General features: G+C 68.0%; 53 protein-coding genes. 24 read left to right on the top strand and 29 right to left on the bottom strand.

Annotation, left to right across the window (positions count from 1 at the left end; translation table 11 throughout):
- Positions 1-247: 247 nt before the first annotated feature.
- Positions 248-1,195, bottom strand: a complete 948-nt coding sequence (locus tag ASF16_RS08215) for an EamA family transporter (RefSeq protein ID WP_056165173.1) — start codon at positions 1,193-1,195, stop codon at positions 248-250.
- A 97-nt stretch (positions 1,196-1,292) separates the two neighbouring features.
- Between ASF16_RS08215 and ASF16_RS08210 the strand changes: the two genes are divergently transcribed.
- The 3 genes from ASF16_RS08210 (at position 1,293) to arsC (ending at position 3,061) form a co-directional block, all read left to right on the top strand.
- Positions 1,293-1,757 carry an Lrp/AsnC family transcriptional regulator gene (locus tag ASF16_RS08210; protein ID WP_056165171.1) on the top strand — a complete coding sequence of 155 codons (465 nt, stop codon included), beginning with the start codon at positions 1,293-1,295 and terminating at the stop codon, positions 1,755-1,757.
- Positions 1,747-2,535 (top strand): DUF1045 domain-containing protein, encoded by a 789-nt coding sequence (locus ASF16_RS08205; protein ID WP_082516805.1) that lies wholly within the window; start codon positions 1,747-1,749, stop codon positions 2,533-2,535. Before ASF16_RS08210 ends, ASF16_RS08205 begins: the two co-directional genes overlap by 11 nt.
- Positions 2,536-2,638: 103 nt before the next feature.
- Positions 2,639-3,061: an arsenate reductase (glutaredoxin) gene (arsC, locus tag ASF16_RS08200; protein WP_056165186.1), complete on the top strand. Its 423-nt coding sequence runs from the start codon at positions 2,639-2,641 to the stop codon at positions 3,059-3,061.
- 103 nt (positions 3,062-3,164) lie between these two features.
- On the opposite strand, the gene ASF16_RS08195 is transcribed toward arsC, so the two are convergent.
- Both ASF16_RS08195 and ASF16_RS08190 read right to left on the bottom strand, forming a co-directional pair.
- Positions 3,165-3,521, bottom strand: a complete 357-nt coding sequence (locus ASF16_RS08195) for a hypothetical protein (protein WP_156371993.1) — start codon at positions 3,519-3,521, stop codon at positions 3,165-3,167.
- A 70-nt stretch (positions 3,522-3,591) separates the two neighbouring features.
- Positions 3,592-4,239 (bottom strand): DNA-3-methyladenine glycosylase I, encoded by a 648-nt coding sequence (locus ASF16_RS08190; protein WP_056165166.1) that lies wholly within the window; start codon positions 4,237-4,239, stop codon positions 3,592-3,594.
- Between the two features lie 150 nt (positions 4,240-4,389).
- On the opposite strand from ASF16_RS08190, the gene ASF16_RS08185 reads away from it, so the two are divergent.
- From ASF16_RS08185 to ASF16_RS08175, 3 genes are read left to right on the top strand one after another with little or no spacing between them, the layout of a single operon-like run.
- A complete protein-coding gene (locus ASF16_RS08185) occupies positions 4,390-5,547 on the top strand; it encodes an aminopeptidase (protein ID WP_056165164.1) in 1,158 nt (385 codons plus the stop codon).
- Positions 5,540-5,995: a polyhydroxyalkanoic acid system family protein gene (locus tag ASF16_RS08180; protein ID WP_056165162.1), complete on the top strand. Its 456-nt coding sequence runs from the start codon at positions 5,540-5,542 to the stop codon at positions 5,993-5,995. Before ASF16_RS08185 ends, ASF16_RS08180 begins: the two co-directional genes overlap by 8 nt.
- Positions 5,996-6,010: 15 nt before the next feature.
- Positions 6,011-6,739 (top strand): nitroreductase, encoded by a 729-nt coding sequence (locus ASF16_RS08175; protein WP_056165160.1) that lies wholly within the window; start codon positions 6,011-6,013, stop codon positions 6,737-6,739.
- A gap of 13 nt (positions 6,740-6,752) precedes the next feature.
- On the opposite strand, the gene ASF16_RS08170 is transcribed toward ASF16_RS08175, so the two are convergent.
- A complete protein-coding gene (locus ASF16_RS08170; RefSeq protein WP_056165159.1) occupies positions 6,753-7,850 on the bottom strand; it encodes an ornithine cyclodeaminase in 1,098 nt (365 codons plus the stop codon).
- A 146-nt stretch (positions 7,851-7,996) separates the two neighbouring features.
- Complete coding sequence (locus tag ASF16_RS08165; protein ID WP_056165157.1) at positions 7,997-8,737, bottom strand: IclR family transcriptional regulator; 741 nt, start codon at positions 8,735-8,737, stop codon at positions 7,997-7,999.
- Positions 8,738-8,895: 158 nt separating this feature from the next.
- Here ASF16_RS08165 and ASF16_RS08160 point away from each other — a divergent pair, with 158 nt between their 5' ends.
- Together ASF16_RS08160 and ASF16_RS08155 are read left to right on the top strand one after the other, a co-directional pair.
- Positions 8,896-9,828, top strand: a complete 933-nt coding sequence (locus tag ASF16_RS08160) for a hydroxymethylglutaryl-CoA lyase (protein WP_056165155.1) — start codon at positions 8,896-8,898, stop codon at positions 9,826-9,828.
- A complete protein-coding gene (locus ASF16_RS08155; RefSeq protein WP_056165153.1) occupies positions 9,821-11,050 on the top strand; it encodes a CaiB/BaiF CoA-transferase family protein in 1,230 nt (409 codons plus the stop codon). Before ASF16_RS08160 ends, ASF16_RS08155 begins: the two co-directional genes overlap by 8 nt.
- A gap of 290 nt (positions 11,051-11,340) precedes the next feature.
- On the opposite strand, the gene ASF16_RS08150 is transcribed toward ASF16_RS08155, so the two are convergent.
- Complete coding sequence (locus ASF16_RS08150; protein WP_056165150.1) at positions 11,341-11,595, bottom strand: acyl-CoA-binding protein; 255 nt, start codon at positions 11,593-11,595, stop codon at positions 11,341-11,343.
- Between the two features lie 150 nt (positions 11,596-11,745).
- Between ASF16_RS08150 and ASF16_RS08145 the strand changes: the two genes are divergently transcribed.
- Entirely contained in the window at positions 11,746-13,383 is a 1,638-nt protein-coding gene (locus ASF16_RS08145; protein WP_056165149.1) for a wax ester/triacylglycerol synthase family O-acyltransferase, read from the top strand.
- A 14-nt stretch (positions 13,384-13,397) separates the two neighbouring features.
- The gene (locus ASF16_RS08140) at positions 13,398-13,964 is read left to right on the top strand and encodes a DUF922 domain-containing Zn-dependent protease (protein ID WP_056165184.1); all 567 of its coding nucleotides are present in this window, start codon (positions 13,398-13,400) and stop codon (positions 13,962-13,964) included.
- Positions 13,965-14,068: 104 nt separating this feature from the next.
- Here the strand turns inward: ASF16_RS08140 and ASF16_RS08135 are convergent, their stop codons facing one another.
- Positions 14,069-15,019 carry a LysR family transcriptional regulator gene (locus tag ASF16_RS08135; RefSeq protein ID WP_056165147.1) on the bottom strand — a complete coding sequence of 317 codons (951 nt, stop codon included), beginning with the start codon at positions 15,017-15,019 and terminating at the stop codon, positions 14,069-14,071.
- A 116-nt stretch (positions 15,020-15,135) separates the two neighbouring features.
- Between ASF16_RS08135 and ASF16_RS08130 the strand changes: the two genes are divergently transcribed.
- From ASF16_RS08130 to ASF16_RS08115, 4 genes are all read left to right on the top strand, one after another.
- Positions 15,136-16,074: a dihydrodipicolinate synthase family protein gene (locus ASF16_RS08130; protein ID WP_056165145.1), complete on the top strand. Its 939-nt coding sequence runs from the start codon at positions 15,136-15,138 to the stop codon at positions 16,072-16,074.
- An 80-nt stretch (positions 16,075-16,154) separates the two neighbouring features.
- A complete protein-coding gene (locus ASF16_RS08125) occupies positions 16,155-17,129 on the top strand; it encodes a tripartite tricarboxylate transporter substrate binding protein (protein ID WP_056165143.1) in 975 nt (324 codons plus the stop codon).
- Complete coding sequence (locus ASF16_RS08120; protein ID WP_056165141.1) at positions 17,119-17,817, top strand: SDR family NAD(P)-dependent oxidoreductase; 699 nt, start codon at positions 17,119-17,121, stop codon at positions 17,815-17,817. The genes ASF16_RS08125 and ASF16_RS08120 overlap by 11 nt, the downstream gene beginning before the upstream one ends.
- Before the next feature lie 52 nt (positions 17,818-17,869).
- On the top strand, positions 17,870-19,036 hold the full coding sequence (locus tag ASF16_RS08115) for a mandelate racemase/muconate lactonizing enzyme family protein (RefSeq protein ID WP_056165140.1): 1,167 nt from the start codon (positions 17,870-17,872) through the stop codon (positions 19,034-19,036).
- A 140-nt stretch (positions 19,037-19,176) separates the two neighbouring features.
- Here the strand turns inward: ASF16_RS08115 and ASF16_RS08110 are convergent, their stop codons facing one another.
- The 3 genes from ASF16_RS08110 to msuE all read right to left on the bottom strand — a co-directional run bounded on the left by ASF16_RS08110 (position 19,177) and on the right by msuE (position 21,928).
- Positions 19,177-20,202 carry a methionine synthase gene (locus tag ASF16_RS08110; RefSeq protein ID WP_056165138.1) on the bottom strand — a complete coding sequence of 342 codons (1,026 nt, stop codon included), beginning with the start codon at positions 20,200-20,202 and terminating at the stop codon, positions 19,177-19,179.
- A gap of 77 nt (positions 20,203-20,279) precedes the next feature.
- Positions 20,280-21,287: a DUF1852 domain-containing protein gene (locus tag ASF16_RS08105; protein WP_056165136.1), complete on the bottom strand. Its 1,008-nt coding sequence runs from the start codon at positions 21,285-21,287 to the stop codon at positions 20,280-20,282.
- Between the two features lie 47 nt (positions 21,288-21,334).
- A complete protein-coding gene (gene msuE / locus ASF16_RS08100; RefSeq protein WP_056165134.1) occupies positions 21,335-21,928 on the bottom strand; it encodes an FMN reductase in 594 nt (197 codons plus the stop codon).
- Positions 21,929-22,005: 77 nt separating this feature from the next.
- On the opposite strand from msuE, the gene ASF16_RS08095 reads away from it, so the two are divergent.
- A complete protein-coding gene (locus tag ASF16_RS08095; RefSeq protein ID WP_056165132.1) occupies positions 22,006-22,908 on the top strand; it encodes a LysR family transcriptional regulator in 903 nt (300 codons plus the stop codon).
- Here ASF16_RS08095 and ASF16_RS08090 read toward each other — a convergent pair.
- From ASF16_RS08090 to ASF16_RS08075, 4 genes are all read right to left on the bottom strand, one after another.
- Complete coding sequence (locus tag ASF16_RS08090) at positions 22,889-24,526, bottom strand: tannase/feruloyl esterase family alpha/beta hydrolase (RefSeq protein WP_235507299.1); 1,638 nt, start codon at positions 24,524-24,526, stop codon at positions 22,889-22,891. The two genes, ASF16_RS08095 and ASF16_RS08090, sit on opposite strands and share 20 nt — an antisense overlap.
- Before the next feature lie 225 nt (positions 24,527-24,751).
- Positions 24,752-25,759, bottom strand: coding sequence for a helix-turn-helix transcriptional regulator (locus ASF16_RS08085; RefSeq protein WP_056165128.1), 1,008 nt, complete (start codon positions 25,757-25,759; stop codon positions 24,752-24,754).
- A 235-nt stretch (positions 25,760-25,994) separates the two neighbouring features.
- Entirely contained in the window at positions 25,995-27,092 is a 1,098-nt protein-coding gene (locus tag ASF16_RS08080; protein ID WP_056165126.1) for a M14 family metallopeptidase, read from the bottom strand.
- 112 nt (positions 27,093-27,204) lie between these two features.
- Positions 27,205-28,416 (bottom strand): M20 aminoacylase family protein, encoded by a 1,212-nt coding sequence (locus tag ASF16_RS08075; protein WP_056165124.1) that lies wholly within the window; start codon positions 28,414-28,416, stop codon positions 27,205-27,207.
- A gap of 78 nt (positions 28,417-28,494) precedes the next feature.
- Here ASF16_RS08075 and argE point away from each other — a divergent pair, with 78 nt between their 5' ends.
- Complete coding sequence (gene argE / locus ASF16_RS08070; protein WP_056165122.1) at positions 28,495-29,664, top strand: acetylornithine deacetylase; 1,170 nt, start codon at positions 28,495-28,497, stop codon at positions 29,662-29,664.
- A 144-nt stretch (positions 29,665-29,808) separates the two neighbouring features.
- Here argE and ASF16_RS08065 read toward each other — a convergent pair whose 3' ends face one another.
- Entirely contained in the window at positions 29,809-30,957 is a 1,149-nt protein-coding gene (locus ASF16_RS08065; RefSeq protein ID WP_056165115.1) for an ABC transporter substrate-binding protein, read from the bottom strand.
- Positions 30,958-31,123: 166 nt separating this feature from the next.
- Here ASF16_RS08065 and ASF16_RS08060 point away from each other — a divergent pair, with 166 nt between their 5' ends.
- Complete coding sequence (locus ASF16_RS08060; RefSeq protein WP_056165113.1) at positions 31,124-33,226, top strand: molybdopterin-dependent oxidoreductase; 2,103 nt, start codon at positions 31,124-31,126, stop codon at positions 33,224-33,226.
- A gap of 75 nt (positions 33,227-33,301) precedes the next feature.
- Here the strand turns inward: ASF16_RS08060 and ASF16_RS08055 are convergent, their stop codons facing one another.
- The 6 genes from ASF16_RS08055 to ASF16_RS08030 form a co-directional block, all read right to left on the bottom strand.
- Positions 33,302-34,603, bottom strand: coding sequence for a YhcG family protein (locus tag ASF16_RS08055; RefSeq protein ID WP_082516804.1), 1,302 nt, complete (start codon positions 34,601-34,603; stop codon positions 33,302-33,304).
- A 234-nt stretch (positions 34,604-34,837) separates the two neighbouring features.
- On the bottom strand, positions 34,838-36,535 hold the full coding sequence (locus ASF16_RS08050) for an MFS transporter (RefSeq protein WP_235507298.1): 1,698 nt from the start codon (positions 36,533-36,535) through the stop codon (positions 34,838-34,840).
- Positions 36,525-36,941, bottom strand: a complete 417-nt coding sequence (locus ASF16_RS08045; protein WP_369817128.1) for a DoxX family protein — start codon at positions 36,939-36,941, stop codon at positions 36,525-36,527. The genes ASF16_RS08050 and ASF16_RS08045 overlap by 11 nt, the downstream gene beginning before the upstream one ends.
- Positions 36,938-38,848, bottom strand: coding sequence for an amidohydrolase (locus tag ASF16_RS08040; RefSeq protein WP_056165111.1), 1,911 nt, complete (start codon positions 38,846-38,848; stop codon positions 36,938-36,940). The genes ASF16_RS08045 and ASF16_RS08040 overlap by 4 nt, the downstream gene beginning before the upstream one ends.
- 159 nt (positions 38,849-39,007) lie before the next feature.
- Positions 39,008-39,709, bottom strand: coding sequence for a hydrolase (locus ASF16_RS08035; protein ID WP_056165177.1), 702 nt, complete (start codon positions 39,707-39,709; stop codon positions 39,008-39,010).
- Between the two features lie 141 nt (positions 39,710-39,850).
- A complete protein-coding gene (locus ASF16_RS08030; protein ID WP_056165109.1) occupies positions 39,851-40,579 on the bottom strand; it encodes a pirin family protein in 729 nt (242 codons plus the stop codon).
- Positions 40,580-40,764: 185 nt separating this feature from the next.
- Here ASF16_RS08030 and ASF16_RS08025 point away from each other — a divergent pair, with 185 nt between their 5' ends.
- Entirely contained in the window at positions 40,765-41,667 is a 903-nt protein-coding gene (locus tag ASF16_RS08025) for a LysR family transcriptional regulator (RefSeq protein WP_056165107.1), read from the top strand.
- A 92-nt stretch (positions 41,668-41,759) separates the two neighbouring features.
- Here the strand turns inward: ASF16_RS08025 and ASF16_RS08020 are convergent, their stop codons facing one another.
- The 6 genes from ASF16_RS08020 to ASF16_RS07995 form a co-directional block, all read right to left on the bottom strand.
- The gene (locus tag ASF16_RS08020; RefSeq protein ID WP_235507297.1) at positions 41,760-42,833 is read right to left on the bottom strand and encodes an alpha/beta fold hydrolase; all 1,074 of its coding nucleotides are present in this window, start codon (positions 42,831-42,833) and stop codon (positions 41,760-41,762) included.
- Between the two features lie 258 nt (positions 42,834-43,091).
- On the bottom strand, positions 43,092-43,772 hold the full coding sequence (locus ASF16_RS08015; protein ID WP_056165103.1) for a type 1 glutamine amidotransferase domain-containing protein: 681 nt from the start codon (positions 43,770-43,772) through the stop codon (positions 43,092-43,094).
- 99 nt (positions 43,773-43,871) lie between these two features.
- A complete protein-coding gene (locus ASF16_RS08010) occupies positions 43,872-45,035 on the bottom strand; it encodes an iron-containing alcohol dehydrogenase (RefSeq protein ID WP_056165101.1) in 1,164 nt (387 codons plus the stop codon).
- A 198-nt stretch (positions 45,036-45,233) separates the two neighbouring features.
- Positions 45,234-45,587 carry a hypothetical protein gene (locus tag ASF16_RS08005; RefSeq protein ID WP_156371992.1) on the bottom strand — a complete coding sequence of 118 codons (354 nt, stop codon included), beginning with the start codon at positions 45,585-45,587 and terminating at the stop codon, positions 45,234-45,236.
- 3 nt (positions 45,588-45,590) lie between these two features.
- Complete coding sequence (locus tag ASF16_RS08000) at positions 45,591-45,920, bottom strand: hypothetical protein (RefSeq protein ID WP_156371991.1); 330 nt, start codon at positions 45,918-45,920, stop codon at positions 45,591-45,593.
- Between the two features lie 200 nt (positions 45,921-46,120).
- The gene (locus ASF16_RS07995) at positions 46,121-47,053 is read right to left on the bottom strand and encodes a LysR family transcriptional regulator (RefSeq protein ID WP_056165094.1); all 933 of its coding nucleotides are present in this window, start codon (positions 47,051-47,053) and stop codon (positions 46,121-46,123) included.
- Positions 47,054-47,212: 159 nt separating this feature from the next.
- On the opposite strand from ASF16_RS07995, the gene ASF16_RS07990 reads away from it, so the two are divergent.
- The 3 genes from ASF16_RS07990 to ASF16_RS07980 all read left to right on the top strand — a co-directional run bounded on the left by ASF16_RS07990 (position 47,213) and on the right by ASF16_RS07980 (position 49,412).
- The gene (locus ASF16_RS07990; RefSeq protein ID WP_056165092.1) at positions 47,213-48,235 is read left to right on the top strand and encodes a zinc-binding alcohol dehydrogenase family protein; all 1,023 of its coding nucleotides are present in this window, start codon (positions 47,213-47,215) and stop codon (positions 48,233-48,235) included.
- A 147-nt stretch (positions 48,236-48,382) separates the two neighbouring features.
- The gene (locus tag ASF16_RS07985; RefSeq protein WP_056165175.1) at positions 48,383-48,796 is read left to right on the top strand and encodes a VOC family protein; all 414 of its coding nucleotides are present in this window, start codon (positions 48,383-48,385) and stop codon (positions 48,794-48,796) included.
- 121 nt (positions 48,797-48,917) lie between these two features.
- Positions 48,918-49,412, top strand: a complete 495-nt coding sequence (locus ASF16_RS07980) for a hypothetical protein (RefSeq protein WP_200926879.1) — start codon at positions 48,918-48,920, stop codon at positions 49,410-49,412.
- A 99-nt stretch (positions 49,413-49,511) separates the two neighbouring features.
- Here ASF16_RS07980 and ASF16_RS07975 read toward each other — a convergent pair whose 3' ends face one another.
- The gene (locus ASF16_RS07975) at positions 49,512-50,492 is read right to left on the bottom strand and encodes a tripartite tricarboxylate transporter substrate binding protein (RefSeq protein WP_056165091.1); all 981 of its coding nucleotides are present in this window, start codon (positions 50,490-50,492) and stop codon (positions 49,512-49,514) included.
- 340 nt (positions 50,493-50,832) lie between these two features.
- Positions 50,833-51,846 (bottom strand): fumarylacetoacetate hydrolase family protein, encoded by a 1,014-nt coding sequence (locus ASF16_RS07970; RefSeq protein ID WP_056165088.1) that lies wholly within the window; start codon positions 51,844-51,846, stop codon positions 50,833-50,835.
- A 102-nt stretch (positions 51,847-51,948) separates the two neighbouring features.
- Here ASF16_RS07970 and ASF16_RS07965 point away from each other — a divergent pair, with 102 nt between their 5' ends.
- The 3 genes from ASF16_RS07965 to ASF16_RS07955 all read left to right on the top strand — a co-directional run bounded on the left by ASF16_RS07965 (position 51,949) and on the right by ASF16_RS07955 (position 54,629).
- Positions 51,949-52,731 (top strand): IclR family transcriptional regulator, encoded by a 783-nt coding sequence (locus ASF16_RS07965; protein WP_056165086.1) that lies wholly within the window; start codon positions 51,949-51,951, stop codon positions 52,729-52,731.
- 27 nt (positions 52,732-52,758) lie between these two features.
- Complete coding sequence (locus ASF16_RS07960; RefSeq protein WP_056165084.1) at positions 52,759-53,964, top strand: DUF3108 domain-containing protein; 1,206 nt, start codon at positions 52,759-52,761, stop codon at positions 53,962-53,964.
- A 365-nt stretch (positions 53,965-54,329) separates the two neighbouring features.
- Positions 54,330-54,629, top strand: a complete 300-nt coding sequence (locus ASF16_RS07955; RefSeq protein WP_056165082.1) for a DUF3567 domain-containing protein — start codon at positions 54,330-54,332, stop codon at positions 54,627-54,629.
- Positions 54,630-54,774 lie beyond the last annotated feature (145 nt).

Raw genomic sequence — 54,774 nt, 5'->3', positions numbered from 1 at the left:
CGCAGACTTGGGGTCGCCTTCTCTTTGGTGACTTTCTCTTGGCGAACCAAGAGAAAGTTACCGCGCCGCCGGGCGCGCACCCCGGCCCCCGCCCTCAACAAAGGCATGCTGCCGAATCAGCGAGCTAGCGAGCTAGCGCCCAGGTTTCGACAAGCTCAATCAGAACGGATAGTGAAGACGCGCAAAGACTTCGACAGGCTCAACCTGAACGGGTGGAAGACAAGACAAAACAAGACACCCCAGCCCACTACCCCACCCGCAGGCCCCACCAAGACGCCCTTCGCCCCACCCACCACCCCTTCAACGCCTTGCCATACAAAATCAACACCAGCGCCGCCCCAATCAGCGGCAACGCCGCAAACACCCACCCCGTCAGCAACTCACCCCCCAGCGCCACCCCCACCAACAACGCCACGGCCGGGTTCACAAACGAATAGCTCCCCGCCAACGCCGCCGACGTGTTCTGCAGCAGCCACAGATACGCATTGAGCGCCACCAGCGTCCCAAACACCAGCAGGTACACCCACGCAGCCCACGACTTCGCACTCACCTGCCCCAGCGCGCTCAGCGGCTCGAAGCACAGTGCCGCCACCAGCCCCATCGCCCCACCCACCAGCCACTGCGCAGCCGCCGCCATGGCAGGCGCAGGCAGAGACAACTTGCGCGATGCGTACGAACCCACGCTCCAGCACAGCGGCGCGCCAAAGGCCAGCAGCGCTCCGAGCCAGGTCGCAGAAAAGTCGCCCTCCAATGCGAGTAGCAGCGCACCCACCACGCCCAGTGCCACGCCGATCCAGCTCATCAACGGTACCCGTTCGCCGCCCCAGTGCGACCACAGCGCCAGCCACATCGGCATGGTGGTTACCACCGTGGCCATCAGGCCCGAGCCGATGCCCAGCTTCTGCGCAAAAACCACCAGATTCATCGCCAGAAACACCATCAACGCGCCCACGATGGCCGAGTTACGCCACTGCAAGACCGTGGGCAGCGCGTGCCCTTGCCACAGCGCCACCAGCAGCATCACGCCGCCTGCACACAGGAAACGGATCGCGCTCATCAACAGGGGCGGCATGGTCTGCAAGGCGATGCCGATGGCAAAGTACGTGGTGCCCCACACCACGTACACCAACAGCAGGGCGAGGCCCAAGGCCCACGGCGCGGGGTGGCGGGCTTGCACATTGATATTTGCCGGCATATTCTTCACCTGACCGAATAATTTATGGAATTCGCAAGAATTTCGGAATTTTTACCAAATTCATGCCGCTATGCAAGCAAATATTCAGACAGATGACATGGACGCCAGAATTATTTCGGCGCTGAGCGTGGATGGCCGACGTTCGTACGCCGAAGTGGGCAGCGAAGTGGGGCTGTCCACGGCGGCCGTGCACGAGCGCGTGAAGAAGCTGCTGGACAAGGGGGTGATCCGCCGGTTCTCCATCAGCGTGGAGCCAGAGCGCGTGGGGCTGTCGTTCACGGCCTTCGTGGCCATCCGCAACGACGGCGGTGCCCACTGCCGCGACATCGCACCGCGCCTGCAGGCCATGCCCGAGATCGAAGAGCTGCACAGCGTGGCGGGTGAATACGACTTCCTGGCCAAGGTGCGCACCACCCACGCGCGGGCGCTGGAAGACGTGCTTTACCAGATCAAGGCCATCGAGGGCGTGGCGCGCACCACCAGCACCGTGGTGCTCAACACCGAGTTCGAAGACCGCCCGCTCAACCTGGGGTGGATGAGCGAAGACCGCAATGCCGCCTGAGACCAAGACCACACCGTGCCCGCACCAGGCGGCAACCGCAACCCCTCTGCCGGCAGCCTCCGAGACCGCGGCAGCCCATCGCTATGCGGTCTACTTCGCGCCCAGCCCCGGCAGCCTGGGATGGCTGGCGGGCAGCCATTGGCTGGGCCGATGCGCAGCCTTGCTGCAGCCGCTGCCACAGCTCGACATCCATGGCGTGCCTGCCGATGTGCTGGAACGCCTCACCGCAGCACCGCGCCGATACGGCTGGCACGCCACACTCAAGGCCCCGTTCGCACTGGCGCCTGGTGTGGACTGGATGACGTTGCACCACGCAGTGCAGACCGTGGCGCAGAGCCTGAGCGCATTCCAGCTGCCGCCGTTGCACGTGGAGCGCCTGGGCGACTTCCTGGCGCTGGTACCGCCGCCTTCGCATGCGGCCAACGCAGCCCTGCGCGACGCGGCGGCGGCCTGCGTCACGCAATTTCAGCCTCTGGCAGCGCCCCTGTCCAAGGCCGATCTGGCGCGTCGCCGCGCCGTCGGTCTCAGCGCGCGGCAGGACGAGCTGATGCAACTTTGGGGCTACCCCTTCGTGCTGGAGGAGTTCCGCTTCCACATGACGATCACGGGGCGACTGTCGCAGGTGGATGCCAGCACCCAGACGCTCGTGCTGGATGCCGCGCAGGAATACTTCTCCGACATGCCCGCACTGAAGTTCGACAGCCTCGCCCTGTTTGCCGAGCCGGCGCCGGGAGCCGACTTCGCGCTGCTCGACCACCTGGAGCTGGGCGCTGGATGACGTGCCGACAGCAAGGCGGCCCGCTGGTGTTCCGCTCGTGGCCCGCCCGCTCGTGGCCGCAACACTCGCAACCCTTGTCCATCGATCCATGACCGACCACGCCATGTCCACCGTCACCATCTACCACAACCCGAAGTGCGGCACCTCCCGCAACACGCTCGCCATGATCCGCAACAGCGGCATCGAGCCCGAGGTCATCGAGTACCTGAAGACCCCGCCGGACCGCGCCACGCTGGTCGCACTGATCGCCGCCACGGGCGCCCCGGTGATCGACGCCGTGCGCACCAAGGAGGCGCTGTTCACCGAACTGCAGCTGAACGCGCCGGGCGTGACGGACGCGCAGCTCATCGACGCCATGCTGGCCCACCCCATCCTCATCAACCGGCCGCTGGTGGTGACGCCGCTGGGCACCCGGCTGTGCCGGCCGTCGGAGGTGGTGCTCGACATCCTGCCCGCGCCGCAGCAAGGCGCTTTCAGCAAGGAAGACGGGGAAGTGGTGGTCAACGCCCAGGGACAGCGGACCTGAGGTCTTGGCGCCCCGCCGCAGTCACCCTGCGGCGATGGCTCGATGGCTCGATGGCTCGATGGCTCGATGGCTCGATGGCTCGGTGGCTCGGTGGCTCAGTGGCTCATTGGAAAAGGCACAGCATCACGCCCAGCGCCGTGGTCGCCCAGCCCACGCGGTTCGCGGTCTGTGCTGTTGTGCGGTCGATGGGGATCAGCGCGCAGCGGTGCCACATCCATACATTGCCGATGCAGGCCACCAGCACGGCGGCCACCGCCAACACCACCGAACCGAGTGCGAAGGCCAGGCCCAAGCCGCCGATCAGCGTCACCCAGGTGAACATGGCGATCGCGCCGGAGGTGCTGGCCAGCACGTGCGACAGGCCGCCGCAATAGCTGCACTGCGCGGGGTTCTCGCGCGCGGACCAGCGGACCGCCGGGTCGCGGACGCCCGGCTTCTGGCAGTGGGGACAGGCATGCATGGTGCGCAGCTCCGAAAGGGTGACCTGCACCACTATAGCCAGTGATGCAGCCACCCGCCAATGGATAGGGCTAGGGCAGCGTGAACCCCGCCCGCGCCTGCAGCGCCCGGTCGCGCGAATGGCAGCCTTCGATGTGGTCGTTCACCAGCCCCATCGCCTGCATGAAGGCGTACACGGTGGTGGGGCCCACGAAGGTCCATCCGCGCTTCTTGAGGTCCTTGGACATGGCCACCGAGGCGGGCGATGTGGACAGCGCGCGCGCTGCCTCGCGCGTGAGGCGCTCGGGCCGGTCGGCGGCGGCGGGCTCGTAGCGCCAGGCGTAGCGGGCGAGCGAGCCGAACTCCCGGCGCAGCTCCAGCACGCGGTGCGCATTGTTGATGGTGGAGACGATCTTGCCGCGGTGCCGCACGATGGCCGCGTCCTGCACCAGGCGCTCGATGTCGGCCTCGCCATAGGCGGCGACCTTCTCGGCGTCGAAATGGTCGAACGCGGCGCGAAAGCCCTCGCGCTTGTTCAGGATGGTGAGCCAGCTCAGGCCGGACTGAAAACCCTCCAGGCAGAGCTTCTCGAACAGGCGCCGGTCGTCATCCACCGGAAAGCCCCACTCGGTGTCGTGGTAGTGGCGGTACAGCGGCGTGGCCTGGCACCAGGTGCAGCGCGGGCAGCCGGCGTCGTCGGCGAACAGGCCTTCGGGCAGGGCGGTGGGGGCGTCGGTCATGGTGGGGCATTCTAGGCAGGCACAGCGCAGCCCCTGGCACACGCGGCGTGCCGCACCGCGGTCCACCGGTTGCCCTAAACTGACCGGCAGGCGCGCCCTGCCGCCCGCGCCCCCCGCCTTTTCACACCCTGTTCTGAGACGACTGCCTGCATGCGCCTGCTTCCCGTACGCCCCCTGCTGTGGCTCGCCCTCGCCACCCCGTTCCTGCTGGCGGGTTGCGCCAGCACCACCGACTCGCTGGGCTACTACTGGCAGTCGGTGCGCGGCCACATGCAGCTGATGCACGCGGCCCAGCCCATCGACCGCTGGATCGCGCGCAGCGACATCAACCCCGCGCTGCGCGAGCGGCTGCAGCTGGCGCAAAAAGCCCGCGCCTTTGCGGTGGCCGAGCTGGGCCTGCCGGACAACGCCAGCTACCGCCGCTATGCGGACCTCCAGCGCCCCGCCGCGGTGTGGAACGTGGTGGCCGCGCCGCCGTACGCGCTGACGCTGCACACCTGGTGCTTTCCGGTCACGGGCTGCATCGGCTACCGCGGCTACTTCGCGCAGGCCGACGCCCAGGCCGAGGCCGACCAGCTCGCGGCGCAGGGGCTGGAAGTGGAGGTGTACGGCGTGCCCGCGTACTCCACGCTGGGCTACATGAACTGGGCGGGGGGCGACCCGCTGCTGTCCACCTTCATCGGCTGGCCCGAGGGCGACTTCGTGCGCCTGCTGTTCCACGAGCTGGCGCACCAGGTGGTCTACGCCGAGGGCGACACGCTGTTCAACGAATCGTTCGCCACGGCGGTGGAACGCATCGGCGTGGCGCAGTGGCTGGCCACCCATTCCACACCTGCCGCGCGCGAGGCCTATGCCACCAGCGAGGCGCGCCGCGCCGCCTTCCGTGCGCTGACCCGTGCCACGCGCGCCCGGCTGGCGGCTATTTATGAGCAAAAAGAGGCTCCACCGCTGGATGGACAAGCGCTAGCCGCTATGAAAACAGAAGCAATGCAGGATTTCCGCAGCCGCTACGACGCCTTGCGCGCGCAGTGGCTGGGCACCGCGCCGGGCTCCACGCCCCAGGTCACCACCGCCCAGGTGGCGGGCTACGACCGCTGGGTGGCCAAGGCCAACAACGCCAGCTTTGCAGCGCAGGCCGCGTACGACGAACTGGTGCCGGGCTTCGAGGCCCTGTTCGCGCAGCAGGGCCGCGACTGGAGCCGGTTTTATGATGCCGTACGACAACTGACCCGCCAGCCGCTGCAGGAGCGCCAAGACGCCCTGCGCGCATTGGCGCCCACGACCCCCAAGGAGACACCTGGTGCCTGACATCCACATCCATCGCGAACACCACTTGGGCCTGAAAGAGGCCCGCAAGATTGCTTTCTCGTGGGCCGAGAAGGCTGAAGAAAAATTCGACATGGAATGTGTCTACGAAGAGGGCGACACCGAAGACACGCTCACCTTCAGCCGCTCGGGCGTCAAGGGCACGCTGCTGGTGGACGCCACGCAGTTCGAGATGAAGGCGCAGCTGGGCTTTTTGTTCGGCGCATTCAAGGACCGCATCGAGTCCGAGATCGGCGACCAGCTCGACGCCCTGCTGAACGGCAAGCCGGCCAAGGCCGCAGGCAACAAGAAGGCGGCGGCAGCGGACGCCGGCGAGCCCGAGAAGGACAAGGCCACCGCCAAGGCAGCCCCCAAGGCAGCCCCTAAGGAAGCCCCCAAGGCCGCCGCCAAGACGCCCGCCAAAACCGCGGCCAAGCCCAAGAAGGCCTGAGGCCCACAGCCCGCCATGGCCTCCCCGGCACCCACCACCTCCACAGGCACGGCCGCAGCGCCGCCCGCTGACGCCACGGCGTTCGACACGCTGTCTGCCCTGCTGCACACCCGCTACAGCTGCCGCGCCTACCAACCCGAGCCCCTGCCGCGCGCCACCATCGAACAGATTTTGGCGACGGCGCAGCGCACCGCATCCTGGTGCAACGCACAGCCCTGGCAGGTGCACATCGCCAGCGGCGCCACGCTGGCACGGCTGCGCGAAGCATTCGCCGCCGTGGCGCCCACCACGCCCGCCACGCCCGACCTGCCCTGGCCGCGCGAGTACCGCGGCGTGTACCAGGAGCGCCGCCGCGAATGCGGCTGGGGTTTGTACGAGGCCCTGGGCATTGCCAAGGGCGACCGCGAAGCCTCGGCCCGCCAGGCAGCGCAGAACTTCACGATGTTCGGCGCACCGCACGTGGCCATCGTCAGCAGCGACGAGGCGCTGGGCACCTACGGCGCGGTGGACTGCGGCGCGTATGTGGCCCACTTCATGCTGGCCGCGCACAGCCTGGGCGTGGGCTCCATCGCGCAGGCCGCGCTCGCGTCGTACCCCACTGTGCTGCGCGATGTGCTGGGCATTGGCGATGACCGCACCATCGTCTGCGGCATCTCGTTCGGCATGGCGGACCTGCCGCACCCGGCCAACCACTTTCGCACCACGCGGGCCGATGCGGCCGACAGCGTGGTGTGGCGCGACTGACGGGGCCTTCCGGTCAGGCCGCTGCGCGCAGCAAGGGGCTGCTGCGCGCCTGCAGCACGCCGAACAGATTCTTGGGGTCGGCCAGCGCAGGAATCAACTCGATGCGCTCGCCCACACCCAGCACCTCTGCCGCATCGCGCAGAAAGCGCAGGGCCGAGAAGTCCTCCAGCGCAAAGCCCACGGAATCGAAGACGGTGACCGCGGCATCGCCGCCGCGGCCTGCGCGCCGGCCGGCCAGCACCTCCCACAGCTCGGTCACCGCAAAGTCGGCGGGCAGCTGCTGTATGTCGCCTTCGATGCGGGTCTGCGGCGCGTATTCCACAAACACCTGCGCCGCACGCAGCACATCGGCATGCAGCTCGGTCTTGCCGGGGCAGTCGCCGCCCACCGCGTTGATGTGCATGCCGGGCGCCAGCATGTCGGGCGTGAGGATGGTGGCGTTGGTCTTGTCGGCCGTCACCGTGGTCACGATGTCGGCACCGCGCACCGCATCGGCCGTGCTGGCGCAGGCAACGGTGGCGATGCCCGTGCCCTGCAGGTTGGCCTGCAGCTTGGCGGTCGCGGCCGGGTCGGTGTCGAACAGCCGCAGCGTGGTGATGCCCAGCAGGTGGTGGAAGGCCAGCGCCTGGAACTCGCTCTGCGCGCCGTTGCCGATCAGCGCCATGGTGCGGCTGCCGGGCCGCGCCAGCGACCGCGCGGCCACGGCCGACATGGCGGCGGTGCGCAGCGCAGTGGTGAGCGTGAGCTCACTCAGCAGCACCGGTGCGCCCGTGGCCACATCGGCCAGCACGCCGAACGCCATCACCGTCGACAGGCCGTGGCGCGTGTTGCGCGGGTGGCCGTTGACGTACTTGAAGGCGTAGGTTGCATCGTCGGCAATCGGCATGAGCTCGATCACGCCGTCCTGCGAATGGCTGGCCACACGCGCCGACTTGTCGAACGACTCCCAGCGCAGGAAGTCGGCCTCGATGTTGTCGGCGATGCCCCGCAGGCAGGCTTCGATGCCCTTGCACCGCACGAGGGCGATGACGTCCGGCGCGCTGAGGTACACGGTGGAGACGGTGGTGGGGGTGGCGTGCGATGCGGTGGGTGTCAGGTTCTGCGTGACCATGGTCTTGTCTCCAAAGGGATGGAGACAAGTTTCCGCCGGGCAGATGGCAATGGGAATCGCCAGAACTGCCGCATATTGCGCACCGCCCTGGCGAACTGGCAGCCAAAACTGGCCTTCTGACCAGTCGGCAATGCTCGGTCTGCGCGTCAGACCTGCCCGCTCAACCGGCGCGCCGCCTCCAGCACGGCCTTGACGTACCGCTCTTCATAGCGGTGCGCCGGCATGGTCAGCGTGACAGCGGCGGCCAGGCTGCCGTCGGCATGGAACACGGGCGCCGAGATGCCCGCCACCTCGTGCAGCCGGTCGCCCGCGCCGGCCATGTAGCCGTCGGCGCGGATGCGGGCGTAGAGCGCACGGTCCTTCTGGCCCAGCGTGCGGCTGAGCGCCGGGTCGAACGCCACCAGCACCCGCCCGCCGGTGCCGCGCCCGAGCGGCAGCACATCGCCCGCGCGGATGTGGTCGCGCACGGGGTGCGGCGAATCCACGCGGAACTGGCACAGCCGCACCGCGTCAGCGCCCTGCCCCTGGCGCACGTGGTAGGCCGCGCTCTCGCCCGTGGCGGCCACCAGATCGCGCAGCACGGGCAGCACCACCCGGTCGAGCGAGAACGATGCCGCGTACAGCGCATGCAGCCGCGCCACTTCAGCGCCCAGTGCGTAACGCCCGTCCGCCAGGCGCTGCACCCAGCGCGCATGCTCCAGCGACGCCAGCAGGCGCAGCGCGGTGCTCTTGTGCAGTTGTGTGCGGGCGGCCAGTTCGGCCAGTGTGAGAGCGCCTTCCCCCGCGCGAAAGGCGGCCACCAGCGTGAGGGCGCGGTCCACGGCCGCCACACCACCCGGCGCTGCGTGGGCGTCGGCCAGGGATTCGTGCGCGGATTTGCGGGGCATGGGGCAGCTTGCAAAAGAAAAACCGGAGGGTCAGGGCTTGACGGCGCTGGTTAAAACGCCAATCATTTCAATGGAAAGAACACCGTTCTATCTATTAGAACAACGCACCGCGGCAGCGTCAAGCCTTTGCAGCCGCCCTGCACTGCACCAAGGACCCCATGGCATCCCCCGACATCCTCATCAGCGAAGTGGGCCCGCGCGACGGCCTGCAGTCCGTGCAGGCCACCATGCCCACGGCGCACAAACTGCGCTGGATCGACGCGCTCGTCGCCGCAGGCCTGCGCGAGATCGAAGTCGGCTCGTTCGTGCCCGCACGCCTGCTGCCCCAGATGGCCGACGTGGCCGAGGTGGTGGGCCACGCGCTCACCCACCCCGGCATCACCGTGATGGCCCTGGTGCCCAACCTGCGCGGCGCCGAGGCCGCGCTGGCCAGCGGCGTGCACAAGATCACGCTGCCCGTGTCGGCCAGCGCAGCGCATTCACAGGCCAATGTGCGCAAGACCCCCGAAGAGATGGTGCAGGAGCTGCGCGCCATCACCCGCCTGCGCGCCGAGACCGCGCCCCAGGTGCTGGTGGAGGTGGGCATCTCCACCGCCTTCGGCTGCACGCTGCAGGGCGAGGTGCCCGAGGACGACGTGATCCGCCTGGCTGCAGCGTGCGTGGCGGCGGGCGTGGACGAGGTGGGCCTGTCGGACACCACCGGCATGGCCAACCCCGCCCAGGTGCGCCGCCTGTTCACCCGGCTGCGCAGCGAGATCGGCCCGCACGCGGGCGCGGCCCACATGCACAACACCCGCGGCCTGGGCCTGGCCAACTGCCTGGCCGCGTACGACGTGGGCGTGCGCACCTTCGACGCATCGCTGGGCGGCCTGGGCGGCTGCCCCTATGCACCGGGAGCCTCGGGCAATGTGGTCACCGAAGACCTGGTGTTCATGTTCGAGGCCATGGGCGTGACCACCGGCGTGGACCTGGCCCGGCTGTTCGCCGCGCGCATCCCCCTGCAGGCCGGGCTGCCCGGCGAGCCGGTGTACGGCATGACGCCCGAGGCGGGGCTGCCCAAGGGATGGATACAGGAGGCAACGCATGCTTGAGAACAACGACAGTGCCCCGAGCCAGGGCCCCGGCGACTTGCCCTACGCCGGCATCCGCGTGGTGGAGTTCACCCACATGGTCATGGGCCCCACCTGCGGCCTGGTGCTGGCCGACCTGGGGGCCGAGGTCATCAAGGTCGAGCCCATCGGCCACGGCCGCGAGGGCGATGCCACGCGCAAGCTGCGCGGGTCGGGGGCGGGCTTCTTCCCGCTGTTCAACCGCAACAAGAAGAGCCTGGCGCTGGACCTGGAAACCCCCGAGGGCAAGGAGGCCGTGCTGCGCCTGATCGCCACGGCCGACATCGTGAGCGAGAACTTCAAGCCCGGCACCATGCACAAGCTGGGCCTGGACTACGCCAGCCTGAAGGCGCTGAACCCGCGCCTCATCTACGTGAGCCACAAGGGCTTTCTGCCTGGCCCGTACGACCACCGCACTGCGCTCGACGAGGTGGTGCAGATGATGGGCGGCCTGGCCTACATGACCGGCCGGCCCGGCGACCCGCTGCGCGCGGGCACCAGCGTCAACGACATCATGGGCGGCATGTTCGGCGCCATCGGCGCGATGGCCGCGCTGGCGCAGCGCGAAAAGACCGGGCGCGGCCAGGAGGTGCAGAGCGCGCTGTTCGAGAACAACGTGTTCCTCGTCGCACAGCACATCATGCAGTTCGCCGTCACGGGCCAGCCCGCGGCGCCCATGCCTGCGCGCATCTCGGCCTGGGCGATCTACGACGTGTTCCAGGTGAAGGATGGCGAGCAGATCTTCCTGGCCGTGGTGAGCGACGGCGCGTGGGCGGTGTTCTGCGACGCCTTCGGCTTTGCGGACCTGAAGGCCGACCCGCGCCTGGCCAGCAACAACGACCGGGTGCGCGAACGCGCCTGGATGATGCCGCTGCTGCGCGAGCGGCTGGCGCCGTTCAGTGCCGCGCACCTGGCCGACGTGTTCGAGCGCCACACCCTGCCGTTTGCGCCCATCACGCGACCGCAAGACCTGCTGGACGACCCGCACCTGAACGCCACAGGCGCCCTGGCCCCCATGACCCTGCCCGACGGCCGCGCCACCCAGACGGTGCTGCTGCCCCTGGCCATGGACGGCCAGCGCCCCGGCGTGCGGCTGTCGCCGCCCCGGGTGGGTGAGCACAATGCAGAGCTGCTGGCGGAGCTGGGGTACGATGCTATAAAAATTGAAGCGCTTGGCGCTTATCCAGCAAGCGGCAAAGCCTGATTTTTCTCAAATGGTGCTTGATGGGCCAATGACCTCGGTCTTCACATCCCCTCATGCCCACCTCTCCACCTCTCAACCTCTCAACCACCGTTCGGGCTGAGCCCGTCGAAGCCAGGGCGTACCCCGCGCGTGCAAGGCTTCGACAAGCTCAGCCCGAACGGATGGGTGAGCGAATTTGGGGGTCCCTGAAGCAAATGGCCTACCAGGCTGATTGATTTCCAGGCCGGAGTTACGCCCCCCAGAAAAAGCAAAAGCGGCCTGGGCCGCTTTTGCTGGGGGGAACCAACTGCTTACTGCAGCGATGTGATCAGGTCGACGTACTGCTGCTTGGCGGCATCGGCCTCGGTGCCCTTGAGCTTTTCCCACGCGTCCCACTTGGCACGGCCCACCATGTCGGAGAAGCTGGGCTTCTTCTCGGTGTTGTCGCCGGCCGTGGCCTGCTTGTACAGCGCGTAGATCTTGAGCAGCGTGGCGTTGTCGGGGCGCTCGCTGAGGTTCTTGGAATTGGCGACGGCGGCTTCGAAAGTCTCGTTCAGATCGGCCATGGGAATTGCTCCTGGGTGAATTCTTGAGGGGGAGGGAAAGAACGGTATTGGCAAGAGATTGCTGCGTTGTATCTTACGGGCTGCGCATGGTGAGAGGCCGTGCCATCCATAGAGGCAAGCCCCCAAAAACGAACAACAGGTGTACATCCGATGGTGACCCGCATTTCTGCCCCCAGCGCCACGGCCACCGAAGGCGCCGCCAGCCCCTTGCGCAAGGCCCGCGCCCAGGCCCCCGCCGTCGCCCGCCGTGCAGCCCAGGCGCTGCCGCCTGCCGCGCGCAAGGCCGCGGGCGCGGTGCAAAAGAACGTGCGCCGCGCTGCCACCGGCATGCTGGGGCTTTCGGGCGAGCGCATGAGCAAGGTCGACACCGCCTGGCTGCGCATGGACTCGGCCAGCAACCTGATGATGATCAACGGCGTGTGGACGCTCTCGCCCGGCATCGGGTGGGAGGCCCTGTGCGAGCGCGTGCAGCAGCGCTTGCTGCAGTACCCGCGCTTTCGCCAGCGCGTGGTGGAAGACGCGGCGGGTGCCACCTGGGTGGAAGACCGGCAGTTCGACATCGCGGCCCACGTGCTGCGTGAAAAGCTCACAGCCCCGAAAGGCGAGAAAAGCCTGCAGCGCGCGCTGCAGGACCGCGTGGGCGAGCTGGCCATGCAGCCGCTGGACCCGCGCCGCCCGCTGTGGCAGATGCACCTCGTCGAAGACTTCGTGGGCGACGACGGCCAACCAGGCAGCGCGCTCATCGTGCGCATCCACCACTGCATCGCCGACGGCATCGCGCTGATCTCGGTCACGATGTCCATCGTGGACGGCGGCGCCGAGCCGCCCAAGCGCACCCGCAAAGAGCGCGAGCAGGCCGCCACGGCCGAGGACTGGATCGCCGAGACGCTCATCAAGCCCTTCACCGGCATGACCGTGAAGGCGCTGGACCTGGCGGGCGACAGCGCCGCCAAGTCGCTGCAGATGCTGGGCGACCCCGAAAAGACCATGCACAGCGGCCTGTCGGGCACGATGGACATGGCGCGCGTGGCGTACCAGCTGGTCAGCGACGCAGCCGCCCTGGCGCTGATGCCCGACGACTCGCCCACGCGCCTGAAGGGCCAGCCCGGCAGCGCCAAGCGCGTGGCCTGGTGCCCGCCGTTCCCGCTCGAAGAGGTCAAGGCCATCGGCAAAGCGCTCAACTGTTCCATCAACGACGTGCTGCTGTCGTGCGTGGCCGGCGCCATCGGCGGCTACCTGCGCAGCGAGGGCGACGACCCCACGGGCCAGGAGATCCGCGCGATGATCCCCGTCAACCTGCGCCCCATGGAAGAGGCGTGGAAGCTGGGCAACCGTTTCGGCCTGGTGCCGCTGGTACTGCCCATCGGCATGGCCAACCCGGTCGAGCGTGTGTACGAAGTGCGCCGGCGCATGAATGCCCTGAAGGGCAGCACCCAGCCCATCCTGGCGTTTGCCATGCTGGCCGTAGCGGGGCTGTTGATCAAGCCCGCGCAGGATGCGCTGCTCAACCTGTTCGGCCGCAAGACCACGGCCGTGATGACCAACGTGCCCGGCCCCAAGGAGCAGCTCACGCTGTGCGGGGCGCGCGTCACGCAGTGCATGTTCTGGGTGCCGCAGTCGGGCGACATCGGCCTGGGGGTCTCCATCCTGAGCTACGGCGGCGGCGTGCAGTTCGGCGTGATCACCGACACCGCGCTGTGCCCCGAGCCGCAGCGCATCATCGATGCGTTCACGCCGGAGTTTGCGCAGCTGTCGCTGCTCACGCTCATGTTGCCGTGGGGCGAGTGAAGCAGCCCCCTGCGGTGAAAGCCGCCGTCCTGTTTCTGGCACCGTGGGCTGCGGCAGCGGCCACCTGCGCCCAGGCTGCGGTGGTCGAAGAGCATGCCGACCGCCCGTACGCCGTGTACGCAGAGCCTGCCGACACGCTGCGCCAGGCGCTCAACGCGGCCACGCCCATCACCGTGGACGGTCAGCGCTTTCATGGCTATACGCGCTGGAACGTGCGCTGGAGTTTCCGCTGGCAGCCTGAAGCCTCGGGCCGCTGCCGCATCACCGAGGTCACCACGCGGCTGCGCACCGAGGTGCAGTTGCCCGAACTGCGACGTGCCACTGCGCAGCAGCGCGCGCTGTTCGACCGCTACCTGCCCGCCCTGTCGCGCCATGAGCAGGGCCATGTACAAGTGGGCCGCGACGCTGCCCGCGCGATCGATAACGGCATTGCACAGCTGCCCACCGCGCCCGACTGCGCCACGCTGGAGCGCCAGGCCAACGCCTTGGGCCACCGGCTGCTGCGCGAGCATACCGAGCGCGAAAAACAGTACGACCGCGACACCCGCCACGGCGCATCGCAAGGCGCCAAGCTGGAGTGAGCCAGCCGTTCTTCCAATAGCCCGGTACCCAACCGGCCCGCCATCCCGGCTGGTGAGTCCGCTACCCCCGCACCGCGCCGCGCAACGCTGCCCTCGAAGGGCCCTTACTGCGCCGCCAGCGACGCGGACAGCTCCCACACCGCCTCGGCCATGGGCGACATCTCGGCGCGTTGGCGGTACAGGCGAATCTGCACCGGCAGGCTCCAGTCGCTGCCGCCTGCGGCAACCAACGTGCCGGCCTTGAGCTCATCGGTGATCAGGCTCTCGGGCAGCCAGGCCACGCCGCGGCCTTCGAGCGCCATGGTCTTGAGCAGCACCGCATGGTGCGCGGTGAACACCACCGACACCCCTTGCGGTATGGCGGCGTCCGGGCCTTCGCTGAGCAGGTGGCGCATGCGCGACCGCATGATGCGGCCCAGGCCCGAGGCCTCGCTGTAAGCCAGCACGGGCACCGGGTACTTCTGCACGATGGCGTGCAGCGGCCGGCCCGGCGACGTGGGAGTGGGCGCGCTCACCGGCAGCAGCACATCGTCCGACAGGCGCAGCACCGGGTACTGCGCCTCGTCCAGCCGGCCCGGCACGTCCCGGTGGCCGTGGCACAGCACGAACTGCACGCGGCGCTGCAGCATCAGGTCCTCGCAGGCGTGCGAGCTGTCGGACATGGTCTGGATGGGGCCCATCTGCAGCCGGGTTTCGATGCCCACCAGCCAGCGCGGAAAGAAGGTGAGCGACAGCACGTGCGTGGCCGCAAAGCGCAGGCTGGCGGCGGCCACGTCGTGCGCGGCGCGGGCCTTGATGCGGGCGGCCTCCAGGTTGGCCAGGATGGCTTCGAGCAGCGGCAGGAACCGCTGGCCGGCCGGCGTGAGCGCAGCCGGGTGCGCGCTGCGGTCGAACAGCTCGACCCCCACCCAGTCCTCCAGCGCCCGGATGTGGCGGCTGAACGCGGGCTGGGCAATCGAGCGCGCCTCGGCCGCGCGCGAGAAATTGCCGGTCTCGGCCAGGGCCAGAAAGTCCTCCAGCCACTCCAGATCCAGCGGTCGGTTGCCAGGGCCCATGGGTGCGTTCCTGCCTTGCGATAGTTGTATGCGATTGAAGTATTGGACCGCGGGCACGGGGTGGGAAATGATCCACCCCGTCGTTCACCCGCTTTCCCCTACGGAGACAAAAAAGCATGCCTGCCATCTCGAATTATCGCGGGATCATTCCCGCCATCTCGTGCCCCTTCACCCCGGACCACCGCATCGACGAGCCCGCGCTGCGCAAGCTCGCCGCCTGGCTGGCGGGCCACGAAGGCGTGGTCGCCATCATGACCAACGGGCACACGGGCGAGGTGTTTTCGCTGACGCCCACCGAGCGCGCCGAGGTCACCCGCATCGTGGCCGACGAGCTCAAGGGGCGCTGCCCTGTGATCTCCTCCATCGTCTGCGAAGGCCTGAAGGATGCGGCCGACCATGCCCGCGCCGCCGTCGAGGCCGGCGCCGTGGCGCTCGACGTGATGCCCCCGCACCACTGGCTGCGCTTTGGCTTCACGCCCGGCCACGCGCTGCAGTACTTCGAGGCCATCCACCAGGCCGCACCCAGCGCCGACCTGGTCTGCCACGTCTACCCCGCCTGGACGCGCGCCTCGTACTCGTCGCAGTTGCTGGCCGACCTGGCCCGGCTGCCCTACCTGCAGGCCTTCAAGGTGGGCCAGCGCGACATGAACAAGTACGCCCGCGACATCCAGGCGATCCGCGAGGCCGACGCCTCCAAGGCCATCCTGACCTGCCACGACGAGTACCTGCTGGCCTCGATGGTGCAGGGCGTGGACGGCGCACTGGTGGGGTTTGCCACGTTCATCCCGCAGCTCATCATCGATTTGTGGAACGCAGTGAAGGCCGGTGATTTGAAGAAGGCCATGGCCGTGCAGGCCGTCATCACGCCGCTGAAGGATGCCGTGTACGGCGGCGGCGAGCCCACCGGCGAGGCCCACGCCCGCATGAAGGGCGGCATGTACCTGGCCGGCGTGCTGGACGACGCCACCGTGCGCCCGCCGACGGAGGCGCCCAACGCGCAGGAAGTCGAAGCCCTGCGCGCTGCGGTGAAGCAGGCGGGTCTGCTCAAGCGCTGAGTGATGGACGTGGGCGGGGGATCTCAAGTCAATCCCCCGTGTTGGTAGTTCTCGAACAAAAAGACCGGAGACAAGACACCATGCAACGCAATCGATTCCTTCGGACACTCCTGCGCACCGCTTTGGGCGCCGCCACGCTCGCGATGGCGGCCGGCAGTTTTGCGCAGGCCTACCCCACCAAGCCGGTGCGGGTGGTCATCCCCTTCCCGCCGGGCGGCACGCTCGACACCGTGGGCCGCCAGCTGGCGCAAAAGCTCGGCGAGCAGATGGGCCAGAACTTCATCGTGGAGAACAAGCCCGGCGGCAACGGCGTGATCGGCGGCGACGTGGTGGCCAAGGCACCGGCCGACGGCTACACGCTGCTGTTCAACGCGTCCACCTTCACCACCGCGCCCATGACCATGAAGTCCGTGCCCTACGGCGTGGTGAAGGACTTCACGCCCGTGGCGCTGGTGGCCAAGGCGCCGCTGTCGGTGGCCATCAACAAGAACCTGCCCGTCACCGACATCAAGTCGCTGATGGCGTACGCCAAGGCCAACCCCGGCAAGATGACCTTTGCCGTGGGCTCCATCGGGTCGGCCGGCCATCTGTCGACCGAGCTGCTCAAACGCGCCGGCCAGCTCGACTACCTGATCGTGCCGTACAAGGGCACGGCGCCTGCGTTCCAGGACCTGATCGGCGGGCAGATCGACGGCTTCATCGACCCCATCCTCGGCTCGCTGCAGTACCACAAGAGCGGCATGCTGCGCGTGGTGGCCGTCACCTCCGCGCAGCGCGCGGCCAGCCTGCCCGACGTGCCCACGGTGGGCGAGACGATCCCGGGCTACGAGTTCTACAGCTGGTACGGCCTGTGGGGCCCGGCCAGGCTGCCGGCCGACATCACCCAGCGGCTGAACACCGAGGTGAACAAGGCCCTGGCCGAGATGACGCCCAAGCTGCGCGAGCAGGGTTTGCTGACCACGCCGGGCAGCGTGGAGGACTTCGCCAAGTTCCAGCGCAGCGACATGGAGCGGTCCCAGAAGATCGTCACCGAAGGGAACATCCGTGTCGAGTAACGCCCGCCACGCCGTGGTCACCGGCGCCAGCAGCGGCATAGGCCGCAGCATCGCCGAGTCGCTGCTGGCAAACGGCTGGCGCGTGACAGGCCTTGACGTGGCCCAGGCGACGGTCGTCCATCCCTCGTTCACCCACACGCCCGTCAACCTGGCCGATGGCGCCGCCATCGCCCGCGTGGCCGCCACGCTGCCCGGCGTGGACGCGCTGGTCCATGCGGCCGGCGTGCTGCGCGTGGGGCCGCTGGGCCAGCTCGACCATGCCGGCGGCGAGCTGATGTGGCGCCTGCATGTGGACGCCGCCACCCGCCTGGCCGACGCCATCGTGCCCGGCATGGCGCAGCGCGGCCGGGGGCGCGTGGTGTTCATCGGCAGCCGTGTGGCGCAGGGCATGGCCGGGCGCGGGCAGTACGCCGCGACCAAGGCTGCGCTGATCGCGCTGGCGCGCAGCTGGGCGGCCGAGGTGGCCGCGCAGGGCGTGACGGTGAACGTCGTCTCGCCCGCGGCCACGGCCACCGGCATGTTGAACGACCCGGCGCGTGCCGGGAGCGCGCCGCGCCTGCCGCCCATCGGCCGGCTGATCGAGCCGGCCGAGATCGCTGCGCTGGTGGGATTTCTGCTCTCCGACCCTGCCGCCGCCATCACGGGGCAGGACATCGCGATCTGCGGAGGCTCGTCGCTCGCCCGCTGATCGCTTGTTTCGTCACCCTTCCTTTTTTGTTTCATCCACCACCACGACCACCATGAAGATCGTCAACATCCTCGAATCGACCCGTCCCATCAAGTCGGACATCCGCAACGCCTACATCGACTTCTCGAAGATGACGCTCAGCCTCGTGGCCGTGGTCACCGATGTGATCCGCGACGGCAAGCCGGTGATCGGCTACGGCTTCAACTCCAACGGCCGCTACGGCCAAGGCGCGCTGATGCGTGACCGCTTCATCCCGCGCGTGCTGGAGGCCGAGCCCGCCAGCCTGCTCGACGCCACCGGCGAGAATATCGACCCGCACAAGGTCTGGGCCCGCATGATGATCAACGAGAAGCCCGGCGGCCACGGCGAGCGCTCGGTGGCGGTGGGCACCATCGACATGGCGGTGTGGGACGCCACGGCAAAAATAGCGGGCAAGCCACTGTTCCAGTTGCTGGCCGAGCGCTACGGCAACGGCACGCCCAACCCGCGCGTGTTCGTCTACGCGGCGGGCGGCTACTACTACCCCGGCAAGGGGCTCGAAGCGCTGCAGCGCGAGATGGAAAGCTACCTGGCGCGCGGCTACTCGGTGGTCAAGATGAAGATCGGCGGCGCGACGCTGGCCGAGGACTGCGAGCGCATCGAGTCGGTGCTCAAGATCCTGGGCCCGGGCCAGCAGCTGGCGGTGGACGCCAACGGCCGGTTCGACCTGGCCACCGCCATCGACTACGGCAAGGCCCTGTCGCAGTACCCGCTGTTCTGGTACGAGGAAGCCGGCGACCCGCTGGACTACGAGCTGCAGGCCAAGCTGGGCGAGGTCTACCAGGGCCCGATGGCCACGGGCGAGAACCTGTTCTCGATGCAGGACGCACGCAACCTGATCCGCCACGGCGGCATGCACAAGGACCGCGACTGGCTGCAGTTCGACTGCGCACTGAGCTACGGCCTGGTGGAGTACCTGCGCACGCTGGACATGCTCAAGGAACACGGCTGGTCCCCCAGCCGCTGCATCCCCCACGGCGGCCACCAGATGTCGCTGGCGATTGCCGCGGGCCTGGGCCTGGGCGGCAACGAGAGCTACCCGGACCTGTTCCAGCCCTACGGCGGCTTCCCGGACGGCGTGAAGGTCGAGAACGGCTACGTCACGCTGCCGCCGCTGCCGGGCATCGGCTTCGAGGGCAAGTCGGACCTGATCGCGGAGATGCGCGCACTGGCGTCTTGACAGTGCAATGAGGCTCCAGCGCTCGTTGAGCAAGCTCTGGCAGCTATGAAATTTGAAGTGGCCGCGTGGGCGGCCACTTCAGTTCCCGATGTCTGGCGGCGTCGCCCAGCGGGCGCAGCACCAAGCCAGCCCGGCTGGCGTTACGCCGCGGCGAGCCGCTCCTTGGCCAGCTTTGTGCCTTCTGCCAGCGCTTTCAGCTTGCGCCAGGCGACGTCCCGCCCCATGGGCGCCAGACCACAATTCGTGCAAGGGAACAGCCGCTCCTTGGGCACGAACTCCAGTGCCCGGGCGATGGTGTCCGCCACTTCCTCGGGGGTCTCGACCACGTCGCTCGCCACATCGATCACGCCGACCATCACGTCCTTGCCGGCCAGCAGCTTCATCAGGTCGGGCGGCACATGGGAATGGATGCATTCCAGGCTCACCTGGTCGATGCTGCTCTTGGCCAGCGCGGGGAACACTGCCTCGTACTGGCGCCATTCGTCGCCCAGAGTGCTCTTCCAGTCGGTGTTGGCCTTGATGCCGTAGCCGTAGCAGATGTGCACCGCCGTCGTGCAAGTCAGGCCCTGCGCTGCGCGCTCCAGCGCCTGCACGCCCCAGTCGGCGGCGTCCTTCATGTAGACGTTGAAGGCGGGTTCGTCGAACTGGATGATGTCCACGCCATCGGCCTGCAGCGCCAGCGCTTCTTGGTTGAGCAGCTCCGCAAACGCGAAGGCCATCTTGACCTTGTCTCCGTAGAAGCGGTCTGCCACGGTGTCGACGATGGTCATCGGGCCGGGCAGGGTGAACTTCAGTTTTTTGCTGGTGTGCGCGCGCGCCAGCTGTGCCTCGAAGGCATGCACGCGGCCCTTCAGGCGCAGGGCCGAGACCACCTGAGGCACCATCGCGTCGTAGCGGTTGTCGCGGATGCCCATCTTCACCTTGTGCTCGAAGTCGATGCCTTCGACCTGCTCGAGGAAGCCGTGTACGAAGTGCTGGCGCGATTGCTCGCCGTCGCCCACGATGTCCAGGCCCGCGTCTTCCTGGGCCTTGATCCACAGCAGGGTGGCGTCGGCCTTGGCCTGGCGCAGCGCATCGCCCTCGGCCATCCACTGCGGCCAGAGCTTGTTGGTTTCAGCCAGCCAGGCGGGTTTGGGCAGGCTGCCTGCGATGGAGGTTTCAAACATCTGACAATTCCTTTGAAGCAAAAGAGGGGTGGGTGAGCATATTCCGGGACTTTGGCCCGGCGATGGAAGCCGAGTATTCAGTGGGCGTGGGCTTGGGCAACTGCAGCAGCAGCAGCACCAGTCCATTGCTCCAGGACCTTCTTGTACGGCCGGATGAAGTGCTCCTGCGCAAACTTGCCCTGCTTGACCGCCAGTTGGCTGCGCTCTTCCCGGTCATACACGATCTGCGTCAACGAATAGTCCTCGTTCTTCAGGCTCGGTTGGTAGAGTTGCCCTGCCGCTGAATTGGCGTTGTAGATCTCGGGGCGGTAGATCTTCTGAAAGGTTTCCATCGTGCTGATGGTGCCGATCAACTCCAGGCTCGTGTAGTCGCCCAGCAGGTCTCCCTGAAAGTAGAAAGCCAGCGGCGCAACGCCATTCGCGGGCATGAAGAAGCGGACCTGCATCCCCATTTTTGCGAAGTATTGGTCGGTTGAGGACAGCTCACTCTGTTGGTACTCGATGCCCAGTACCGGGTGCTGATTGCCGGTGCGTCGATAGGTCTTGCTGGTCGAAGCGCTGATACAGATGACGGGCGGCTTGCCGAAGCGTTCCTTGTAGATGCGCGAGTTGGCGAACTGCTGGAACAGCTTTCCATGCAGGTCGCCAAAATCATCGGGCGTGCTGAATTGCGCGCGGTGGGCGTTGTACTCAGGAAGCAGCACGCTGAAGTCGTAGTCGCGCACGTAGGAGGAGAAATTGTTCCCTGCAATGCCAGGGATGCGTTGGTTCGCTGTCTTGTCGAGGATGCAGGTTTTCAGTATCTCGATCAGCGGAAAGGCAGCATTTCCACCCTTGGCATTCATGCTCATCTCGACCGAGATGATCTCGAGTTCGACGCAGTAGCGGTCCCCCGTCGGGTTGTCCCAATGCGCCAGGTCGTTGAAGCGGTTGTCAATCATCTTCAGCGTGTTGCGCAGGTTCTGTTGCCGACTGGCTCCCCGGGCCAGGTTGGCAAAGTTGGTGGTCATGCGTGTGCTGTCCGATGGCTCATAGTTTTCATCGAAACATATGCTTTTGAGGCTGAAGCTGAGTTCGTCGTTCATGGCGGTCCGGTGGCTTGAATTGGGGAGGGGAAGGGGCGGTGCTTGTTTCAGGCCAGCGCCACTTCGTCGGCCAGCGAGGGCTGGGCGTGGCGCGCCAACGGCATGAGCGGCAGTGCCCGCTGGACGGCCAGTCTGGCCCGGGCGATCAGGGCCTGGCTTTGCAACTGGTAGTCCACGAAATCCTTGTCGGTCGCATACACGCCCAGCGGCAACGTGCGCGCCTGGAAGAAGCTGAACAGCGGCCGCAGCTGGTGGTCGATCACCAGCGCATGGCGCTCGCTGCCGCCGGTGGCGGCCAGCAGCACCGGCGTGTCGATCAAGGCGTCCTGGTGAACGAAGTCGAAGAAGTGCTTGAACAGCCCCGCATAGGCACCGCGGTACACCGGTGTCGCCACCACCAGGATGTCGGCCTGCTCGACCGCCGCCAATTCCCGCTCTACAGCGCTGGGCAGTTGATCGCGCCTGACCGCGCCAGCGAACATCGGTGCGAGCTGGCCTAGGTCGACCAGGCGTTGTTCGCAGGGACGCTCATCGGCGATGAGGTCCAGCAGGTGCTCTGCCAGGGCAGCGGACCTGGAGGGGCGCTGCAGCCCGCCGGAGACTGCGACGATGCGCAGGGGATGTGCTGTAAGTGCGTTCATGGGAGGGGATGCTAGTGGCTGTGAACCATGAAGTAAAATGGTCTTATTTCATCAACCCATGAACACGGTTCATTAAAATGCTCGAACGCATTCACCTCAACATCGTTCAGCAGGTTGAGAAGCAAGGGTCGTTGACGGCCGCGGCGGGCGTGTTGAACCTCACCCAGTCGGCCCTGAGCCACAGCATGAAGAAGCTGGAGCAGCAACTGGGCACCGACGTGTGGTTGCGCGAAGGTCGAAGCCTGCGCCTCACGCAGGCCGGCCAGTACCTGCTGGCAGTGGCCAACCGCGTGCTGCCGCAGCTGGACCTGGCCGAAGAGCGCCTGGGCCAGTTTGCACAGGGCGAACGCGGTGCGCTGCGCATCGGCATGGAATGCCACCCTTGCTACCAGTGGCTGCTCAAGGTGGTGTCCCCTTATCTGGCCGCATGGCCCGACGTGGACGTGGACGTCAAGCAGAAGTTTCAGTTCGGCGGGATCGGCGCGCTCTTCGGCTTCGAGATCGACCTGCTGGTCACGCCCGACCCGTTGTTCAAGCCAGGGCTGAAGTTCGAACCCGTGTTCGACTACGAGCAGGTGCTCGTCGTGGCCAAGGGCCATGCCCTGGCTTCGGCGGCCTATGTGAAGCCCCAGCAATTGACACAGGAAGTGCTCATCAGCTACCCCGTCGACATCGAGCGCCTGGACATCTACAGCCAGTTCCTGCTACCGGCCGGTGTCACGCCCAAGCGCCACAAGGCCATCGAGACCACCGACATCATGCTGCAGATGGTGGCCAGCGGCCGGGGGGTGGCCGCCCTGCCGCGCTGGCTGGTGCAAGAGTACGCGGCCAAGATGGATGTGGTGCCTGTCCGGCTGGGCGCGCGCGGCATCGCCAAGCAGATCTTCCTCGGGGCACGCGAGACGGACACCGCCATTGACTACGTGCGGGCCTTCATCGAACTGGCCCGCACTGCAGTGCCTACGTCGCAGAGCAGGTGAAGCTCTCGACCTTGGCCGGGTCGCCCGTGCCGTTGTAGCGCGGGAATTTCGGGTACTCGCACACCGGGCGCTGCGCCACGGGGGTGCTGGTGCCCGGTGCGAACTTGGTGGCCACCAGCTTGTCGGGCGCCGTGCTCTTTTCCACCCAGGCATCCATGGCCGCCAGCAGGTCGATGGAGCGCGGCTCGGTGCCCGTGCCGTCCAGGTCATGCCCGTTGGAGGGCGAGGTGACCATGCGCGCAAAGCCCTGCACCTTGCTGGCGCCCAGGCGCTGCTTGACCGACTCGAAGTAGTCCGCCGTGCGGTACACCGACACGCAGGTGTCGCCCAGGCCATACCAGATCAGCAGCTTGCCGCCGTTGTCGGCAAAGGCGGAGATGTCGGGGTCCGTGCCATCGATCATCCCGGCCAGCCGCGCGTACTGCGCCTGGTACTGCGTGGGGTCGTGCGTCAGGATGTTGGCGTTGGGGTTGCCCTCCACCAGCCGCGCGGCTTCCGTCACGGCCATGTGGTTGAACGAATCGGGTGCGTCGAAGCTGGTGCCGAACATGTACGACTGCCAGTCCGAGGTGGACGCCCCGCCCCGGCCGTAGCGCGGATAGCCCACCGCACCGCGCGACAGGGTCACGGGCGTCTTGTGGTCGCTGTAGATGAGGCGGATCGATTCGATCTGCCCGGCCGTCAGGCAGGTGTCGCTGTCGGCCCCCTTGCACAGCAGGTCGGTGGGCACATAGCTGCAGGCCTCGACGTTGCCGATGATGCCGTCCTTCAGGCCGTCCAGGCCGTCGCACGCTGCGGTTTCGGCCTTGGCGTAGAGCGCGATCTTGGCGGGGCTGAGCCAGTTGTCGCGGCTCTTGAAGATGTGCCGCAGCACCGTGGGGCCCAGGTTGACCTGGTGCGCCTGCTGGCTGATGGCGGGCTCCATGGCCACCACGCCGTCGTAGTCCTTGGGGTACTTCTGCGTGGCGATGAGGCCGGAGCGCCCGCCGTTGGAATGGCCCATGTGGTAGCGCCGCGCGGGGCGCTTGCCATAGAACTCGGTGGCGATCGCCGTGCCGACCTCGAGCACGAAATGGTTCGCGTCGAACGCATGGTTGCGCAGCGCGACATCGCTCTTGCCCCAGGCGAAGCCGCGAATCTGGTGGCCCGAGTCGGAGCTGATCTTCACGTAGGCGTGGGCGGACGGCCCCACGAGTTGCTGGTACCACGGGTCGTCGGTGGGGATGAACCCGTCGAAGCCCCCGCCGCCGATGGTCAGCGTCTTGCCGTTCCACTGCGCGAGCGTGGGCAGCTCCACCGCCCAGTTGATGGTGGACTCGGGCGACGAGACGATCTCGCCGCGCACGATGCAGGCGTCGGGCAGCGTGCTGTCGGCCTTGCGCAGCTCGGTGCGGGTGACCTTGGCACCATGGGGCAGCGCGGCCGAGGTGTAGGCGGCGCAGGCTTCGGCCAGGGGCTTGGCGGCCAGGGGTGGGGCGTCGCTGCCGCCACCGCCGCAGGCCGCCAGCGCCAGGGCCGCGCTGGCGCCCAGGGTTCGGGCGGCCCATCGCCCTGCGTGTGCAGGGCCGGGGATGCTGCGGCGGTGCGCCTCGGTGGCGCGGGATGTGCTCGGGAACATGGGATGCGTCTCCTGTGATGATGTTTCTTCAGGAGCCGCAAGGGCTGTGCGCGGCAGCACCGCCACCGCAGCCCTTGCGGCTCCGGTGCGGACGATAGGAAAAGAAGGCGCTGCTGCAGCCTCTGCAAATGCAGAGGGCCCGGGAAACTACCGAGCGCCGGGATCGACCCGCACGGCCACCAACACCCGGCAGGAAGACCGAGGTACCACGTGTGCTGAACGCCCTCAGGCGGTGCGCAGCGCCGCCACCAGCTCCAGCTTGTTGCTCACCCCCAGCGCCGCATAGGCGGTGCGCAGGTACGTGCGCACGGTGGCGGGCGTGAGCCCGAGCGTGGCGGCGATGTCCTTGTGCGAGCGCCCCTGCGCATAGAGCATGGCCGCGCTCAGTTCGCGCGGCGCCAGCGGCGACTTCGGGTGGCGCGATGCGATGCTGATGGCCACCAGCGAACCGCAGGGCTCCATCCGCAGGCGGCAGGCCTTGCCCACGGCCACGGTGCACGGCGCGCGCGCGAGGCCTTGCACCACCGCCGTCGGCAGCCGCGTGCCGGCCCAGCCGGGGTGGGCCTCGCCCAGCGCCAGGCTGATGCGCAGCCCCGCGAACAGCAGATCGCCCGAAGGCCCTGCGAGCGCAAAGCTGTCCCACGGGCGGCTGGGCGAATCGCTTTGCAGCGCCTGCAGCCGGTGGTGCCAGTGCTGCAGCAGGTGCACGACAAACTCGCCGAACAGCACGGTCTCCTGATCGGTGAATTCGGTGCGGGTCTGCGGGCGGTACACCGAGACGAAGAACAGCAGGCCGCTGTGCGGCAGCTCGGCCGTGAGCGCCATGCAGTGGTACAGGCCATGGCGCTCGCTGAACGCCAGCACCTCGGCGTGTTCGGCGATGTCGCCGGTCACGTCGCGTTCGCGGATCACCACGCCGAGCCGGCTCATGGACTGGCGCGCGAACTCGTCCACCGCAGACAGTTCATTCCATTCCTGCGCAAAGCTCTGGCTCAGGCCCATGCTGCCATGCAGCCAGTTGCGGGGGCTGGTGTGCACATCGCCTGCCGACATTTCGCCCCACCAGGCCGAGTCGAACGGCACCAGCGCCTGCAGCGTCTGCAGGGCCTGGTGCAGCATGTCCTGGGGTTGCGTGTGCCGCGCCAGCTGCCCCAGCGCGAGCAGGCTGCGGCTGAGCGCCCGCACGGCATCGGGGTGCGGGCCTGCGCCGGGCTGGGGGGCCGGAACGCTCATCGGAGCGGGCGCTGCGCCGCGCGCAGCGAGGTAGGGGCAAAGGCCATGGCGCGGTCTCCTGGGTTTGGCGCGATGGTAGCCGCCGCGCGCACGACGCCAGCGCCCCCGGCCCGCCCAGAGCGTGCACCCGCACCGCCCTGCGCCACGGCGCACAGGGCCTCAAGCCCCAAAATGACTATGTTTTTTGTAGCGCCTTGCGCTTGCCAGGCAAGCGCTGGAGGCCGATGAAACCCAACTACCGGGCCAGGCCGTCGACCGCCTGGAACATCGACTGGCGCGCCTGGCTCACGATCTGGCCCTTCCACACATCGGTGTCGGTGTAGAACGCGGCCAGCATCTGCGCCTTGATCTGCGCATGCTGCTCGGCCGGTGCCTCGGGGTGCAGGTTGAGCCACTGCTCGGCGCGGATCGCGTCCATCACCTCCAGCACCGGCACGGTGCCGTATTCCATCGCGATGCCCGTGGTTTCCGCATGGGGGCACTCGTCGTACACGGAGTTCCACATCAGCCCGGTGAGGAAAGCCGACGTCGAGGAGCCGTCGTAGATGGACGTGACCGGCGTGGCGCCGCCGCCGTCCCACCAGGCCCGGGCGCGCGCCACGGAGTCGGCATCGTCCTTGCCGGCGTAGATGCGCTCGCCATGGCCGCTGGGGCCCAGGCCCGTGTGCAGGTCGATCCAGGCGATGCGCGATGCGTTGGCGCCGTGCTGGCGCAGCACCTGGCGCAGCGTGCGGTTGCTCCAGGTGGGCTCGGTGCCGCCGAAGAACACGCCCTGCGGAAACTCGTGCTGGCCCTGCGAGATGGCGGCCTGCCAGGCGGCTTCGCCGTGCGTGTCGATGTACTGCTGGCGCGCGGCGGCATTCTCGGCCGAGGGCGGCCACTGCTCGGGCAGCAGCAGGGGCTGCACCTCGCGGTAGGCCTTGTTCACCGGCAGAGGCTGGGAGAAGTCCTGGAAGTTGCGGTTCAGGTCCACGTTCTCGTGCGTGAAGCGGCGCACGTGCGAGAAGCCGTAGGGGTTGAGCGCATGGATGTACAGCGTGGCCACGCCGGCGGCGCGTGCCTTGTCGCGCCACTCTTGGTCGTGCAGCGCGAACACCTGCACGCCGCTGCCGCAGTAGCCCTCCACGCCGTGGCAGGCGCTGCTCACGATGAGCAGCTTCTTGGCATCGGCCGGGCCATCGCGCACCACGTCCATGGCCAGGTCTTCGCCATCACGGCCCTTGAGCGGGTGGGCATGGGATTCGATGGGCAGGCCGGCTGCGGCGGCGCCCTCCAGAAACTTGGTGCGGGCCTCTGCGTAGCTGGAGGAAAAGGCGCTGGGGATGCCGATCATGGGCGGGGCTTTCAGGGGTCGGGGGGGAGGGGACAAAAGAAAACCCGGGGCACACGGGGCGCCCAGGGTTTCAAGGCAGAACGAGAAATCAGCGGCGGCGGAGCGGTGGCGTTCAGGCCGTCGCCGTGGGCTGGGCCAGCCACTGCTCGGCCAGCTTGACCCAGTAGGTGGCGCCCAGCGGGATCAGGTCGTCGTTGAAGTCGTAGCTCGGGTTGTGCAGCATGCAGGGGCCGCCGCCATGGCCCATCTCCCGGTGCGCGCCGTCGCCATTGGCGATGAAGCAGTACGCGCCGGGCTTGGCCTGCAACATGTAGGCAAAGTCTTCGGCGCCCATGGTGGGCTCCTGGGGCAGCACATGTTCAGCGCCGACGATCTCGGTCATGACCTTGCGCGCGAACTCGGCCTCGGCGGGCGAGTTGACGGTGGGCGGGTAGTTGCGCACGAACGCGAATTCGCAGGTGGCGTCGTGCGCCGCGCAGGTGTGTTCGGCGATCTGGCGCATGCGCTTTTCGATCAGCTCCAGCACCTCGACGGTGAAGGTGCGCACGGTGCCCTGCAGCTCGACGCTGTCGGGCACCACGTTGGTGGCCTCGCCCGCGTTGATCATGGTGACCGAGATCACGCCCGCATCCACCGGCTTCTTGTTGCGGCTGATGATGGTCTGGAAGGTCTGCACCATCTGGCAGGCGATCGGCACCGGGTCGATGCCGGTGTGCGGCAGCGCTGCATGGCCGCCCTTGCCGCGGATCACGATCTTGAATTCGCTGGTCGACGCCATCACCGGACCGGGGCTCACGGCAAACGTGCCCACCGGCATGCCGGGCCAGTTGTGCATGCCGTACACGGCCTGCATGGGGAACTGCTCGAACAGGCCGTCCTCGATCATCACGCGGGCACCACCGCCGCCCTCTTCCGCGGGCTGGAAGATCAGGTACACGGTGCCGTCGAAATTGCGGTGCTTGGCAAAGTGCTGCGCCGCGGCCAGCAGCATGGCCACGTGGCCGTCGTGGCCGCAGGCGTGCATCTTGCCCTGGTGCTTGCTGGCGTGGGCGAAGGTGTTGAACTCCTGCATGGGCAGGGCGTCCATGTCGGCACGCAGGCCGATGGCCCGGCCGCTGGCGCCGCCGTCGCGGCCCTTGACGATGCCCACCACGCCCGTCTTGCCCAGGCCGCGGTGGATCGGAATCCCCCATTCGGTGAGCTTTTGGGCCACCACGTCAGCGGTGCGCACCTCTTCGAAGCACAGCTCGGGATGCGCGTGAATGTCCTTGCGCACCGCGGCAATGCTGGCCGCCTGCGTGACGATGGAATCAATTACGTTCATGATATGTATCCTTACGATCTCACAGTCTAGCCCGACAGCAAGCCACGTGCCAACCCGGGTTTATCACCAGTCCACACCATGATTTCGCCCCACGCCCTCGAACTTGCGCAAACCCTGGTGCGCATGAACACCGTCAGCCACAACTCCAACTTGGAGCTGATCCACTTCATCCGCGACTATCTCGCCAAGCTGGGTGTGAAGAGCCGCCTGACCTTCAACGACGACAAGACCAAGGCCAACCTGTTCGCCACGCTGGGCGAGGGCAAACCGGCCGGCATCATCCTGTCGGGCCACACCGACACCGTGCCATGGGACGGCCAGGACTGGACCATGGACCCGCTGAGCGCAATCGTCAAAGACGGCCCCGAAGGCCCGAGCCTGTACGGCCGCGGCAGCGCGGACATGAAGGCCTTCATCGGCATCGCCGTGTCGCAGGCCGAGCAGTTTCTGAACAGCAACGCGCCCTTTGCCGTGCACCTGGCCTTCAGCTACGAGGAAGAGATCGGCTGCTTTGGCGTCAAAGAGCTGATCGCCGACCTGCGCGACGCCAGCATCAAGCCCCTGGCCTGCATCGTGGGCGAGCCCACCAGCATGGTGCCGGCCATCGCGCACAAAGGCGTGTACCGCTACAAGTGCTGCGTGCGCGGCAAGGAGGCGCACTCATCGCTCACGCCCCACTCGGTCAACGCCATCGAGATGGCGGCCCGCGTGGTCAGCCGCCTGCGCGACATGGGTGAAGGATTCGAGCGCGAAGAGCCCCGCTTCGAAGGCTTCGACGTGCCGTTCTCGACCACCAGCGTGGGGCAGTTCCACGGCGGCATCGCCGACAACGTGGTGCCGCGCGACGCCGAGTTCCGCTACGAATTCCGCGACCTGCCCACGGCCAACGCCGCGCAGATGCAGTCCGAGGTGGTGGCGTATGCGAAATCGCTGGAGCCGCGCATGAAACAGGTGGCGCCCGCAGCCGGCTTCTCGTTTGAAACCATCTGCGAGATCCCGAGTTTTCTGGGCAGCAAGGACGACCCCGTCACACGCCTGGCGCAGACCTTGTCGGGCGAGAAGAGCACCACCCTGGTGGCCTTCGGCACCGAGGCCGGCCTGTTCAAGAACGCTGGCATCTCCACCGTGGTCTGCGGCCCCGGCAGCATCCAGCAGGCGCACCAGCCCGACGAGTACGTGAGCCTCGAACAGCTGGGCCGGTGCGAGGCGTTCATGCAGGGGCTGGCACGCACTACGTCGATCGACTAGTCAAATCCCGTGAAGCCTTACTTTCAAAAATACACAACCGTTCACGCTGAGCCTGTCGAAGCGCCGCGCAAGGCTTCGACAAGCTCAGCCCGAACGGTAGTGGGTATTGAATGATGGGACGCGAACCCACGCGTCCATCCAAGCTCAAGTCCTCACACGCCCGTCACCGGTCAGCATCGACATCTCCACGAACTTCGACGCCGCATGGCTGGTGGCGCTGAAGGCCACCGGAAAGCCCGAGATCGCCTGGCTGCCGATGGCCTCGGTGCCGGTGATGAAGCTCTCGCGCGTGATCTTGCCGCCGGCCTGGGCTTGGCGCAGGCCCTCGGCGAACACGCGGGCCGCCAGGTAGCCCTCCATGCTGGAGTAGTTGGCCTGCACCTTGTCGCCGCCCTTCTTGATCGCTTCCAGAAACTCGCGCGTGATCTGGCGCGAGGGCTGGTAGGGCGAAGGCACGACCTGCGAGACGACCACGCCCGCGCCGTCCTTGCCCAGCTCGTCGGCCAGGGCCTGCGTGCCCACGAACGACACGTTGTAGAACGTGCCGCCGAACCCCGCCTTGCGCGCCGAGCGCACGAAGGCCGCGCTGCCCGCATAGGCTGCGATCTGCACCACGGCGTCGGGCTTGGCGGCCATGAGCTTGTCGGTGGCGGCTTTGACCTCCACCGAGTTGCGCTCCACCGTGGCCGTGGCGACGGGTGCCAGCTTCAGATCAGCCAGCGCCTTCGTCACGCCGTCGAGCCCCGCCTTGCCGTAGGCATCGTTCTGGTAAAACACCGCGATCTTCTTGAGGCCCAGGTTGGTGAGCTGGCGCACGATGAGCGCGGTCTCGTCGTAGTACGAGGCGCGCACATGGAAGATGAGCCGGTTGAACGGCTGGCGCAGCGCCTCGGCCCCGGTGAACGGGCCGAAGAACGGCAGCCTGGCCTGCGTGAACAGCGGCAGCGCGGCCAGGCTGGTGGGCGTGCCGATGTAGCCGAACAGCGCGAACACGTCGTCGGCGATGAACTTCTTCGTGTTCTCCGCGCAGCGCTCGGGCTCATAGCCGTCGTCCAGCGTGCGAATCTCGACCAGCCGCTTGCCCACCCCACCCTGGGCATTGAACTGGTCGAAAAAGAGCTTGGCGCCCTGGTTGAACTGCACGCCCAACTGCGCGGCCGGGCCGGTGAATGCGGCCGACTGACCCAGTACGATGCGGGCTTCGCCCTGGGCCTGCGCGGTGTGGAAACCGCCGAGCGCGACCGCGCCCAGACCGATGGAAAACTGTCTGCGCCCCAATGCCTTTGGCTTCATGGTGAAATCCCTCTTCCTGTCAACACAACGAGGTTGACACCTCGGCGCTGCCGGCAAGAACCTGCACACAGGTCCCCGGCAGTCTGCGGTGAAGCGGCGGGCTTTTTGTTGGATATTGGTTCGATATGCACGCCGCTTCCTACGAAGTTTAACGATCGCCCCACCCATGTCCACGCCTTCTGCCGCCATTTCCCTCCCTTCTGGCCCGATCCAGGTGCGCGGTGCCTGCCCGCACGACTGCCCGGATACCTGCGCCCTGATCACCACCGTGGACGACAACGGCGTGGCCACCCGCGTGCAGGGCAACCCCGACCACCCGCACACCGACGGCGTGCTCTGCGCCAAGGTGAGCAAGTACACCGAACGCAGCTACCACCCCGAGCGCGTGCTCACGCCGCTCAAGCGCACGGGCCCCAAGGGCAGCGGCCAGTTCGCACCCGTCGGCTGGGACGAGGCCCTGGCCGACATCGCGCAGCGCCTGCAGTCCATCGCCGCGCGCGATCCCGAAGCCGTGTTGCCCTACAGCTACGCCGGCACCATGGGCATGGTGCAGGGCGAGAGCATGGACCGGCGCTTCTTCCACCAGTTGGGCGCATCGCTGCTGGACCGCACCATCTGCGCATCGGCGGGCGCTGAGGCGCTGACGCAGACCCTGGGCGGCAAGGTGGGCATGAAGGTGGAGTTCTTCGCCGAATCGCAGCTCATCCTGATCTGGGGCAGCAACTCCATCGGCAGCAACCTGCATTTTTGGCGCTACGCGCAGCAGGCCAAGAGGAATGGTGCCAAGCTGGTGTGCATCGACCCGCGCAAGAGCGAGACGGCCGACAAGTGCCACGAGCACATCGCCCTGCGCCCGGGCACCGACGCCGCGCTGGCCCTGGCACTGATGCACGAGCTGATCGCCCACGACTGGCTCGACCACGACTACATCGCGCGCCACACGCTGGGCTGGGACCCGCTGCGCGAACGCGCCCTACAGTGGCCGCCCGAGCGCGCCGCCGAAGTCTGCGGCATTCCGGTCGAGCAGATCCGCCAGCTGGCCCAGGACTACGGCACCACCAAGCCCGCCGCCATCCGCCTGAACTACGGCATGCAGCGCGTGCGCGGCGGCGGCAATGCCGTGCGCGCCGTGGCCTGCCTGCCCGCCCTCACCGGCGCGTGGCGCCACCGCGCCGGCGGCTTGCTGCTGTCGAGCTCCGGCCAGTTCCCGGCGCAGCGCGCGGTGCTGCAGCGGCCCGACCTGATGCCCCAGGCGGCCGCAGGGCGCGTGCCGCGCACCATCAACATGACGACCATCGGCGACGACCTGCTGCGCGAGGCATCGCCCGCCTTCGGCCCGAAGGTCGAGGCCGTGGTGGTCTACAACAGCAACCCCGTGGCCGTGGCCCCGGACTCGGGCAAGGTAGTGCGCGGCTTTGCGCGCGAAGACCTTTTCACCGTGGTGCTGGAGCACTTCCAGACCGACACCGCCGACTACGCGGACTACATCCTGCCCGCCACCACGCAGCTCGAACACTGGGACGTGCACCTGTCCTACGGCCACACCGACGTGGTGCTCAACCGCCCCGCGATTGCGCCGCTGGGCGAAGCCCGCAGCAACGCCCAGATCTTCCGCGACCTGGCCGCGCGCATGGGCTTTGCCGACCCCTGCTTTGCCGACACCGACGAGGCACTGTGCCGCCAGGCCTTCGGCGATGCGGTGGACTACGCGCTGCTCGAATCCCAGGGCTTTGCCACGGTGGCCATTCCCGATGCGCTGTTTGCCGAAGGCAACTTCCCGTCACCGTCAGGCAAGTGCGAGTTCTACAGCGCCCGCCTGGCAGCCCAGGGCCTGGACGGCCTGCCCGACCACCTGCCCAACTACGAGCTGCAGGGCACCGACGCACGCTACCCGCTGGCCATGATTTCGCCGCCCGCGCGCAACTTCTTGAACTCCACCTTCGTAAACGTGACGAGCCTGCGCAACATCGAAGGCCGCCCGATCCTGGAGATCCACCCCGACGACGCCGAAGCCCGCGGCATCGGCAACGACGCCGTGGTGCGCGTGTTCAACGACCGCGGCAGCTACCAGTGCCACGCCACCGTCTCGCGCCGCGCACGCCCCGGCGTGGTCAACGGCCTGGGCATCTGGTGGCGCAAGCTGGGGCTCGACGGGACGAACGTGAACGAGGTGACGAGCCAGGCGCTGACGGACCTGGGGCGGGCGCCGACGTTTTATGACTGCTTGGTGGAGGTGGAGGCTTGCGCTGAACCGGCGGTGTCTTCCTGAGTGCTCCGACAATGCAGCCGGCGGATGCAGCAGATCTGGGCACCGGCTGCGTAGAAGCGCCAGACCCGCCCCGAATCACTGAAGCCGGCTTTTTGACGCTGGGGTTTTCGTGCGGGGCTTTGCAACCTTCACCGGTTTGACCGGTACCTTGGGCTTGACCTCCGCCTTGGTTGCCTTGGCGGGTTTTGCTCGCTTGACGGCTTCACCTGCATCTGCTGGCTGGCTCGACGTACGGGGCACACTCGCTTTGCGCGTCGCTTTGGGAGCCGCTTGCTCCCACTGTTCGAGCTCGCGCTGAATTTCTGCGCGCAAGGCGTCCTCGCTGGGCAGGGCGAACTGGTAGCGACTCGCAAATATCTGCTCGCTCTGGTCACCGAGCACGTAGCGCACCACCGCGTCGTTCTTTTCGCTGCACAACAGCAGCCCGATCGTGGGGTTGTCACCCGGGCCGGTGACCTCGCGGTCGTAATAGTGCACATACAGCTGCATCTGGCCCAAGTCGCCATGGGTGAGTTTGCCCACTTTCAAGTCGATCACGACATAGCACTTGAGCTTGACGTGATAGAACACCAGGTCGGGGTAGAAATGGTCTCCGTCCAGCGTCAGTCTGCGCTGCCGCCCCACGAAAGCAAAGCCGCTACCCAGCTCCAGCAGGAAGGATTGCAGCTGGTTGATCAAGGCTTCTTCGATGCGCGACTCCACCAAGCGGTGCGATTCCGGCAAATTCAAAAACTCCAGCACATAGGGGTCTTTGATGGCATCGTGAGGCCGGGCCAGCACCTGTCCTTCGTTGACCAGAGCGAGAAGGCCTTTCTTGTCGCGGCTCTTGGCCAGCCGCTCGAACAAGAAAGAATGCATCTGCCGCTCCAGCTGGCGGGCAGACCAGCCGTTGTTCACCGCCTCGATTTCATAGAAGTCACGCACTGCGCGGCGCCCCTCTTTCTGCAGCGTGCGGTAGTGCGTCCATGACAAGCCCGGGTGCAACGCTCCGGGCCGCCAATCGCCATCAGTATCCGCACCCAATTCACCACGCACTGCGTGTTGAATCTGTCCCACATCCAAAACAACACGCAGTGCGTGTTGTTTTGCCAGCAGGTCGGGATAAGTCAGGAAGAAACTGCGCATGTACTGCAGCGCGCTGACGGAAAACCCGTCCCCATAGTCCGCCGTCAATTGCGATGACAACGCTTTGAGCAATGCCTTGCCATACTCTGCACGCTTGGCGCCGCCCTGCTCGGCCTCGACGATCTGCTGGCCGATCAGCCAGTTGGCACACACATGTGCCGTGTTGACCGAGCGGGCCGCCTGCGTGCGCGCAGACTCCCAGATCTGGCGAATGCGGGTCAACAGGTCGGATGGTGCTTGCAGAGCCGTCATAGGGCGTCCTCTCCGGCAGGCTTGCGGCTGACGAAGGCTAGGCGTCGAGCCAATACTTCAGGGGCTGTGCGCCCCCCTGGCCGCAGCGACAGCCAGGGGGTGCGCTGGTTCAGGCCGGGCAGGTGTTGTGGAAGCAAGGGGGCTCTCAAGGCTGATGGACGGGGAATTATGAGCGTTCTGTCAGCAACCCAGCGAGCCCTCCGCGCGCGCAACCAGTCGACGCTAACCAGAGAGTCATGACCCTGGGGCTTTACGGGCATCGCCATTGCCTGCTTCAGCTTCGGCATCCTCAGCCCCCAGCGCCAAAAAGTGATGCACCACGGGCCGCTCCGCTCCCTGGTGAAACCGCAAAGCCTCCGCCTGCAGGTCCGCATCGGCCTTGGACACGCGGTGGTGCTGGCGCAAATGCTCGGCCCAGGACTCGACCAGGAACCACTCGATCACGCGGCCCGGCTCGCCCGTGTGTTCGGCCACGCCCCAGGCGTAGGCGCCGTCGCGGCGGCGTTCCTGGGACAGGCGCTGCATGGCCTGCAGGAAGGCGGGCAGGTCGGGCTTGGCGATGCGGTATTCGATCTGCACCATCACCGGGCCCCGGTCGTGCGCCACGGGCTCGGCCAGCAGGGGCTCGGGCCAGTGGTTCGATGGCTGCAGGTCGGCCTCGCCGGTGGGCAGCTTCACGCGGTGAAAGATGAGCGACGCCACGACCAGCCCGGCCGCGCCCATCAGCAGCGTGACCGGCAAACCGGCCTGCCCTGCGATGAGGCCCCAGCCCAGGCTGCCAGCGGCCATCGCGCCGTTGAAGACCATGAGGTAGATGGCCAGGCCGCGGCCCCGCACCCAGTTGGGCAGCACGGCCTGGGCCACGCCGTTGAGGGTGGTCAGCGCGATGATCCAGCCCAGGCCCAGCACCAGCATCAGCGCCACGGCGGCCCACTGGGGCGGGGCCACGGTCAGCACGCCCATCACGGCGGCGGTGAGCAGGGATGCCAGCAGCACCAGGCCGTCGGTGTCGAGCCGTTTGCGCAAGCGGGGGAGCAGCACGGCGCCCAGGATGGCGCCTGCGCCCACGGCGCCCAGCATCACGCCGTAGAAGCCTGCCGAGCCGCCCAGCATGCGGCGCGCCACCAGCGGCAGCAGCGCCCAGACGGAGCTGGAGAACAGGAAGAACACGGCCGCGCGCAGCAGCACCACATGCAGCTCGCGGCTGGCGCGGGCGTAGCGCACGCCGGCGCGGAAGGCGCCGAAGAACTGCTCGTTCAGGCCCGAAGCCTCGGCCTTGGGGCGCTTCCACCACAGCAGCGCGGCGATCACGAACACATAGCTCAGCACGTCCAGGCCGTAGGCCATCGCCGCGCCGAAGCTCGCCAGCAGCAGGCCACCCGCCGCGGGGCCGATGGCGCGTGCGATGTTGATGCCCAGCGAGTTGAGCGCCACGGCGCTCTTGAGCTCGCTGCGCGGCACCAGTTCGGGCACGATGGACTGCCACGTGGGGCCCATGAGCGCGGCACCGATGCCGCCCACGAAGGTCAGCGCCACCAGCCACTCCACCGTCAGCATGTGGGTGTTGGCCAGGATGAGCAGCGTGCCGCTGACGGCCGCCAGCAGCACCTGCACGCCGATGAGGAAGCGGCGGCGGTCCAGGATGTCGGACAGCACGCCCGCAGGGATGGCGAGCAGAAAGACGGGCAGCGTGGCGGCAGTCTGGATCAACGCGACCGCGGTGGGGCTGGACGAGAGTTCGGTCACCATCCAGGCGCTGGCGACGTCGCGCATGAAGCTGCCGATGTTGCCCAGCACGGTGGCGGCCCAGAGCACCGCGAAGACGGGGATGGCCAGCGGCGCGAAGCTGCCGGAAGCCGCCGGAGCAGCCGATGCCGGCGCGGGCGCAGCAGGGGTGTGGTGGTGGTGACGATCGTGTTGGTTATCCGGCATGGTGGCCTCCGAGGTCGTGCCAGGCGACGAGCAGCATGCCGCCCACCAGGCCCCAGTGTTCAAAAAATGCGTTGGCGCTGCGCTGCCGATCGGCGGGCGGCGCGGCCCAGAAGCGGTCTGCCAGCAAGGCGGCGAGCACGGTAAAGCCCGCCAGGGCCAGCGCCCCGAGCCAGCGGTACCAGCCCGACAGGATGAGCGCCGAGGCCGAGAGCTGCAGCACCAGCGTGGCGGCTGCGATGGGCGCGGCGGGCGCCAGGCCGAGCGAGCGCACCTCGGCCACGGCACCGGCAAAGTCGCGGGCCTTGCCGATGCCGCCCTGCAGGTACGCGGCGCACAGGCACAGCAGCGCCAGCGTCTGCACCCAGGGCGCGGTGGCGGCGGTTTGCAATGCGTGCTGCACCGTCACACCGCCCAGCAGGCGCAGCCGAGCGCACCCCAAAAGCCCTGCAAGTCGGACACCGGCAGCTTGCTGCTCCAGGCCGTGGCGTGGGCATGGCCGTGCAGGTTGCAGTTGCTGGCGCAACCGCAGTTCGCGGCCGCGTTGCGCAGCACGGCCTGCAGTGGCGCGCCGTCCGGCCCTCCCTGGGCGCCCCAGGCGCCCCAGGCGCCGTAGCCGCCGAAGGTGCGCACGGGTGACCAGTCGGGCATGGCGGGCGGCGGGGCCGCGTCGTCGAAGCGCGCGAAGTCGCCCACGCCATAGACCACCTTGCCGCCCACCACAGTCAGCAGGGCCGTGGTGTCGGCGATGTCGGACTCGGGGCAGGCAAAGAAGTCGCGGTCGGGCACGACGAGGTCGGCCAGCTGGCCTGCCTCGATGCGGCCCTTCTTGCCCTGCTCGTTGCTGAACCAGGTGACGTTCTCGGTCCACATGCGCAGGGCCTGGTCGCGGGTGAGGCAGTTGCGCTGCGGCGTGAGCTGCAGGCCGCCCACCGTCTTGCCGGTCACGAGCCAGGACAGCGACACCCAGGGGTTGTAGCTGGCCACGCGGGTGGCGTCGGTGCCGGCGGACACGTGGACGCCTTTCTCCAGCATGCGTTTGACCGGGGGCGTGGCCTCGGCCGCCGCGGCGCCGTAGCGCTCGACGAAGTACTCGCCCTGGTAGGCCATGCGGTGCTGCACGGCCACGCCGCCGCCCAGGGCGGCGATGCGGTCGATGGACTTTTCCGAGATGGTCTCGGCGTGGTCGAAGAACCAGTTCAGGCCGGCCAGCGGCGTGTCCTGGTTGACCTTCTCGAACACGTTGAGCGCGCGCTCGATGGTCTCGTCGTAGGTGGCGTGCATGCGCCAGGGCCAGCGGTTCTGCGCGAGGATGCGCACCACCTCTTCCAGCTCGCCTTCCATGCCGGGCGCGAGCTCGGGCTGGGGCTGGCGGAAGTCCTCGAAGTCGGCGGCGGAAAACACCAGCATCTCGCCCGCGCCGTTGTGGCGAAAGTAGTCCGTGCCCTGCTTGTACTGCGAGGTGGCTGTCCAGTTCAGGAAGTCTTCCTTCTCATGCTGGGGCTTTTGCGTGAACAGGTTGTAGGCCAGGCGGATGGTGAGCTGATCAGCATCGGCCAGCTCCTGGATCACGTCGTAGTCATCCGGGTAGTTCTGCATGCCGCCGCCTGCGTCGATGGCGCCGGTCACGCCCAGGCGGTTGAGCTCGCGCATGAAGTGGCGCGTGGAGTTGACCTGGTAGTCGTGCGGCAGCTTGGGGCCCTTGGCCAGCGTGGCATACAGGATGGCCGCATTGGGCTTGGCCAGCAGCAGGCCCGTGGGGTTGCCCGCGCTGTCGCGCACGATCTCGCCGCCGGGCGGCGCGGGCGTGTCCTTGCCGTAGCCCACGGCGCGCAGCGCGGCGCCGTTGAGCAATGCGCGGTCGTACAAATGCAGGATGAACACGGGCGTGTCCGGCGCCACGGCGTTCAGCTCGGCCAGCGTGGGCAGGCGCTTTTCCGCAAACTGGTGTTCGGTGAAGCCGCCCACCACGCGCACCCACTGCGGCGCGGGCGTCACCGCTACCTGGGCTTTGAGCATGGCCATGGCATCGGCCAGGCTGCGCACCCCGTCCCACCGCAGCTCCATGTTGAAGTTGAGGCCGCCGCGGATGATGTGCAGGTGGTTGTCGATGAGCCCCGGCAGCACGCTGCGCCCACCCAGGTCGATGACCCGCGTGCCCGCACCGGCCAGCGCCATCACCTCGCGGTCATCACCCACCTTGGTGAAGCGCCCTAGCGCAATGGCGACCGCACTGGCCGTGGGATTGGCGCGGTCCAGCGTGGTGAAGCGCCCGTTGCGCAGGATGAGGTCGGGGGTTTGGGCAGGTTGTGTCATGGTCTTCTGGCTTCGAACTTTCAGCAATGGCAGAGCGCAAAAAGGGTGCAGCAGCCGTAGCGAGCGGCCGAAGCCTGCGCCGAGGACCGCAACCGTACTCTCGTACGGTGAGGACCACAGGTGCGGGATCCGGCCGCGCAGTAGGTTGATGCGCCCTTTTTAACCTTCGTGGGCGTTGAACATGGTCTTGGCGTAGGTGATGCCCAGGCCATAGCCCCCGCCGAACTTCTTGGCGATGCCCGTCGTCATGTCGTACGTCTCGCCCCGTGCCCAGTCGCGCTGCAGCTCCAGCAGGTACTGCAATGCCGTGATGGGCCGCGCGCCGGCCTGCACCATGCGCTCCATGGCGCGGTTGTGGGCTTCGGCCGAGATGTCGCCGCTGGCGTCGGCGATCACATACACCTCGAAGCCCTGGTCCAACGCCGACAGCGCCGGGCCCACGATGCACACGCTGGTCCACAGGCCGGCCAGCACGATGCGCGGCTTGCCGATGGCGTTGACACGGGCGATCACGGCCTCGTCCTCCCAGGTGTTCATGGAGGTGCGGTCCAGCAGCGCCTGGCCGGGGAACGGTGCGGTCACTTCTTCGAACATGGGGCCGCTGAAGCTCTTCTCAGCCACCGTGGTGAGGATGGTGTCCACGCCAAACCCGGCGGCTGCACTGGCCACCAGGCCGGCGTTGGAGCGCAGCGTGATCGCGTCGATGGAGTGCGTGGCAAAGGCCATCTGTGACTGGAAGTCGATCATGACCAGGGTGTGGTCGCCCGCGTTCAGCAGCGTGGCGCCGGGCTTGGCGTAGGCGACGGGGCGGGCGGCGTTGGCGCTGGCAGTCGTGGTCGTTGTCGTGTTGGCGTGGGTCATGGTGAGCTCCCTGGAATTGAAGATGAAGTACGTCGAGAAGAAGAACAAACAAAAAAAACGAGTCAAGGCAATGCGGCGGGCCGGGGCGCAAGGGATGGGCGGCATCGCCCACCCGCCCGCTCCTCAGGGCGCCCCATCCGCTCAGTGCGGCATCGTGGGCAGCTCGTTGGGCCGCAGGTCGAACACCAGCACCTCGGCGCCTTCGCCGTGGGCAAAGCGCAGGGCCCCGGCGTCGCGGATGCGGGCGCCGTCGCCTTCGGACAGCCGCTCGCCGTTCACCTCCAGGCTGCCCCGGGCCACGTGCACATACACGTTGCGGCCCGGGCCCACGTCCAGATCGGCCGCTTCTTCGCTGCCGTCGAACAAGCCGGCATAGACCCGGGCGTCCTGGTGCGCGGCCAGCGATCCGTCGGCCCCTTCGGGCGAGATGATCTGGCGCAGGCGGCCGCGCTTGTCGGCCTCGCTGAAGTGCACCTGCTGGTAGCGGGGTGCGGCGCCGCGGGCACCGGGCACGATCCAGATCTGCAGGAAGTGCACGGGCTCTTCGCCCGAGTGGTTGAACTCGCTGTGGCGCACGCCGGTGCCGGCGCTCATCATCTGCACGTCGCCGGGGCGGATGACCGAGCCGGTGCCCATGGAGTCCTTGTGCTCCAGCGCGCCTTCCAGCACGTACGAGAAGATTTCCATGTCGCGGTGCGGGTGGGTGCCGAAGCCCTTGCCGGGAGCCACGCGGTCGTCGTTGATGACCAGCAGGTCGGAGAAGCCTTGCTGATTGGCGTCGTGGTAGTGGCCGAACGAGAAGGTGTGGCGCGAATGGAGCCAGCCGTGGTTGGCGTTGCCGCGGTGTTGGGCCTTGCGGATGTCGAGCATGGTGTCTTCCTTTCGATGTCTGTCGATGAATTTCACACTGGGAGTCCGGTTTGAAATCTGCTGTATTTCATTGGGCATCAGTGCTGCGATGGATGAAGTATCCGGCGCATGGCAGGGCATCAGGTTGAAATGTTTGGCCATCCATCATCGATAATTTCGATGATTGAAATTCCGGGCCTGTTGCCATGCTGAAACTCTCCCTCGAAGCCATCGAACTGGTGGATGCGATTGCCCGCTACGGCTCGTTCGCGGGCGCCTCGGAGCGGCTGCACAAGGTGCCGTCCACCATTTCCTATGCCGTGGGCAAGCTCGAAGAGCAGCTGGGCCTGGCCCTGTTCACCCGCAACGGGCCGCGCGTGGCGCTCACGCCCGCGGGGCACGAGCTGCTCAAGGAGGGCCGCTGGCTGCTGGCCTCGGCGCGGCAGCTCGAATCGCGCCTGCGGCAGATCGCCACCGGGTTCGAGTCCGAGCTGCGGCTGGTGCACGACTCGCTGATACCCACCAGCGCGTTCAACGACGACATCGCGGCCTTTGAGGGCCTGGACTGCGGCACGCGCCTGCGCATCGGCTGCGAGGCGCTGACGGGCACCTGGGAGGCGCTGCGCGACGGGCGCGCCGACATCATCGTGGCGGCGGGCGAAGGCCCCGCCGGCGGCGGCTACAAGGCCGTGGCGGTGGGGAGCCTGGACTTCGTGTTCTGCGTGACCGCGTCGCACCCGCTGGCGCGCCTGGGCCGGCCGCTCACGCGCAGCGACCTGCTGGAGCACACGGCCGTGGTGGTGGGCGACGGGGCGCGCACGCTGTCGGACCGCACGGTGGGCCTGCTGTCGGGCCAGCGGCGCATCACCGTGCCGTCGATGCAGGCCAAGATCGCCTGCCAGGCCGCCGGGCTGGGCCACGGCTTCGTGCCGCGCGCCTGCGTGCGGGTGGAGCTGGAAAACGGCATCCTGGTGGAGGTGCCGGTGGAGGAGCCCCGCGCTGATGAGACCTTCTGGCTGGCCTGGAAGCCCGAGCACCGCGGCGAGGCGCTCAAGTGGTGGTGCCAGCAACTGGCCCGGCCGCTGCTGCCGGGAATCTTGCCTTACTAGTGCGCTCGGCGGAAGCCGACACTACACTTTTGATAGCTGCTTGCGCTTGCCAGACAAGCGGTAGGCAGCTTTTTTATCTTAAAAATTCAGACTCAGCGCCACTGCTGCGCGAAGAACTGCACCACCTGCTCTTCCAGCACCGCGTGGTAGGCCACGCGGTCGAAGCCCGCCGGGTTGGCGGCGGCGTCGCCCGCGTCGGACGGCAGGCTCTGGCTGGGCTGGGCCATGAAGGCGAAGTGGCCGGCACCCGGCACGGTGTCCGCCCGCGCGGTGGCCAGATTCGCGGCCACCAGCCCGCCGTGGTACTTGCCCGTGAGCACGGCGTCCTGCTCGGCCACGCGCAGCAGCACCGGCACGGTCACGGCTTTGAGGCTCTCGGGGGTGAACACCACGGCCATGGGCGCCAGGGCGACGATGGCGCGGATGCGCGGGTCGGGCACGGAGACCAGGGCGCCGTCGGGCACCACGTTGGCGGGCATGGCCGTGTTGGCAGCGGCGACCGGCTGCAGCGCCTTGGGGCCCTGGGCCAGGCCGCAAAAACCGGGGTCGTCCTGCACGCTGCGGCAATGCTGCGCGGCACGGGCGGGCTCGGCCTGGGCGCCGGCCAGGGCCAGCACGGTGTAGCCGCCGGCCGAATGGCCCAGTGCGCCGATGCGGCCGGCCGGAATGCGGGGGCCCCATTCGGGACTGGCCAGCAAAGCGTCGAGCACGCGGCTGACCTGGCGGGGGCGCTCGCCGAAGTAGCGGCCCGAGGTGATCATGGAGCGGTCCTGCCAGTTGTCGCCCGGGTGGCGCACAGCGGCCACGAGGTAGCCCTCCGCCGCCAGGCGCGTGGCCAGGTTGTGGTGCGCGAGCTCATTGCCGCCCGTGCCGTGCGACACCAGGATCAGCCCCTTGAGCGGCTCGGCCGACACGGGCGCGCCCAGGCCGACCACCGGGCGCCAGGGCCCCAGCTGCACCACGCCCGCGCTGCGCACGGTGGGGTAGAACAGCGCGACGTTGATCGGCTCGCCACCGGGCACGACCAGGGTGCGCAGGCCGGCGTGCTGGGCCGATGCGGGAGCTGCCAGTGCGGCCAGCGCCACGAACGCGGTGGCCGCCACGGGCCGGACATGCCGCGCTGCCCACCGCAGGGCGAGGGAAAGAAGAACAAGGAGGAGGATCACGGTGTGCCTTTCGTCTTGGAGTGCCAGGGGCCGCGACCGTGGAGTGACGGTCGGTGCTGCATGGCGGCACTGTAGGCACCGCGGGCCGGCAAAGGCAGCGGCATGCGACGAAATGCGCGGGCGTGGCGCGAAGTGGCAGGCGACGGGCGCGAGCCGTGTGCGGACGAGCGCTGGGTGACGGGTTGTTGCCCGTCTGGTGGTTAGGAGGCCGGGCGGCCAGCTCGCTGTCGCGCGCCAGGCCAGCCCGGCCCGTGGGCATCAACCCAGCGCTTTGAGCAGCGCCTGCGCCGCAGGCTCCGACGACGCCGGGTTCTGCCCGGTGATCAGCAGCCCGTCGGTGACCACGTGCGGCTGCCAGTCGGCCTGCTTGGTGTACAGGCCGCCGTGCGACATGAGCATGTTCTCCACCAGGAAGGGCACGACGTCCGTCAGGCCCGCAGCGGCCTCCTCGCCGTTGGTGAAGCCCGTCACGTTCTTGCCGCGCACCAGGGGCGTGCCGTCTGTCGCCTTGACGCCGCGCAGCACGCCGGGCGCGTGGCACACGGCCGCCAGGGGCTTGCCAGCGGCCAGGGTGGCCTCGATGAGGGCGATGGACTGCGTGTCATACGCCAGGTCCCACAGCGGGCCGTGGCCGCCGGGGTAGAACACGGCGTCGAACCGGGCCGCGTTCACTTCGGACAGCTTCAGGGTGCTGGCCAGGTGCGCCTGGGCGGCGGCATCGCCCTTGAAGCGGCGCGTGGCATCGGTCTGCGCATCGGGCGCATCGCTCTTGGGGTCCAGCGGGGGCTGGCCGCCCTGGGGCGATGCCAGGGTCACCTCGGCCCCCGCATCCTTGAACACGTAGTACGGGGCGGCAAACTCTTCCAGCCAGAAGCCGGTTTTCTTGCCGGTGTCGCCCAACTCGCTGTGGGACGTGAGAACCATGAGGATGTGGGCCATTGCGATCCTTTTCTGGGGGTGAGTGGAAACGTAAAGCCTTTCACCGTACCCGCAATCCGCGCAGACGCACCCTGGTGCGGCGCAGGTTGCGGCGTTGGCTTACAGAGCGGCTTCGAGGATGCGGCGGCTCACGGCGGGTGTGATCTCGCGCTGCTCGCCCAGCTGCAGCATACCGTGCGCCTCCAGCTGCGCCACCACGGCGCCCACGGTGTCGGCGCCCAGGCCGTAGCCCGACAGGCGCGTGGCGATGCCCATGCTTTCGAAGAATGCGCGCGTGCGGTCGATGGCGGCGGTGATGCGATCGTCGTCGGTGCCGGTGGTGATGCCCCACACGCGCTCGCCGTACTGCAGCAGCTTGGCGCGCTTGGCACCGCGGCGCTCGTGCAGCAGCGCAGGCAGCACGATGGCCAGCGTGCGCGCGTGGTCGATGCCGTGCAGCGCGGTGAGCTCGTGGCCGATCATGTGCGTGGCCCAGTCCTGCGGCACGCCCGCGCCGATCAGCCCGTTGAGCGCCATGGTGGCCGCCCACATGAGGTTGGCGCGGTCATCGTACACGGGCTCGGGGGCGGCCAGCAGGCGCGGGCCGATCTCGATCAGCGTCTGCAGGATGCCTTCGGCAAAACGGTCCTGCACGGGCGCGTTGACCGGGTAGGTGAGGTACTGCTCCACCGTGTGCACGAAGGCATCGACCACGCCGTTGGCCAGTTGCTGGGGCGGCAGGGTGTAGGTCTTGGTGGGGTCGAGCACCGAGAACACGGGGTAGGTGTGGTTGCTGCCAAAGGCCAGCTTCGCGCCTTTGGCGCGGTGGGTGATGACGCCGCCGTTGTTCATCTCGGAGCCCGTGGCGGGCAGCGTGAGCACGGCGCCGAAGGGCAGCGCGGCGGTGACGTTGCGGCCGTGCTTTTCCAAAATGGCCCAGGGGTCGCCGCCTTCGAACTTGACGGCCGCGGCGATGAACTTCACTGCATCGATCACCGAGCCACCGCCCACCGCAAGCAGGAAGTCGAACCCGCCGCCCTGGATCTGCGCGACGGCCTTCATCGAGGTTTCGTAGCTGGGGTTGGGCTCGATACCGCTGAAGGTGGCGTGCTGGCGGCTGGCGAGCGCCGTGCGCACCTCGGCCAGCGTGCCGGTCTTCTCGGCACTGGCGCCGCCCACGAGGATGAGCACCTTGGCCGCGGCGGGCACGAGCTTGTCGAGGTCGGCGATGCGGCCCTGGCCGAAGGCGATGTGGGTGGGGTTGTGGAAGTCGAAGTTCAGCATGGCAATCCTGGCAGTCCTTGGGTGGGGGTGCATTGTGTCGCCGGCGTGCCCGGCATGCCGGTCGCCTTGGCAACAACACGGCACGGCCCGGGGACACTTCGGGACGGCCCTGCGATGGTGTGCGCGCTGTGGTTACCGCCACCAACCGGCCAACCACTCAGCGCTCAAGCACCGCCCTGCCCCGCCCACCCTGACGACCTATCGCACCACCACCAGCACCACGAACCCCAGCAGAAACAAGATCGCCAGGGCCACCACACCTGCGGTGCCTGCCGTCAACACCATGACGAGCCAAGCCCACGCGCCGCCCTGCGCGCCATGGCGACGCATGGCGTTCCAGCCCCGCAGCAGCAGGACCAGCGTGACGCACAAGGTGAACAGCAGCATGCCGAAAGCCATCGCCACGCAGTCCAGGCCGAACGTGCCGCAGGCCATGGACTGCCCAAAACCGCTGGCCATGGCCACCGAGGCACCCAGCCCCACAGCCAGCACGCCCCACCCGGCCCAGACCGCGCCGGGTACGCGAAACGCTGAAGGGGTGACAGGTGCCATGGGTCAGTCCCTGGCCGGCTGCCAGGGCAGCGCCGGGTCGGTGAATGCGGGTTGCCACAGGTCGGCATAGACCGGGAACGCCTGCCTGCGGGTCTCGTCGGACTCCAGCTCGACCGATGCATCGTCGAGCCCGCGCACACTCCAGTCGGCCAGCACGGCGTAGCGGCGCTGCGCGGTGTCGATCAGCACCGTGTGCAGGGCATGGGTCGTGCAGGCCACATAACGCCCGCCGGGGCTGACCAGGAAGTAGTCCACATCGCCGGGCTGCAGGGCGGCCAGCGGCAGGGCGCGGCGCAATGCGGCGGTCCATTCGGGTGGGGCGGGTACGGACATGGAAGCGGCGGGTTCCTGGTGGGCGGTGGACTTGTCGCGCGGCACAGGGGGCCCGGCGGTGACCGACTGTAGCGGCAAGCGTACGAACATTGCACAAACACCGCACGGCCACCGCACAGAAGGCGCCGGATGCGGCCTTGTGCGCTGGGCACCTGCGCTGCCATGGCACCTGCGGCCAGGGTGGGGGCAGCCGTCTGTACTTACCCTACCCGTGCAGGGCCCGGCGCCGCACTGGCCAGCGACTGCAGCCGCTCGGCCATGAAGTCCCGCAGCGCACGCACCAGCGGCGTGATCTGGTGGCGGCTGGGCGCCACCAGGTACAGCGGCACGGCTTCGGTCTCAAAGCCCGGGCACAGCGGCACCAGGCGCCCGGCGGCCAGGTCGTCGGCCACGTCGAAGTACGACTTGTAGGCAATGCCCCGCCCCAGCACGGCCCAGCGGCGCACGGCGTCGCCGTCGTTGGCCACGTTGCGGCTGCGCACGCGCACCAGCACCTCCTGGCCCGCCGCGTCCCAGAAGCGCCAGCGGTCGTGCACGTCGCTGCCGAGCATGAAGCACAGGCAGGCGTGGTCGGCCAGCGCCTGCGGCGCGTCCGGCGCGCCGTGGGCCTGCACATAGGCCGGCGCGGCGCACAGCACGCGCCGGTGGTCGAGCGCCAGCGGCAACGCCACCAGGCCGGAGTCCTGCGGCTTGCCGTAGCGAAAGGCCGCGTCCACCGGCTCGCTGTAGACATTGGCCACGCGGTCGGACAGCTGCAGGCGAATGTCGACGCCCGGGTGCTCCGACTGGAATGCGTCCAGCCAGGGCAGCAGCACATTGCGCCCCAGGTCGGACGGCGCCGCCAGCTGCAGCGTTCCTTCGAATGCACTGGCACGCCCACCCTGCAACTGGCCGCGCACCTGGTGCAACGCGGCCAGTGCGGGGCGGCAGTGCTCGAGAAACAGCGCGCCCTGCTGCGTGAGCCGCAGGCTGCGGGTGGACCGCACGAAAAGCGCCACGCCCAGCTCCGCCTCCAGGCGCTTGAGGGCGGCGCTGGCCGCTGCGGGCGTGAGGTTGAGCGCCCGTGCGGTGGCCGACAGGCTGCCGCTGTCCACGGTGCGCACGAAGATGTCGAGGTCTTGCAGGCTTTTCATGGGGTCTTGTCTGAGAGGTGGCGGGAGGGACGGCAACCGGTATTTTCAAATTTTCATTGAATATGAATTCAATCGCCTGCCTATTTGCAAACAGACCCACAAACCCGACCATTGCTTCAATCGCTTCACCCATTGTTTGACCACCCCGGAGTCCTCCCCATGAAAGCCATCGGCTACACCCAACCAGGCCCCATCGACCGCCCCGACGCCCTGCTCGACATCACCCTGCCCGACCCCGTGGCCACTGGCCGCGACCTGCTGGTGGAGGTGCATGCGGTGTCGGTCAACCCCGTGGACACCAAGGTGCGCAACAGCAGCGCACGCAGTGGCGACGGGCCGGACCACAAGGTGCTGGGCTGGGACGCCAGCGGCATCGTGCGCGCGGTGGGCCCGGACGTGACGCTCTTTGCGCCCGGCGACCGCGTCTGGTACGCAGGCTCCATCGCCCGCCCCGGCACCAACAGCGAACTGCACCTGGTGGACGAGCGCATCGTCGGCCACGCCCCGAAGTCGCTGGACTTTGCCGAGGCCGCCGCCCTGCCACTGACCACCATCACCGCATGGGAGCTGCTGTTCGACCGCCTGGGCGTGGCGCCCGGCAAGCAGCCCACCCACAAGACCCTGCTCATCATCGGCGCGAGCGGCGGCGTGGGCTCCATCCTCACGCAGCTGGCGGCGCGGCTGACGAGCCTCACGGTGATCGGCACCGCATCGCGCCCCGAGACGCAGGCCTGGGTGCGCGACCTGGGCGCCCACCACGTCATCGACCACAGCAAGCCGCTGACGCAGGAGCTGGCGCGCATCGGCCACCCCGCGGTGGACATCATCGTGAGCCTCACGCAGACCGACGCGCATTTCGACCAGATCGTGGAGGCCATCGCGCCGCAGGGCCGGTTCGCGCTGATCGACGACCCGGTGTCGCTCGACGTGACGAAATTCAAGCGCAAGTCGGTGTCGGTGCACTGGGAGCTGATGTTCACGCGCGCGCTGTTCGGCACCGACGACATGGTCGGCCAGCACCGGCTGCTGACCGAAGTGGCGCAGCTGGTGGACGCAGGGCTGATCCGCACGACGCTGGACCAGCGGTTCGGCACCATCAACGCCGAGAACCTCCAGCGCGCGCACGCGCTGATCGAAAGCGGCAAGGCCCGCGGCAAGCTGGTGCTGGAGGGGTGGAACTGACGGGAACTGGCCCGGCAGCGACGGGGGGCGGCGCCACCGGATTGGGCGTTTTGGTGCTTGCCACAGATACTGCATTTAAATACAGTATTGGTGGTGCATGAAGAGAACAGAGACATGCACGCCATACCCCCAAAAAGGAGCACTCCCATGATTGACCATATGACCTTCCGCGTGACCGACATCGCGCGCGCCAAACAGTTCTACAGCGCCGCCCTGGCACCCCTGGGCTACAGCCTGTGCTTCGAGGGCAACTACGGCTCCAACATGCTGGGCTTTGCCTACCCCGATGCGTCCGAGCCCGACGGCAAGAAGGCCGATGTATGGTTCATCGACGGCCCCTCGCCCTACGGCGGCGCACCGGCCACCACGGGTTGCCACCTGGCCTGGCGCGCGCCCAACCGGGCGCAGGTGGACGCCTTCTACGCCGCGGCCATCGCCGCGGGCGGCAAAGACAACGGAGCCCCTGGCTTGCGCACCGACTACCACGAGCACTACTACGGCGCTTTCGTCATCGACCCCGAAGGCAACAACGTGGAAGCGGTGTGCCACCTGCCGGAGTAGGCAGGCACAGGGCAAAATCGGCGGCGCGAACGGCACCCGCCGCCAGAAGCATCCGTCCATAAACCCCAACGAGAGAACCGCAGCAAGGCGCCCGCGCAGGAAGGAGCCGCTCTACCGCAAGGTGAACACCACCGCGCACCGCGTGCACCACGGCCGGGGCGGGGACTTCAGCGATGACCGGAATGCGCGCGCCACTCAGGGCGATGAGCCGGTGCGCAGCCCCATGCACGGGCGGCGCCAGCTGGGGCTGGACTACACCCCGCTGTTCAGGTTTTTGATCTCGAAGGTGGGCGCACCGTGGGACGGCGTGTACAGCGAGGCCCTGGCGCGGCTGGACCGCCCCGACCCGATCTTCTGGCTGGTGGCGCGCCGCCCGAACGAGCGGCGGCGGTACGTGCTGGTCGGTGAATCGAGTTACTACAACGGCCTGTACGTGGATGATGCAGGGACGCTGCAGTTGGTCGACCAGGTGGTCGGCCCGTCCAGCCTGGTGCCCCGGTGCCGGTGCTGCACCCACACCTTCAATGGCACGCCGTTCACCCGACCCTTCGCGGGCTTTTATGCACCGCTGGACCCGGATGCGGAAGCAAGCGAAGCGCCCGAGACGGAAGGTTGAAGGCACATGGCGTGGCAGCCCCCGCCACGCGCTGTCTTGCCCCTGGGGCGATGGCACGCAGACCGGGGGCGGCCCCCCCGGTCTGCGCGACCAGCCCGGTCAGTCCAGCTTCACCCCGGCGGCCTTGATGATCTCGCCCCAGCGCTTGGACTCGGCACGTGCCATGGCGCGGAACTGCTCGGGCGTGCCGGGCAGGGCTTCCATGCCGAAGTCGTTCATGCGCTTGACCACGGCGGGGTTGAGCAGGGCCTTGTTCAGGTCGCCGTTGAGGCGCGCCGTGATGGCCGCGGGCAAACCGGCGGGCGCCAGGATGCCCTGGAAGGCGAATACCTCGGTGTTGGGCACACCGGCTTCGGCCAGCGTGGGCACGTCTGGCAGCGCAGCCACGCGCTTGGCCGAGCCGATGGCCAGCGCACGCACCTTGCCCGAGGTGATCACGGGCAGGCCGGCGGCCAGGTCCAGGAACATGCAGGGCACCTGCCCGCCCATCACGTCCTGCAGCGCAGGCGCGGCGCCCCGGTAGGGGATGTGGGTGAGGAAGGTCTTGGTGCGGTTCTTGAACATCTCCATCGCCAGGTGGTGCGGCGAGCCGTTGCCGGGCGATGCGTAGTTGAGCTTGCCAGGGTTGGCGCGCGCGTAGGCCAGGAATTCCTTCACGGTCTTGGCTTCGAACGCGGGGTTGACCACGAGCGCCAGCGGAAAGCGGCTGATGCCGCCCACGTAGGTGAAGTCTTTCTCGGGGTTGAACGGCAGCTTGGTGAACAGGTGCTCGTTGAAGGCCAGCACGGCGTTGTCGGCCGACATGAAGGTGTTGCCGTCGGGCTTGGCCGTGGCCACCATCTGCGCGCCGATGTTGGTGGACGCGCCGGGGCGGTTGTCCACGATGATCTGCTGGCCCAGCGTCTGGCGCATGGCCTCGGCCACGGTACGCGCCAGCACGTCGGTGCCGCCGCCGGCCGGGTACGGCACGACCCAGCGCAGGGGCTGGTCGGGCCACGCGGACTGCTGGGCTGCGGCCCAGGGAGCGGCGGAGGTGGCGCCTGCGGCGGCCAGGGCGGACAAGAGGGTTCTGCGTTGCATGGGGTTGTCTCCTTGTGGTTACTATTGATTTGATAGCTGCCAGCGCTTGACTATCAAGCGGTAGGGCCTGTTTTTATGGGTATTTTGCACCGGCTGCGGGAGCCTGGGGCTGAACACGGGATTCGATTGATCGGCCCTGGCTTCGACAGGCTCAGCCCGAACGGGTGGGGGGTGGGCTGGCAGGCGCATCCCGAAGGACGCGCGGTGCGCACGGTGCGCCCTGCTGGGCAAGGCCGCTGCACATGCGCCGCTACCGCTACCGCAGTCGCAACCAGCAGCCACTGGCTGCGGCGATGGTTGCAGTTGCAGTTGCAGTTGCAGTGGCAGTGGCCGTCGCGGCTCAGGCTTCAGGCGCTGCGACCGTCTGGTCGATGGCGCCGAAGATGCTCGCGCCGTCCTTGCCCTTGACCTCGATGCGGATGGTGTCGCCGAACTTCATGAAGTCGGTGCTGGGCTTGCCGTCCTGGATGGTCTCGATGCAGCGCTTTTCGGCGATGCAGCTGTAGCCCTTGGGCCATTCGGTGCGGCCGCTGGCGTCGGTGACGCCCTTGTTGCTCACGGTGCCGCTGCCGATGATGGAGCCGGCGCGCAGGTTGCGCGTCTTGGCGACGTGGGCGATGAGCTGGCCGAAGTGAAAAGTCATCTCGGGGCCGGCGTCGCACATGCCGACCTTGCGGCCGTTCCAGGTGGACTGCACGGTCAGGTGCACGCGGCCGTGGTCCCAGGCGTCGCCCAGCTCGTCCAGCGTGACGGCCACGGGGCCGAAGGCGGTGGCGGGCTTGCTCTGGAAGAAGCCGAAGCCCTTGGCCAGCTCGGCCGGGATCAGGTTGCGCAGGCTCACGTCGTTGGCGATCATCACCAGGCGGATGCCGTCCAGCGCCTGGTCGGCGTTGGTGCCCATCTTCACGTCGCCGGTGATGACGGCGATCTCGGCCTCGAAGTCGATGCCCATGGCTTCGCTCGGAACCACCACGTCGTCACGCGGGCCGATGAAGTCGTCGCTGCCGCCCTGGTACATCAGCGGGTCGGTGTAGAAGCTCTCCGGCACTTCGGAGTTGCGCGCTTTTCGCACCAGTTCAACGTGGTTGATGTACGCCGAGCCGTCAGCCCACTGGTACGCACGCGGCAGCGGTGCCATGCACTGGGCGGGGTCGAAGGGAAAGGCGTGGCGCGCGCGACCGTTGTTAAGCTGGTCGTACAGGTCCTGCAGCTGGGGCGAGAGGAAGCCCCAGTCGTCCAGCACCTGCTGCAGCTTGCTGGCAATGCCGGTCGCATAATGGGCCGTGCCCAGATCGCGGGAGACAACGACCAGTTGGCCGTCGCGCGAGCCGTCTTTGTAGGTAGCAAGTTTCATGGTGGCAGGACCTTTGTCTCAGGGTGGTGGAAGGGTACCCTTAGCGAAATTACGCTTGGGTAAATTGATTTAACTAAACAAAACTAGCGAATTTTAGTGCACATGGACAAAGAACGTGCAGGTATTCAGTCCGTGGAGGTCGGTTTTGCCTTGCTGGAGGGGCTGACCCGCTCGCGCGGGCCGCTGATGCTCAAGGATGTGGCGGCCTCGGCCGGCATGAGCGCGGCCAAGGCGCACCGGTACCTGGTGAGCTTTCAGCGCCTGGGCCTGGTCACGCAGGACAGCCGCACCGCCCGCTACGACCTGGGCCCCGCGGCGCTCAAGCTGGGCCTGGCATCGCTGGCGCGGCTCGACGCCGTACGGCTGGCGCGCGAACGCATGCCCGCGCTGATGGAAGGCATCGGCCACACGCTGGCGCTGGCGGTGTGGGGCAACCACGGCCCGACCATCGTGCACTGGGAGGAATCCTCCCAGGCCGTGACTGCCAACCTGCGCCTGGGCGACGTGATGCCGCTGCTCTCGTCCGCCACCGGCCGCTGCTTTGCCGCCCACATGGCGCCCGAGGTGGTGGCGCCGCTGCTCAAGGACGAGCTGGCCCGCGCGGTCAAGATGCGCCGCGCCGACCTGCCCGCCACCATGGGCGAGGTGAACACCCTGCTGGCCGACGTGCGCCAGCGTGGCGTGGCCCGCGTGGTCGACACCCTGCTGCCCGGCATCGTGGCGTTCTGCGCGCCAGTGTTCGACGCCGACGGCCACCTGGAGCTGGGTATCACCACGCTGGGCTCCATCGCCACCTTCGACCCCGAGTGGGGCGGCGCCATCGACGCGCCCCTGCGCGCGGCCGCGGCCCAGCTGTCGAGCGACCTGGGCGCGGGCAGCGCCTGATTCACCCCCGGCTCCGCGACACACTGCATGCCCCGGCGCGCCCTGGTCCTCATCACCGCCCTGGTACTGGCCCTGCACTGGCTGGTGCTGCACGGCGTGCCCCTGGCGTGGGACAGCCCCCAGCCGCCCGCGGCGGGGCCTGTCTTCAGCACCCGCAGCGTGCCCGCCCCGCTGCCAGCACCGGCCACGCCAGCCCCTGCGCCGACCGTAGCCCCCCCCGCTGCCCCGCCAGTGGCAGTAGCCGCCAAGCCCGTGCCGCGCAAGAAACCGGCGGCTGCACCGTCGCCATCGCCATCTCCATCGCCCACTGAGGCGGATCTGCCAGCGGCCCAGCCCGACAGCCCGGTGCAGGTGGCGGGCGCAGAGGCTAGCGCAGACCCCGCGGCCGCAGCGCCAGCAACCGATGCGGCGGCACCAGGCCCTGCCACCCCTGCCTCAGCCCCTGCCTCAGCCCCGGCGTCGGCCGCCCCGGCAGAACCACCCGCGCAGGCCGCCTCTGCGCCCGCCGCTGAAGAACCCACGACCGCCGCAGGCATCGACATTGCGCCCCCAGGCTCCGGCACGGGCCGTAATGCCGCCGCGCCGCCGCCGCCCGTGCGCATTCCAGCCCCCACCCGGCTGGCCTTCGACGTGAGCGGGCAGGCCAAGAAGTTCGCGTACAGCGCCCGCGCCGAGCTGCTGTGGCAGCACGACGGCAGCCGCTACGAGGCGCGCCAGGAGGTCAGCGCCTTCCTGGTGGGCAGCCGCACGCAGCGCAGCGTGGGCGCCATCACCGCCCAGGGCCTGCTGCCCGAGAAGTTTTCCGACAAGTCCCGCAGCGAACAGGCCGCGCATTTCGACCATGCCAAGGGCCGCGTGACCTTCAGCGCCAACACGCCCGAGGCCGCCGTGGGCCCGGGCGCGCAGGACCGGCTGAGCCTGTTCATCCAGCTGGGCGCCATGCTGGCGGCCGACCCGGGCCGGTTCACGCCCGGCACCCAGGTCACGCTCACCACCGTGAGCGCCCGCACCGCCGACCGCTGGACGTTCACCGTCGAAGGCCCTGAAACCCTGGACCTGCCCGCCGGCCCCACCCCCGCGCTGAAACTGCTGCGCCTGCCCCGCAAGGACTACGACCAGAAGGCCGAGCTGTGGGTGGCGCCCGGCCTCAACTACCTGCCGGTGCGCATCAAGCTGACCCAGGCGAACGGAGACTTCGCCGACCTGCTGCTGCGCAGCAGCAGCGCGCCCTGATGAGAACCATCCCGAGGGCAAACCAAGGAAGGTGGGCCGTCACGGGCCATGGCGGCCGCACAGGCGCCCGCATGCCTGCCCATCCACCCACCGCCAGCGTCCGCACCGGCCTACGCCCCAAAGGTGTTGCGTCCTCGCGCCACCTGCCGGGTGGGGCGGTAAAAAAGACCCACCAGCCCGGAGAGGCCGGTTTTTCGTGAAATACTGGACCGCAGTTCAGGTGCCATACCGGGGCGGGCTTCCCCTGATAACCGGGGCGCGGCGCAAGGCGTTACAAGCTTGCCAGCGCTCCACCGAAGCCGCCCTGGGCCTTGAACTCTGCGAACCCGCTGTCATCTGACTTTTATATCGACAAGGGGAACACGATGCACATGCTCTACGACTCAGAATCCTTCGTGGTGGTCCACATGCTGCCCGACGCCGTGGAGAAAATCGCCGGCCCGGTGCTCAACGACACTGCACCCGCCCTTCCCCAGCTCGCCCGCCACGGTTTCGAGATCGTGGACAAGCGGTCCGGCAAAGAGGTGTATCTGGACGGCTCGTGGGCCGAAATGTTCCAGGAACAGATCCTGGCGTGGCAGCGCGACACCCCCACCCAGGAAGAAGTGGAAGACGCGCTCGACCGCTATGCGGGCCTGGCGCAAAACCCGGTGGTGGTGCACTAACTCCCCCTGAGGCGCTGCGCGCCTTCCCCCGGAGGGGGACGCACCCTGTGGCCCGGCAAAGGTTCTATGGTTCGAGTCAAGCGCTTGGGGTGATGCGATGAGCATCAAACGGCTTGCCCGATCGCCACACAGCAAAGGCAATGCG

This window comes from Acidovorax sp. Leaf78 (genome assembly GCF_001422735.1).
GTDB lineage: Bacteria > Pseudomonadota > Gammaproteobacteria > Burkholderiales > Burkholderiaceae_C > Acidovorax.
This window is presented reverse-complemented; position numbering and strand designations above follow the sequence as displayed.

Excerpts from the sequence above, each read along its gene's own strand:
- ASF16_RS07970 (WP_056165088.1), bottom strand. The coding sequence starts at position 51,846 with ATGAAACTTGCTACCTACAAAGACGGCTCGCGCGACGGCCAACTGGTC.
- ASF16_RS08025 (WP_056165107.1), top strand. The coding sequence starts at position 40,765 with ATGCTGAAACTCTCCCTCGAAGCCATCGAACTGGTGGATGCGATTGCC.
- msuE (WP_056165134.1), bottom strand. The coding sequence starts at position 21,928 with ATGAACGCACTTACAGCACATCCCCTGCGCATCGTCGCAGTCTCCGGC.
- ASF16_RS08075 (WP_056165124.1), bottom strand. The coding sequence starts at position 28,416 with ATGAACGTAATTGATTCCATCGTCACGCAGGCGGCCAGCATTGCCGCG.
- ASF16_RS07960 (WP_056165084.1), top strand. The coding sequence starts at position 52,759 with ATGCCCCGGCGCGCCCTGGTCCTCATCACCGCCCTGGTACTGGCCCTG.
- ASF16_RS08150 (WP_056165150.1), bottom strand. The coding sequence starts at position 11,595 with ATGGCCGATCTGAACGAGACTTTCGAAGCCGCCGTCGCCAATTCCAAG.
- ASF16_RS08040 (WP_056165111.1), bottom strand. The coding sequence starts at position 38,848 with ATGACACAACCTGCCCAAACCCCCGACCTCATCCTGCGCAACGGGCGC.
- ASF16_RS08125 (WP_056165143.1), top strand. The coding sequence starts at position 16,155 with ATGCAACGCAATCGATTCCTTCGGACACTCCTGCGCACCGCTTTGGGC.
- ASF16_RS08080 (WP_056165126.1), bottom strand. The coding sequence starts at position 27,092 with ATGATCGGCATCCCCAGCGCCTTTTCCTCCAGCTACGCAGAGGCCCGC.
- ASF16_RS08095 (WP_056165132.1), top strand. The coding sequence starts at position 22,006 with ATGCTCGAACGCATTCACCTCAACATCGTTCAGCAGGTTGAGAAGCAA.
- ASF16_RS08030 (WP_056165109.1), bottom strand. The coding sequence starts at position 40,579 with ATGCTCGACATCCGCAAGGCCCAACACCGCGGCAACGCCAACCACGGC.
- ASF16_RS07975 (WP_056165091.1), bottom strand. The coding sequence starts at position 50,492 with ATGCAACGCAGAACCCTCTTGTCCGCCCTGGCCGCCGCAGGCGCCACC.
- ASF16_RS08000 (WP_156371991.1), bottom strand. The coding sequence starts at position 45,920 with ATGTCCGTACCCGCCCCACCCGAATGGACCGCCGCATTGCGCCGCGCC.
- ASF16_RS07995 (WP_056165094.1), bottom strand. The coding sequence starts at position 47,053 with ATGAAAAGCCTGCAAGACCTCGACATCTTCGTGCGCACCGTGGACAGC.
- ASF16_RS08115 (WP_056165140.1), top strand. The coding sequence starts at position 17,870 with ATGAAGATCGTCAACATCCTCGAATCGACCCGTCCCATCAAGTCGGAC.
- ASF16_RS08155 (WP_056165153.1), top strand. The coding sequence starts at position 9,821 with ATGCTTGAGAACAACGACAGTGCCCCGAGCCAGGGCCCCGGCGACTTG.
- ASF16_RS08110 (WP_056165138.1), bottom strand. The coding sequence starts at position 20,202 with ATGTTTGAAACCTCCATCGCAGGCAGCCTGCCCAAACCCGCCTGGCTG.
- ASF16_RS08135 (WP_056165147.1), bottom strand. The coding sequence starts at position 15,019 with ATGGGCCCTGGCAACCGACCGCTGGATCTGGAGTGGCTGGAGGACTTT.
- ASF16_RS08085 (WP_056165128.1), bottom strand. The coding sequence starts at position 25,759 with ATGAGCGTTCCGGCCCCCCAGCCCGGCGCAGGCCCGCACCCCGATGCC.
- ASF16_RS08065 (WP_056165115.1), bottom strand. The coding sequence starts at position 30,957 with ATGAAGCCAAAGGCATTGGGGCGCAGACAGTTTTCCATCGGTCTGGGC.
- ASF16_RS08090 (WP_235507299.1), bottom strand. The coding sequence starts at position 24,526 with ATGTTCCCGAGCACATCCCGCGCCACCGAGGCGCACCGCCGCAGCATC.
- argE (WP_056165122.1), top strand. The coding sequence starts at position 28,495 with ATGATTTCGCCCCACGCCCTCGAACTTGCGCAAACCCTGGTGCGCATG.
- ASF16_RS08050 (WP_235507298.1), bottom strand. The coding sequence starts at position 36,535 with ATGCCGGATAACCAACACGATCGTCACCACCACCACACCCCTGCTGCG.
- ASF16_RS08035 (WP_056165177.1), bottom strand. The coding sequence starts at position 39,709 with ATGACCCACGCCAACACGACAACGACCACGACTGCCAGCGCCAACGCC.
- ASF16_RS08190 (WP_056165166.1), bottom strand. The coding sequence starts at position 4,239 with ATGACCGACGCCCCCACCGCCCTGCCCGAAGGCCTGTTCGCCGACGAC.
- arsC (WP_056165186.1), top strand. The coding sequence starts at position 2,639 with ATGTCCACCGTCACCATCTACCACAACCCGAAGTGCGGCACCTCCCGC.
- ASF16_RS08195 (WP_156371993.1), bottom strand. The coding sequence starts at position 3,521 with ATGCATGCCTGTCCCCACTGCCAGAAGCCGGGCGTCCGCGACCCGGCG.
- ASF16_RS07990 (WP_056165092.1), top strand. The coding sequence starts at position 47,213 with ATGAAAGCCATCGGCTACACCCAACCAGGCCCCATCGACCGCCCCGAC.
- ASF16_RS08060 (WP_056165113.1), top strand. The coding sequence starts at position 31,124 with ATGTCCACGCCTTCTGCCGCCATTTCCCTCCCTTCTGGCCCGATCCAG.
- ASF16_RS08170 (WP_056165159.1), bottom strand. The coding sequence starts at position 7,850 with ATGGTCACGCAGAACCTGACACCCACCGCATCGCACGCCACCCCCACC.
- ASF16_RS08165 (WP_056165157.1), bottom strand. The coding sequence starts at position 8,737 with ATGCCCCGCAAATCCGCGCACGAATCCCTGGCCGACGCCCACGCAGCG.
- ASF16_RS08010 (WP_056165101.1), bottom strand. The coding sequence starts at position 45,035 with ATGCTGAACTTCGACTTCCACAACCCCACCCACATCGCCTTCGGCCAG.
- ASF16_RS08015 (WP_056165103.1), bottom strand. The coding sequence starts at position 43,772 with ATGGCCCACATCCTCATGGTTCTCACGTCCCACAGCGAGTTGGGCGAC.
- ASF16_RS08175 (WP_056165160.1), top strand. The coding sequence starts at position 6,011 with ATGGCCTCCCCGGCACCCACCACCTCCACAGGCACGGCCGCAGCGCCG.
- ASF16_RS08005 (WP_156371992.1), bottom strand. The coding sequence starts at position 45,587 with ATGGCACCTGTCACCCCTTCAGCGTTTCGCGTACCCGGCGCGGTCTGG.
- ASF16_RS08185 (WP_056165164.1), top strand. The coding sequence starts at position 4,390 with ATGCGCCTGCTTCCCGTACGCCCCCTGCTGTGGCTCGCCCTCGCCACC.
- ASF16_RS08160 (WP_056165155.1), top strand. The coding sequence starts at position 8,896 with ATGGCATCCCCCGACATCCTCATCAGCGAAGTGGGCCCGCGCGACGGC.
- ASF16_RS08105 (WP_056165136.1), bottom strand. The coding sequence starts at position 21,287 with ATGAACGACGAACTCAGCTTCAGCCTCAAAAGCATATGTTTCGATGAA.
- ASF16_RS08055 (WP_082516804.1), bottom strand. The coding sequence starts at position 34,603 with ATGACGGCTCTGCAAGCACCATCCGACCTGTTGACCCGCATTCGCCAG.
- ASF16_RS07955 (WP_056165082.1), top strand. The coding sequence starts at position 54,330 with ATGCACATGCTCTACGACTCAGAATCCTTCGTGGTGGTCCACATGCTG.
- ASF16_RS08205 (WP_082516805.1), top strand. The coding sequence starts at position 1,747 with ATGCCGCCTGAGACCAAGACCACACCGTGCCCGCACCAGGCGGCAACC.
- ASF16_RS07985 (WP_056165175.1), top strand. The coding sequence starts at position 48,383 with ATGATTGACCATATGACCTTCCGCGTGACCGACATCGCGCGCGCCAAA.
- ASF16_RS07965 (WP_056165086.1), top strand. The coding sequence starts at position 51,949 with ATGGACAAAGAACGTGCAGGTATTCAGTCCGTGGAGGTCGGTTTTGCC.
- ASF16_RS08145 (WP_056165149.1), top strand. The coding sequence starts at position 11,746 with ATGGTGACCCGCATTTCTGCCCCCAGCGCCACGGCCACCGAAGGCGCC.
- ASF16_RS08210 (WP_056165171.1), top strand. The coding sequence starts at position 1,293 with ATGGACGCCAGAATTATTTCGGCGCTGAGCGTGGATGGCCGACGTTCG.
- ASF16_RS08130 (WP_056165145.1), top strand. The coding sequence starts at position 15,136 with ATGCCTGCCATCTCGAATTATCGCGGGATCATTCCCGCCATCTCGTGC.
- ASF16_RS08215 (WP_056165173.1), bottom strand. The coding sequence starts at position 1,195 with ATGCCGGCAAATATCAATGTGCAAGCCCGCCACCCCGCGCCGTGGGCC.